The sequence below is a fragment of the Labrys sp. KB_33_2 genome (genome assembly GCF_052114505.1).
In the GTDB taxonomy this organism is placed as follows: Bacteria; Pseudomonadota; Alphaproteobacteria; order Rhizobiales; family Labraceae; genus Labrys.
Genome location: NZ_JBFREW010000014.1, coordinates 56743 through 113042 on the forward strand (window position 1 = coordinate 56743; position 56300 = coordinate 113042).

Consider the following 56300-nt stretch of genomic DNA (forward strand, 5'->3'; position numbering starts at 1 on the left):
GCCAGGGGCTTCGGAGCCGATGTCACCATCAATCCCAAGACTGATGATGCCGACGAAGTCGTGCGTTCCCTTACCGACGGCTATGGCTGCGACGTCTATATCGAGACGACAGGCCATCCCAGCGGCGTGACCCAGGGCCTGCAGATCATCCGAAAGCTCGGGCGCTTCGTCGAATTCTCGGTCTTCGGCAAGGAAACCTCCGCGGATTGGTCGATCATCGGCGACCGCAAGGAACTCGACATCCGCGGCGCCCATCTTGGACCCTATTGCTATCCGATCGCCATCGACCTCTTGACGCGCGGGCTGGTGACTTCGAAGGGCATCGTCACCCACCAATATGACCTGGCCGACTGGGACGAGGCGCTCAAGCTCGCCAACTCGACCGACTCGATCAAGGTGTTGCTGACGCCTGGGTATCGCAAATAAGCCTCAGGCGGCCATGCGGCTCACTGAAAGAGAAAAAACTTCGAATTGTCATAGCCGGGCTTGACCCGGCTATCCAGAAGCCGCCCGCACGACCGGGATCGAGGCTGGATTGCCGGGTCGAGCCCGGCAATGACAACGGGCGTGGAAGCCCAATGACGCTCAAGTGAACTGTATCCTCCCCAGGCGACGCTCTCTCCGGCTCGAGCGGCGCCCGACCTTCCGCCCGGCAGGTCAAAGCATCGGCAGGGATCGTCCCCTCGGCTTCTCTCCCAAGCAGAGGGGTCGGACTCTGCCCGAGGGCCGGCGCGTCTTGCGTCCCAGCGCGCCGGCCCTCATATCTTGCGGAAACGGGCGCCTGTCTCGCCCCGCCGGATCCGCATGAACTATCTCGCCCATCTCCTGCTCTCGCCGCCCGATGCGGCGTTCCGGATCGGCAATCTCCTGCCCGACCTGCTGCGGCTGCCGCAACTCGAACTGTTCGAGGGCCGCTATCGCGAGGGCATCGAGCTGCATCGGCGCATCGACGCCTTCACCGATGCCCATCCTCTTACGCAGCATAGCCGGCAACGCCTCTGGCCCACCTTTCGGCGCTTTTCCGGCGTGATCGTGGATGTCGTCTATGATCATTGCCTGATCCAGCGCTGGGAGCTTTATCACGGGCAGCCTTTGCCGGTGTTCCTGGCCGAGGTGCGGGCCTCCCTGCCCGCCCTGCGCGAGGATCTGCCGGACAGGGCCTACAGGCGCATCGACTCCCTCACCCAGTGGCTCGGCGACTACGAGACCATGGCAGGTGTCAGCACCGCCATGACCGAACTCGGCAAGCGTCTGCGCCGACCGGTGGAATTCGTCGGACTCCAGGCCATCCTGGAACAGCAGCAACAAGGATTTCTCGACGATTTCGACGCCTTCTTCCCCGATCTCGTCACCATGACCCAAGCCAGCATGAACGGCGCCGCTCAAAAGTAATGCAATTGTAATGATACCTTAGCTTCTCGTTAACACTTGCGCCCAAACATTGTCGTGCGGGGGCAAGAGATGAGGAACTCATGCAAACATGACTCAACTATCGATTTTCGCACTGGTCATTTTCGTTCTTTCGACCACGGGTGTACTTGCGGCATCACCAAAATCTTTGGGTGTATTCGGCAAATGGAGCACTTGGGCCTATACTGACAACTCTGGGAATCATTGTTTCATCTATTCGAGTCCGGTCAGCAAAGAGCCCGCTTCGCTCAATCACGGCGATGTCTCCTTCTTCATTCGCGCCGCCAGGCAGACCGAGGCTCGCAGCGAGGCCAGCCTGCAGACCGGCTATGCCCTTGCCGGTAATGCCGACATCCTGGTCAGCGTGGGAGCACAGCCCTTCCATATGATTTCGTCCGGCAATGGCGCCTGGCTGCGCCGAACGGGCACGCGGGAGACCGAATTCCTGGCCGCACTGAAGCAGGAGCGCACCATGACCGTGGACGCGGTCTCGGGCCGGGGCAACAAGACCCGTTATGTCTTTTCGCTCGACGGCGTGACCAAGGCGATGGCCCGCTTGCGCCAGGCCTGCCCCTGACGGGGCGAGGACCGGCATCATGCCGCCGGCTCGACGCTCCGATTGATGGACCTCTCGTCATTGCGAGCGCAGCGAAGCAATCCAAGCTTATGGCGCAGGAAAAACTGGATTGCTTCGCCATGCCAACCCTACGGATTGGCAGAGCTTGCAATGACGATTATCGTTAATGGCCACGGGAGGTCCCGTAAGGAAAGATTCACTATCCTCGCGATAGTCTGGGGACCTGTAAGTGTCCCAGTTGCGTTTGAGTGATTTCATGACCTCCTCCTGGCTTTCCTATTCGTTTCAGAACCGGGAGACTTCGTCCCGCCGCCCTTCTTCACGAGCGGGATGGTCCGGCGCGCCCCTGCGCCGCCTGGTCGCCATTCGGCGCCTGGGCGCCCTGACCTCCGCCCTCGTCGTCGCTTTCACCATCCCGGCTTTCGCCAACGAGGAACCCAACTACTCCCCGCGTACCTATGAGCTGACCTTGCGGGCCATCTCCGCCTATGAGGAGATCGCCGACAATGGTGGCTGGCAGGCTCTACCGCCAACTGCCGCAGGCATGAAAATCGGCGCCAAGGGCAAATTCGCCAAGGCGCTGCGCGACCGGCTCACCGCCACCCGCGACCTCGATCCCTCCCTGCCTCCCAGCAGCGAGTTCGACCAGGCCACGCAGGACGCGCTCAAGCGCTTCCAGGCCCGGCACGGCCTGAGCGAGACCGGCTCGGTCGGCCGCCTCACCATGCTGGCGCTCAACGTGCCGGTGGAGCAGCGGCTGCGCGAACTCGATGCCTCCGCCAACCGCCTGGCCGCCTTGAAATTCAAGTTCGGCGAGCGCTACATCGTCTCCAACATCCCCGCCGCCGCCCTGGAGGCGGTCGACAATGGCGTGGTGGCACGCACCTATACCACCGTGGTCGGCCGTCCCGATCGCGCCTCGCCGACCCTGCAGACCAGAGTCATCGCCGTCAACATCCTGCCTTATTGGAATGCGCCGCAGTCGATCTTCAAGGCCGACATCATGCCCAAGCTCCAGAAGGATCCGGGCTATCTGAAGGCCAACCATCTCAAGCTCTATCGCGGCCGCCAGGAGATCGACCCCACCACCGTGGACTGGAGCAAGGCGCGCGCCTCCGATTTCCTCGCCAAGCAGGATCCCGGCGTGTGGAACTCGCTCGGCTTCCTGCGTATCGACATGCCCAACTCCGATGCCGTCTACATGCATGACACGTCCCATCGCGAACTCTTCCGCAACGATGTGCGCTTCCAGTCTTCGGGTTGCATCCGCGTCGCCGGTGCGCAGGACCTCGCCGCCTGGATCATGGAAGGCTCGGACTGGAGCGGCCAGGCGATCCAGGACCAGATCGATTCCGGCGAGCCCAAGACCATCAAGCCAGCCAAGCCGATTCCCGTGGCCTGGGTCTACCTGACCGGCTGGGGCGGCCCCGACGGCAGCGTGCAGTTCCGTCCGGACGTCTACAATTTCGACACGCCGGCCGATCAGCTCGTCGCCAAGGACGCCAGCGCCCAGCCCGTCCCGGTGGACCGGACCGGCTCGGTGCCCGTTGCGCCGCCGAAAGCGGCCAAGCCTGCAACGCCGAAGCCCACCGCGGCCAAGCCCATTTCCGCACCCAAGCCTGCCGTCCCGGCCAAGCCGCTCGTCGTCAAGCCTGTGAGTGTGAAGCCCGCGACCGTGAAGTCGCCCGCCACCAAGACAGTGACGGTCAAGACCATTCCCGTCTCGGTCAGCCTGCCGGCGAACTGATCGCCCTTCAGTACCCGGTCCGCCCTTTCGCCTGACGCCCCGGTCCCCAAGGCCGGGGCGTTGTGCGTTTCAGGGTGAGTCGCTTGAAATGTTCATATAGTCATAATTTGACTAGTTGTGTCTAATCTAGTAATAATATGACTATGGCAAATTTCAAACGCTCCCCACTTGCCCTCGCCGTGCTCGCGCTGCTGATCGAGGCACCCATGCATCCCTACCGCATGCAGCAATTGCTGAAATCGCGCGGCAAGGAGGAGGTCATTAACATCCGCCAGCGCGGCTCACTCTATCAGACCATCGAACGGCTCGAACGCGAGGGCCTGATCGCCCCGGGCAGCGTCGAGAAGAGCGAGGGACGGCCGGAACGGACCGTCTATGAGGCAACCCCGCTTGGACGGACAGTTGCCGTCGATTGGCTGCGCACGATGCTGGCGGAACCTCACAACGAGTTTCCGGAATTTCCCGTCGCCATGTCCTTCCTCCCGCTGCTTTCGCCGGAGGAAGTCATGCCGCTGCTCGAAACGAGATTGACGGCCTTGCGCAGGCGCGAATTCGGGCTCGCCGCGGAGCTGGAGAATTATCTCACCATGCTGCCGCGCGTGGTGCTGCTGGAGAGTCAGTACATGCTGGCCATCGTGAGCGCGGAGCGAAACTGGATCGAAGGCGTCATCGCCGATCTTCGCTCGGGCCGGCTCGCCTGGTCGATCGAGGAACTCAAGACAATCGCCGCCCAGTTCGAGGGTGAACAGCCGCCCCGCACCGGATAAGTCCGCGCCCCCGCGCTCCACCCGCAATCCCAAGGAAGACCGCGACCGGCCTCGTTCGAGGCGGATGTCGCACGCCCTTCATCCATCGTCAGCCACCCGCCGGGAAACACCGTGCGCGGGAGAGGAGGAACCATGTCCAATGCCCCCGAAAAGCAAAATCTGAGCGTGATCGTCATCGGCGCCGGCACCGGCGGCCTGTGCCTTGCCCATGGGCTCAGGCGGGCCGGCATCACGGTGAACGTGTTCGAGCGCGACCGCACTCGCAAGGACGGGCTGCAGGGCTTCCGGGTCGGCATCGATCCCGATGGCTGCCGCGCGCTCGACGCCAATCTGCCGCCGGCGCTGTACGAGACCTTTCTGGCGACCTGCGCCATCTCCCCGCACTGGTTCAACATGCTCAGCGAGCGCTATGGGGAATTGTTGAGCCTGAAGCCTAGCCCGCCGAGGGATCCGCGCCATGGCGAGCGCTCCGTCAGCCGCATGACGCTGCGCCAGGTCCTGCTGACGGGGCTGGAGGACGTCACCCATTTCGACAAGGTGTTTTCCCGTTACGAGCAGCGGACCGACGGCCAGGTCGAGGCCTTCTTCGAGGATGGTTCGAGCGCGGTGGCCGACGTGCTGGTTGCAGCCGACGGCTCCAACTCGCGCATCCGCAGGCAATATCTGCCACAGGCCGAGATGGACGACACGCTGATCCGCTCGATTGGCGGAAAGGTGCCGGCCACACCCGAGACCCTGGCGCTGCTCACCCAGAAGATCCATCGCGGCGTGACGCTCATCATGGCCCCCAGGGGTTTTGGTGGCATCCTCCATGTCATGGAGTTTCCCTGGGACAAGGCAGGTGCCCCCAAGCAGGGCATCGGCACGACGGATGCCGATCTGATCGCCCAATGGCCCGGCCTGCGCTTCGACAACAGCCGCGACTATATCAGCTGGGGCATCTGGGCGGCCGCCGACAAGTTTCCCCAGGATCTGCGCACGATGAATGGGGAAACCCTGCTGGCGCTGAGCCAGAGCCTCACGGCCAAATGGCATCCGAACTGGCGCCGGCTGCTGGCTGCCTCGGAGCCGAATTCGGTGTTTCCGGTAGTCATCCGCACTTCCGTGCCGGTCGAACCTTGGGCGCCGTCCAATGTCACCTTGCTGGGCGATGCCATCCACACCATGACGCCCGGGCGTGGTGTCGGTGCCAACACGGCGCTGCGCGATGCCGCCTTGCTGACCCGCCATCTCAAGGTGGTGCAGGAAGGAAGCGCGGGGCTGGTGGAGGCGATCGGAGCCTATGAGGCCCAGATGCGGCAATACAGCAATGAAGCAGTCGAGCGATCGCGCCAGCAGATGGATGGGCGCACGGCAATCCACAAGCCGGTGATCGGACGTGCCTTGCTGGCCTGCCAGCGCACCGCCATGCGCCTCGTCAACGTCACGCCGCCACTCAAGCGCAAGATGCTGCACTCGCTGGAAGCCCTCCGCGGCGGCGAGCGCGAGGCGGATGGGGTGGTCCAGCGCGCGCAATGCCGCTCGGTCGAAAACGCGCAAGAGCAAGCCATTCATGCTAAGCTGGCGGGCTAGCGAACCGCTGGCGGGTGATGGCCATGTTGGAAACGGACAAGCTGTTCACCGGCTCGATTCCGGAAAACTACGACCGCTACATGGTGCCGTTGATTTTCGAGCCGTTCGCCACCGACCTGGCCCGACGGGCCGCCTCCCTGTCGCCCATTTCAGTCCTGGAAATCGCCGCGGGCACCGGGGTGGTCACCCGCATGCTGGCGCCGAAACTGCCTCCCGACGCCAGCTATGTCGTCACCGACCTCAACCAGCCGATGCTCGACTATGCCGCCTCGCGGCAAACGCCCGACAGTCGCATCACCTGGCGCCAGGCCGATGCTCTGGCGCTGCCGTTCGACGATGCGGCCTTCGATCTCGTTTGTTGCCAATTCGGCGCGATGTTCTTCCCCGACCGGCCGGCCGCCTACCGCCAGGCTCGGCGTGTCCTCAAACCCGGAGGACATTTCCTGTTCAACGTCTGGGACCGGATCGAGGAGAACATCTTTGCCGATGAGGTGACGAAGGCGCTGGCGGAGATTTTCCCGGACGATCCGCCGCGCTTTCTGGCGCGCACGCCGCACGGCTATCACGATACCGGACTGATCCGAAGCGAGCTGGAGGGCGCAGGCTTTTCCCGCGTGCTGATCGAGACGAGAGCCGAGCAAAGCCGTGCATCCTCGCCGCGCCTTCCCGCCGTTGCCTATTGCCAGGGAACCCTGCTCCGCACCGAAATCGAGGCCCGAGAAACTGGCAAACTGGACGCTGCAACCGATCACGCTGCATCAGCGATTGCCGGCAGGCATGGCCATGGCGAGGTTGCCGCCAAAATTCAGGCGCATGTCATCGTGGCAGCGGTCTAGAGCAAAGCGCGTTCAAGCATGAACGCTTATTTGCTCTAGCTCCCTGTTCCGGCGCGTCTTTGCAATCCTTGGTGATTCCACCAAATCGCAAAGACGCTTTAGGCACTGCAAACCGGCAACAACGGACTTGCCGCGCGCGACAAACTCCTGTTTGGTCCGCGCATGCCCGACCCACGAAATTCCACCACCCAAACCCTGCCGCAATTGCTGGTGACGCCCGGCTTCGTCGATTATCGCCTGGTCGATTGCGGCGAAGGCCGCAAGCTCGAACGCTTCGGCAAGCTCCTCGTCGACCGTCCCGAGCCGCAGGCCATGGGCCTGCGCCATAAGCCCGAGGCCTGGGACAAGGCCGATGCCGTCTTCCTGGGCATGAATGCCGAGGACGAAGGCTCGGACGGACGCTGGAAGTTCGCCGGCAGGCCGGTGGAAAACTTCCCCGTCTCCTATCGCGGAGTCGCCTTCCACGGCCGCTTCACGCCTTTCCGCCATCTCGGCTTCTTCCCCGAGCAGGCCCCGCATTGGGATTACATGATCGAGGCTCTCCAGGCGCTGAAGCGGCCTGCCCGGGTGCTCAATTTGTTCGGCTATACCGGCGTCGCCTCCCTGCTCGCGGCCAAGCATGGCGCGCAGGTCACCCATGTCGACGCCTCCAAGAAGTCGATCGGCTTCGCGCGCGAGAACCAGGCCTTGGCCGGCCTCGCCGATGCCCCGATCCGCTGGATCGTCGACGACGCCATGAAATTCACCGCGCGCGAGCAGCGCCGCGGTTCCCAATATGACATCGTGCTGCTCGACCCGCCCAAATATGGCCGCGGCCCCGGCGGCGAGGTCTGGGACCTCTTCCGCGACCTGCCCAAGATGCTCGACCTCTGCCGGGCCGTGCTCACCGACAAGCCGGCCTTCGTGATCGTCACCGCCTACGCCATCCGCGCCTCCTTCGTGGCGGTGCACGAACTCACCCGCGAGGTGTTCGGCGAGCTCGGCGGCGACATCACTTCCGGCGAGCTCGTGGTGTCGGAGGAAGGCTCGGGGCGCCTGCTTTCGACCTCGCTCTATTCGCGCTGGAGTGCCGCATGAGGCCGAAAGCTTCTACCAACCAGCGGCGGACTGTCATCCCCGGCGAGGCCGCAGGCCGAGGGAAGGGGATGACGGTCCCCCTCGAAAGGACGCTGGCATGAAGTCCCGCTTTCAACGCCCGCGCCCCGCAGCGACCGCCGCACCGGTCTCGCGCGTGGTGACCAGCCTGACCAACCCCCTGATCAAGGACATCCGCGCTCTCGATATGCGCAAGGTCCGCCAGGAGGCCGGCCTGTTCATCGCCGAAGGGCTGAAGCTGGTGGCCGACGCCATCGAGGCCGGCTGGCCGATCCGCATCCTGGTGCACCGCTCGGGGGAAGACAAGCCGATGCTGGCCCGCGCCGTGCGTGCCACCCGGCAGGCCGGCGGAGAGGTGCTGGAGGTCACCGGCGAGATCCTGGAAAAGCTATCACGCCGCGACAACCCGCAGACGGTGATCGGCGTATTCGAACAACGCCTGGAGAAGATCGACAGCGTCAAGATCGCGCGCGACCGGATCTGGATCGGACTCGACCGGGTCCGCGATCCCGGCAATCTCGGCACCATCATCCGCACCGCCGATGCGGTCGGCGCCGAGGGCATCATATTGATCGGCGACACCACCGACCCCTTCGGCATCGAGGCCGTCAGGGCCACCATGGGCTCGATCTTCAATGTCCGCCTCGCGAGCGCGACGCCGCAGGCCTTCCTCGCCTGGCGCAAGGGTTTCGACGGCCTCGTGGTCGGCACGCATCTGTCCGGCACGCATGATTATCGCGAGGTCGACTATGCCGGCCATCCCTGCCTCCTGCTGATGGGCAATGAGCAGCAGGGCCTGCCCGACGATCTTGCCGCGGTCTGCAGCCACCTCGTCAAGATCCCGATGCGCGGCCAGGCAGATTCCCTCAACCTGGCCGTAGCCACCGGCGTGATGCTGTTCGAGATCGCGCGGGGGCAGTTGAAGCTGGGATGAGATATCATCGATGATCGCCAGGCTGCTCAGCCGCCTCCTGCTGGTGCTGGCGGCCATGCTCGCCGCACTCTGGGGCACGTTGGCGCTATGGTATCGCCTGCCACTCGGGGAGTTTGGCCGCTACGCCCTCCCCGCTCTATGGATCGTCCTTGCGTTCCTTGCCCTGGCCGCCGTGATCGCCGCGCGCTGGCGGCTGACCTTGCCCTTCGTCGCCGCCCTTGCCGCCCTGCTGATCTGGTGGTCCACCATCCAGCCGACCGGCAAGGGCGATTGGGCGCCCGACGTGGCCCGCCAGTTCACCGCTGCCGTGGAGGGCTCCACCGCCCGGCTCAGCGATGTGCGCGATTTCGACTGGCGCTCCGATAGCGACTTCACCGAGCGCTGGGAGGGCCGCAGCTACGACCTCGACACCATTACCGGCGTCGACCTGTTCGCCTCCTATTGGGCAGGCCCCGCCATCGCCCATACCATGCTCAGCTTCGGCTTTTCCGACGGGCGCCACCTCGTCTTCTCGGTGGAGGTCAGGCGCAAACAGGGCGAGGTCTACTCGGCGGTCTCCGGCTTCTTCAAGCAGGACGAACTCGTGGTCATCGCGGCCGACGAGCGCGATGTCATCCGCGTGCGTTCCAATGTCAGGGGCGAGGACGTCCAGCTCTTCCGGCTGCGCACCAGCCCGCCCCAGGCCAAGGAACTGTTCCTCTATCTGATCTCGGAGGCCAACGATCTTGCGGCCAGGCCGCGCTTCTACAACACAGCGACCACCAACTGCACCACGGTGCCGTTCCACCTCGCCCAGAAACTCGATCCCGATTTGCCGGTGGACTGGCGCGTGCTCGTCAGTGGCTATCTGCCCGACTACCTCTACGACATCGGCGCGCTGAGCCATCAGGTGCCGCTCACCGAGTTACGCCAGCGCGGTCAAATCGATACGCGCGCCAAGGCCGCCGGCGAAAGCCCCGACTTCTCTGCCCTCGTCCGGGTCGGCGTGCCCGGGCCGTAGCGGCACCGCCAGGCTTCTCCGGCGCGTTCATTCCGGCAGGGGGCGATGACCCGGGGCATCGGAGAGAATATCGCAGTGCCATCCCGGCGTCGTATCCTGGCGGACCTGACCATGGCCGAATGGAAAGAGCAGCATGCCGACGGTGACGTCCCAGATTCTCGCCGACCAGATCAAAGCCATTTCCAATACCGCCATTCCGCCCAGCCTCGTCCCCTATGCCCCAATGTGGGCCATCGGTGTCGCGGGAGGACTCTACGATATCTATTTCGTCGAAACGCTGGGCGGCCCGCGCACGATCGCCTTGATGAAGCTATGCTTCCGCTTCTCTTCCGAAGGCAAGGAAGGCTGGTCGGACAAGCAGGAGGCGATTGCCTTTGCCACGCGATGGCAGGCCGAAATCCAGAAGAAATACAATACCAAATCCCTGGCCACGACGCCGAGCGGCCGCATCGTGGGGCTCGAATTCCATTTCCGTTCGAGCCTCTCCAACCCGGCTCCGGGCGATCACTGGCTGATCGATGTGGTCAAGGTTCCCAAGGGCCGGTTCTATACCAGCAATGTCGAGCATGCCCATGACAACACCATCGGCCGGACGACGCTTTACAGCAACGACCTCTCGCCCGTTACCCGGCAAAAGGAAGGCCATTCCTACAAGCAACGACCTGCCATCCACGAATTCGCGCACATGATCGCCCTGCGGGACGAGTATGCGGATGAATGCGACGCCAATGGCTTGCGCCCCGACGGTTTCAAATGCAATGCGGTTCCTCGGGATCCCCGCTATATCAGGGACTACCCGTCCGTGGCCAATAGCGGCGAGCAGATACGCCCCCGTCACCTGGAGGCGATCAAGAACTGGACGAACGCGGTCACGCCCCTATCGCCGATCGAGAACAGCAGCTTTGCGGTCAAGGGAATCACGGAAGTCCTGGCCTTCCTGAAAGCCATGCCGCAGAACAACGCGCCCATGCAGGCCGCCCAGGCAAAGCTGCCATAATCGCCGGTAGCGCTATGCCTTCAGCGTCCAGACGCTGGTCTTCTTGATCTCGAGATCCTCGAGATCGCGCGAAACCGGCACCTGATAGGTTGCCAGCAGGTTGAGTTCGTCCCTGGGCAGATAGGTCCGGCCGGGATCGCCCACCAGGATGGTGGCGCCGCGTTCGCGCCAGCCCTTGAGCCAGGCCAGGACTTCGGCCGAGATCTCGCGGTCGTAGAAGATGTCACCCGCCAGGACGACGTCGACGGGCCGATCGAAGCGGCCGAGCACATTCTCGCCGCAGGGTTCGACCGCCACGCCGTTGAGATCGGCGTTGAGCCGGATGGCCTCGACAGCGAATTCGTCGATGTCCGCGGCAAGGGCCTGCGCCGCTCCGGCCTTCATCGCCGCGATAGCCACCAGGCCCGAGCCCGAGGCGAAGTCGAGCACGCGGTGGCCGGCCACGTGGTCGGGATGGTCGAGGATATAGCGCGCCAGGGCCTGGCCACCCGCCCAGGCGAAGGCCCAGAAGGGCGGCGGCAACCCCATCGCCCCCAGTTCTTCCTCGGTCTTCAGCCAGAGAGGCGTGACCTCGTCAGCGAGATAGAGGCTGATTTCCGGGGCATGCGGCACCGGCAGCGGGCGCGTATTGGCGGCGATGAAGGCGCTTCTGTCCCAGATCGTATCTCTGCGAGAGGATGTCACAGCCGCAACTGGCGCTCATAGAGATCGGGCAGGTCGTTTTCAAGCAGCACGACGTCTCCGGCCTTGAGATTGGTGCCCATCCAGGTCTGCGCGGCGGCAAAGCTGGCGCACGCCACCACCTGGCCGTCGGGCCTGGCCGCCTTGTAGGCATCGATGAGGTCGCGAATGCGATCGGGTGCCACGGCGAGCAGGATGTCGACTGTCTCGCCGGCCTTTGTACCGATCTTGCGGTGCTCTTCGGCATGGGCAGCGCCGAGTTCGACCATGCCCGGCGTCACCAGGATGCGCCGGCCCTCGCCCGAGACCAGCAAGGGCAGGATCTCCAGGGCCGAGGCGAAGCCCGCCGGATTGGAATTATAGGCATCGTCAACGATGACGATGCCGTCGGCCTGGCGTTTCACCTCGAGGCGATGGCTGATCTGCGGCGTCGAGCGCATGGCGATTTCGGCCGTCTCGGCGTCGATGTCCATGGCCAGCGCCGTGACGAAGGCAATCGCCATGTTGCTGCCGTGATGCAGGCCGTAGAGCGGGGCGGAGAGCTGGTAGTCCTTGCCGAGATAGGTCAGGGAAACCTTGAGCCCGTCCTTTTCCTGAGTGACGCTGTTGATGCGGGCCTCACTGTTACCGCCATTGCCGACCAGCACCATCGAGGCGCGATGCGCATCGGTGAAGTCGCGGGCATCCTTGAAGGCCAGCACGGCGTCGTTGATGATCGCCTTGCCATTGCGCGCGATCGCCGCTGCCGGCAGTTCGAACTTGGTCTTGGCCACGGTGTCGAGCGACTTGAAGCGTTCGTAATGGGCCGCACCAACAGCCGTCACCACCGCGATGTCGGGCGGGGCGAGACGGCAGAGGCGTTCGATCGAGCCCGGCCCATAGGCGCCCATCTCCACCACGAAATGGCGGTGATAAGGCTCCAGGCGTTCGCGCACGATGCGGGCAATGCCCATCGGCGTGTTGACCGAGCCGGGCGTGATCAGCGCCGAGCCGGCGCTTTCGAGCAGATGGCCGAGGATGTGCTTGGTCGAGGTCTTGCCGTAGGAACCGGTAACGCCGACGATCACCGGCGACAGGCGCTTGAGCTTGTCATGCGCTTCGTTCCAGAAGCTCTGCTGGATGCGATTCTCACCGGGCTGCAGGATCATCACCGCCGCGACTAGGGCGAAGGGGATCAGCTGGATCAGGAGCACGATCCAGACCGGCGCCACGCCAAAGCCAACCCCGACGAGGCCGATCACCAGGACGAGGGCGAAGGCGACGCGCAGGATGCGGGTGGCGCGCTGCGTCATCGCCAGCTTCTTCTTGCCCGTCTGGCGCGGGTCGCGCTCGCGGCGCGCCACCACCAGCAGGATCACCGCGATAAACAGAGCGAGCACCAGCACCGGCGAGGGGTAGAGCTTGGCCATCACCGACAGGAGGACGATGGCAAGGCTCGCCTTGGTATCGACAACCACGTTGTAGAAGAGCCAGTGCAGGAAGCGCCGGCCGTCATATTCCTCCTGCTGGAAGATATGCAGATAGGTCAGGAAACGCTTCCAGGCGAAGGGGATGAAGCCAATGAGGACCAAAGCCGCGGCGAGATGAGCCGAATTCAGCACGGGGGCCAATGTTTCCAGCATCAAGCCTCCAAGAGCTTCGCAACCGTATGGGCGATCTGGGGGCCGCCATCGGACAGAACGGTGTAATGATCGAGGCCAGGCAGGATGCTGACGCTGGCGCTCGGGATGAGCTGGCCCATGCGTTCGCTCATCTCCGGCGGAGCCTGGTCGTCGAGGGCACCACAGATGATGCGGACGGGAATGCGGATGGCCTTGATATCCTGGCTTTGGTCCTCGCCGATCACCTTGACGAAGATCGGGCGCATGGCGCCGGCACTGCGGTAATCGGCCGAGCCGAACTTGGCCTTGCGGGCCGACACGTCGACGCCGAGCTTTTCCAGGAGCTTGAGGGCCTTGAAGGCCCGCACGCGCAGGAAGATCTTCAGCCGGGTCATCAGGCTGCGGATAGGCTTGAGGCCATGCGAGCCGACCAGCACCATGCCGTCGAGGATATCCGGATGACGAGCCGCCAGGCGGAGGCCGACACGCCCGCCGAAGGAGTGTCCCACCCAGATGCGTTTGCCACGCGGCAGGGTTTCAAGCCATTCGGCGACGGCATCGGCGTAATCGGCCGTATCCCAGATACCGCCATGGCCTGTTTCAGGCGGTACCGGGCTCTGGCCGAAGCCGGGAAAGTCGATCAGCGTATGATGACCCGTCCGTTCCAGAGAGCCGGCCAGGGCCTGGAAGGCCCGATGATCCTGGCCCCAGCCGTGTGCCCAGATGACATGCGAGGTTCCGGCCTCGAGCGGCTTGCCCAGCGAGACGATGGCATGGGATGCGCCCTTAGCGGAGAAAGTCGATTGGATCAGCATAGTCCTTCCGGCAGGTCCGTGGTTCCATACCACGCGGCTTTGGGAGCGCCGGCCACGCCTTCATCCTGCAAGGTCAGGATATGGGCCTGCGTTCCGTAGTCGAAGTGCCAGAATTCGTACGCGTAGTTGGTAAAGCCCACGTTAACCATCGCATTGACCAGAATGCGGCGGTTGGTGAGGCGCGCATCGTCGGGAGCGATCTCGCCGCGCTGTAACAGGCGCTCATAGTGATCGGTGTAGGAGCGCTCGTGGCCCTCGTCGAAGGCCGCGCCGTGATCGAGCATGGCGCCACTGGCCGCATCCACCAGCACGACGTCGACGGAGCCCCCCGTGGAATGGATAGGCCAGGTTGTCTCGTCCTCGCGGTTGAAGCGGCGCGGATCGGAGACGAAGGTACGCACGATCGCCTCCTGCTCGGCGGCGGAAAGCTCGGGCCGCTCGGCCGCGACTTCCTGCTCGAAGAAGGTCCACAGGCCGGCCTGGGTCTCGATCGGCCTGTAGGCATCAACGACCTTGAGCCGCAGCCCGAGGCCGGAGACGGCTGCATCGGCCTCGCGTACCAGACGTGCCACGCTGGTGCGGGCCGCCACCGTCTTCACCGCGCCGGCGATCGGCATGAAATAGGGTGCGTTGCCGCCATCGGTGCGGGCATACCAGGCCTCGGTAAGCAGCCCCTCGGTCGCCATGTCGACCAACGGCTCGTGCCAGCGGGCATCCGCCCGGTCGAAGGGGATCCACCGATACTCGACGGGCGTGCCGTTCGGGTCGGGGCGGAGGCGAAGAGGGGCATGGAGATTGGGCATGGCCTGCGGATAGCAGAACGCCATGCCGAGGTCGAGGCAAGAAGCGCTGCGGCTGGGACCGCGGACGTCCCGTCCGCATTCTGGAAACGCGGAGGTTGCGGGATAGGAAGAGGCGGACGAGACGTCCGCGGTCCCAGCCGCAGCGTTTCCCGGAGACCTACAAAAACTTCGCCGCCACCCTGCCATGGGCTTCCCGCAGCGCGCCGAGATCAACGCCGACGGGCAGGCCGTCCTCGACGCGCCACCGGCCCGCCACCATCACGCGGTCGGCGCGATGGGCACCGCAATGGACCAAAGCCGCGATGGGGTGGTGGGCGCCGGAAAAACGCAGTTCATCGAGCGTATAGAGCGCGAGGTCTGCCTCCAGGCCGGCTCGGATCGCACCGATGTCGTCGCGGCCCAAGCAACGGGCCGAGCCTTCGCTGGCCCAGCGCAGACAATCGCGCCAGGAGACCGCCTCCGCGCCATGAGAGAGGCGGTTGATCATCAAGGCGTGGCGCACGCCTTCCATCAGGTTGGAGGAATCGTTAGAGGCCGAGCCGTCGACGCCGAGACCGACGGGCGCGCCAGCCTTTTCAAGCAGGCCGGTATGGCAGAAGCCGGAGGCGAGCACGGCGTTCGAGGTCGGGCAATGGCAGACGCCGACGCCATGGCGTCCCAGCGTGGTGCAGTCGTCGGCGCTGAAATGGATGCCGTGGGCGAGCCAGGTGCGCGGGCTCATCCAGCCCACTTCGTCCAGGAGCTCGATCGGCCGGCACTTGTAGGTGGCGAGGCAGAAATCATCCTCGTCATGGGTTTCGGCCAGATGGGTATGCAGGCGGCAGTCGAAACGTTCGGCCAGATCGGCCGTCTTGCGCATCAGGCTCTTGGTCACCGAAAAGGGCGAGCAGGGCGAGAAGGCGATGCGCGTCATCGCGCCCGGCCTGGTGTCGTGATAGGCACTCGCCACCCGTTCGCAATCGGCCAGGATGGTGTCCTCGTCCTGCACCACCGAATCAGGCGGCAGGCCGCCATCCTTCTGCGACAGGTTCATCGAGCCGCGCGACACCGTCATGCGGATGCCGAGTTTGCGGGCCTCCTCGACCTCAATGTCAACGGCGTTTTCCAGCCCCTTGGGGAAGACATAATGATGGTCGGCCGCCGTGGTGCAGCCGGACATCAGGAGCTCGACCAGTGCCAGGCGCACGGAGAGGCGGAAACTGTCTGGATCGAGGCGCGACCAGATCGGATAGAGCGTCTTCAGCCAGGGAAACAGCGGCTGGTCGCAGGCATCGGGATGGGCGCGGGTGAGTGTCTGGTAGAAGTGGTGGTGGGTATTGACCAGGCCAGGCAGCACGACATGCCGGGAAGCCTCGAACACCTTGTCGACGGGAGCGGTGGGTTCCCCCCCCGCCGGCACCAACTCGACGATGCGGCTGCCTTCGACGACGACGCCGCGCTCGGCGCCCTCGGCAAGAATGGCGAGCGGATCCTTGAGCCACAGGCGCATGACAGTTCCTCGGAAGCTGATTTTGGTTGCGCGCATAAGAACGCGGCCCAGCCTCGAGGCCAAGCGTCATTAAATTGGAAGATGTTTCGCAGGAAACCGGGGTACGGCCTTTCGATCGCCACCATAGGGGTAGCTGATCAACAGGCGAACTGGCTCAACCTTGGTCATTGCCGGGCTTGAACCGGCAATCCAGCAGGCGCCGTTGCGCTGGATGCCCGGGTCGAGCCCGGGCATGACAAGGATTGCGCTCTTTTCTTTATAAATCAGATATTTAAGAACGCCGAACGGCCACCCTCAGAAGAATGCTTGAATACCGGTCTGGGCGCGGCCGAGGATGAGGGCGTGCACGTCATGCGTGCCCTCATAGGTGTTCACCGTCTCCAGATTCTGGGCCACGCGCAGCACATGGAACTCGTCGGCGATCCCGTTGCCGCCATGCATGTCGCGGGCGACGCGGGCGATGTCGAGCGCCTTGCCGCAATTGTTGCGCTTCATCAGGCTGATCGCCGGCGGCGCGGCGGTATGGGCGTCGAGCAGGCGGCCGAGCTGCAGCGCGCCGAGCAGGCCGAGCGCGATCTCGGTCTGCATGTCGGCGAGCTTCTTCTGCACGAGCTGCGTCGCCGCCAGGGGCCGGCCGAACTGCTTGCGGTCGAGCGTGTATTGGCGGGCGCGATGCCAGCAGAACTCGGCCGCGCCCATGGCGCCCCAGGCAATGCCGTAACGCGCCTTGTTGAGGCAGCCGAACGGCCCGGACAGGCCCTTGGCGTTGGGCAGGAGGTTTTCTTCCGGCACCACCGCGCCATCGAGCACGATCTCGCCGGTGATCGAGGCGCGCAGCGAGAGCTTGCCCTCGATCTTGGGCGTGGAGAAGCCCTTGGTACCGCGCTCGACGATAAAGCCGCGGATGACGTCGTCCAGCTTGGCCCAGACCACCGCGATGTCGGCGATCGGCGAATTGGTGATCCACATCTTGGTGCCGTTGAGCTGGTAGCCACCGGCGACCTTGACCGCGCGGGTCTTCATCGAGCCTGGATCGGAGCCGGCATCGGGCTCGGTGAGGCCGAAGCAGCCGACGAGTTCGCCACTGGCAAGCTTGGGCAGGTACTTCTTGCGCTGCTCCTCGCTGCCATAGGCATAGATCGGGTGCATCACCAGCGAGGACTGCACCGACATCGCCGAGCGATAGCCCGAATCAACCCGCTCGACCTCGCGGGCAACCAGGCCATAGGCGACATGGCCAAGGCCCGCACCGCCATAGGCTTCGGGAATCGTGGCGCCGAGCAGGCCGAGCTCGCCCATCTCCGACATGATCGCGCGATCGAAATCCTCCTCGCGATAAGCCTTGAGTACGCGCGGCATCAGCCGGTCCTGCGCGTAGTCGCGGGCGGTGTCACGGACCAGCCGCTCCTCCTCCGTCAGCAGCGATTCGAGATCGAGCGGATCCGACCAGTCGAAGGCTTCACCAGCCTTTTTGATCGCTTCGCCGGCGTCATGAAGCTTGATCGCAGCGTCCACCATGGCCATACCCTCCAATAAACAAATTTGGCGCGACATTGGTCGCGCCGGTTTCAGGCGTCAAGACAAGAGTGGCAGGAGAATGAGCGCAGTGGAGCATGGCGGCAATCTCGGCGAGGCGCGTCGCCTCTTCCCGCAGGCCTCCGGGCCCTGGATCGATCTTTCCACCGGCATCAACCCCTGGCCCTATCCAATTCCAGCGATTCCGGCCGAATCCTGGGCTGCCCTGCCCTCTCCCGACGAGGCCCGTGAATTGGAGGCCGTGGCGGCCCAATGCTATGGCGTGCCCTTCGATGCCTGCGTCGTTGCGACGCCGGGCACGCAGGCCGCCATCCAGTGGCTGCCCCATCTGTTCGCCGCAGGTACGGTGAGCGTGCTGAGCCCGACCTATGCCGAACATGCCCGCAGTTGGGCGCTGGGCGGCCATCACGTGCGAGAGGCTCGCCGCTTCGAGGAACTGGCCGGCTCCGAGATCGCGGTCCTCGTCAATCCGAACAATCCCGATGGCAACTATTTCGGCCGCGAGGAGTTGCTCGCGCTCGCCGCCGAGAAATATGCCAGGGGCGGCGCCCTCGTCGTCGACGAGGCCTTCGCTGACGTGATGCCGCAGGTAAGCCTGGCCGCCATGGCAGGCACGCAGGGCCTAGTGATGATGCGCTCCTTCGGCAAGTTCTTCGGCTTGGCCGGCATCCGGCTCGGCTTCGTGCTGGCCGAACCCGCGCTCACCGGCAAATTGCGCCAGGCGATGGGAGCCTGGGCGGTTTCGGGCGAGGCCATCGCCATAGGCCGCGCCGCGCTCGCCGACATCCTCTGGCAGAACGGCACGCGCACCTCACTGCGCACGGCACGCCAGAATCTCGACGAGGACCTGACCAAGGCCGGCGCGGTGATCGGCGGCACCGATCTCTATCGCCTGCTGCAGACCGCGCATGCCCCCGCTTTGTTCCGCCAGCTCGGCCAGGCCGGCATCTGGGTGCGCCGCTTTGGCGCCAACCCACGCTGGCTGCGCTTCGGCCTGCCGCCCAACGCGGACGCCGAAGCACGCCTGCGCGCCGTGCTTGCCCGCTACCACAAAAGCGGCACCCGGGCGATGTGAGAACCGCGATCCGGAGCTCCCGATGGCTCACAGACGACTGGTTGACCGAGCAGTTGCAGCCTGGCTGCTTGTTCTTGCAGGTCCAGTGGCCGCGCAGGCACAGGCTAATATCGAAATGCACCGGACCGAGGTCCGGCAGACCGACGGCCAGGGCGGCTATCCGGCGCGATCGACAAGGGGGCGTTTCTTCGTGATCCCCCCATCCCCTTCAACGATTACAGCTTCACGGTGGACGATCCGAAGATCGGCCCCATGGTCGTGCATGGTGTCGGCAGCCGGATGGGGCAGCACGAGTTCGGCGTGATCAAATTCGAACGAACAGCCAGGATGAAGGATATCGATCTACGGACGTTCATCCAGGAACTGGCGCAGAAGCGAGGCATCCGGGTGCCGGATCTGCCGCTCGGCCGTAGCGGCACCGAGGAGTTCGTTCGCGCCGAACTGAGGGGGCCTAAGCAGTCCGCCATCACCCGCGTATCCAAGACGCCAGACAGCGTGTTCAACATCGTCTGCGAGTTTCCAACCTCCGAGATCGAGACGTGGCGTCCGCTCTGCGACCGCTCCATCGCAAGTTTCCGCCCCGAGGCGCCATAGGCATGGCAAGGGGGTGACCCCCCTTGCCATCCAGGCAGCGCGAGGCGATCCGGGTGCTCACGCCGCCAGTCTGGCACCTAACTCACCCAACACCTCCTCCAGCGGCAGCAGACCGCGCAAGGCGCCACTGCCGATCGCGGGAACACCGTCCTCGATCGCGTGAGCGAACCGCACGGCCGGATCGGGCTCCAGCCTTGCCTTCAACGCCTGGATCTTCGGGAAGGGCGTGAGATCGAGCGCCTGGTGGAACTCGGCCCAGCGCGCGACGCCGATGAAGACCGCATCGGCCAGGCTCGGCCTGTCGCCGGCCAGATAGGCCGAGGAACCGATCATCGCCTCGAGCTGGCGATGACGATGGGCGACGAGGTCGCGCCCGAAGGTCCGCAGCGCTTCCTTATAAGCCTCGCTTCCGCCCTGCATTTCCAGCGCCACCCAGAGCGGGGTGAAGGCACCGGTGAAGCCGGTGTTCAGGAAACCGATGAATTGGTGCATGCGATGCGCCTCGGCACTATCGGTAGCGAAACTGATGCGATGTTCCTCGTCGCGCAGTTCGAGCCAGCGGGCAATCGCCGTGGTTTCGGTCAGCACACTGCCGTCCTCGCGGATCAGCACCGGGGTCTCGCGCCGGCCGTTCACCCGCCCATAGGCTTCGCTCAGCATCTCGTCGGGCATATGCACCCGCGTGGCGCGATAGGGCTTGCCGAGCCATTCGAAAGCGGCGACGAGACCGAGGGAGCTGCCCGCGGGATGACCGGCGAAGATGATCGGTTCCATTGTCGTATCTCCTATTGGGTTGATAACGACAATATGCACACATGGACTTTGGAGCTGTAGACTGGCAGATATGGACCTGAAGTCCATACTTGGAAACTTTGAGTGTCGAACCTCAACGATTTCATCCTCTTTGCCCAGGCCGTCGAGCAGGGCGGCTTTGCTGCCGCAGCCCGGCACCTCGGCATCCCGAAATCGACAGTGAGCAAGCGTGTGGCCGAATTGGAGGCTCGGCTGGAAGCCAGGCTGCTGAACCGCACCTCGCGCAGCTTCGTGCTGACCGATGCCGGCCGGGAGGTGTTCGAGCATGCTCGGGCAGCGATGATCGAGGTCGAGGCGGCCGAAAGCGCCGTGCTGGCCCGGCGGGCGGAACCGAGCGGCACCGTCCGGATCACGGCTTCGGTTCCCACTGCGCAATTCCATCTCGCCGCCCAGCTACCCAGGCTCGCCGCCGCCCTGCCCAAGCTGCAGGTGCAGTTGCATGTCACCGACCGTTTCGTCGATCTCATCCAGGAAGGCTTCGACATCGCGCTCCGGAGCCATTTCGGGCCGCTCGCCGATTCCGACCTGATGGCCCGCCCCATTCACCGGGAGGCAATCGGCCTGGTGGCTGCCCCCGCCTATCTCGCCATCAGGGGAATGCCGGCCACGCCGGAGGATCTTGCCGGTCATGACGGCCTCCTCACCCAGCCCCGGGCGCCGATATGGAAGCTCTCGGCGAACGGCCAGACGATAGAGGTCATGCCCCGCGCCCGTTTCTTCGCCGACGAATCCGTCGCCCTGCTGGAAGCGGCCAAAGCCGGGCTCGGCATCACCGCTTTGCCCCGCTCGATCAGCGCGGCGGCCGTGGCGGGCGGCCTGTTGCGTCTCGTGCTGCCGGACTGGCAGGCAGGCGAAGTCACCACCACGGTGCTGACCACCCATCGGCGCGGGCAGTTGCCCGCGGTACGTGCCGTGGTCGATTTCCTGTCCCGCTCCCTGCGGCCGGCGGACGCGGAAGATTGACGCGCTATGCACACACCCATTGCGAAACAGCCGGACAAGAGGGCATCCTCCCGCCACATAACGACATGAGGAGGAAGGTATGGCAGGGCGCGAACACCGCTATGCGGTCAAGGTCATCTGGACCGGCAATGAGGGCGAGGGCACGCCCACCTATCGCGGCTACAGCCGCGCCCACCAGATCCAGGCCGAGGGCAAGCCGACGATCGAAGGCTCCTCCGACCCGAGCTTTCGCGGCGATGCCACGCGCTGGAACCCCGAGGACCTGCTGGTCGCCTCGCTCTCGGCCTGCCACAAGCTCTGGTATCTCGGCCTGTGCTCGCAGATGGGCGTGAATGTGCTCTCTTATGAGGACGAGGCAGAAGGCGTGATGGTCGAGGTGGCTGGCGGTGCCGGCCAGTTCGAGAAGGTCACCCTGCGCCCGCATGTCGTGGTCGCCGCCGGCACCGACCTGCAGAAGGCGCATGAATTGCACAAGAAGGCGCATGAGATGTGCTTCATCGCCCGCTCGGTGAATTTTCCGGTGGAACACGAAGCGGAGATCGTCCTGGCGGGTGCGTAGAAGTTTTCGACCGCTTTAGGGCGATGCCGCGCTGGCGGGACGATTGAGGGCATTGTCCCACGCTCTCTCGAGTGTCGTAGGACGTCCGCTCTTGCAAACACCGCGACAACGCATCCCCCTTGACTTCCGCAATTTGTGATCACAAAATTGGGATCACATTTTTCGGGAAAGCGCGCATCATGTCCTTGCACCAGACCAACCTCACCACAGCGGAACTGCGTGCGATCGATGCCGCGCATCATTTGCACCCCTTCACCGACACCAAGGGCCTGAACGCCGAGGGCGCGCGCATCATCGTCAAGGCCAAGGGCGTGCATCTGTGGGATTCCGAAGGCAACCAGATCATCGACGGCATGTCGGGCCTGTGGAACGTCAATGTCGGCTATGGCCGCGAGGAAATCGTCGAGGTTGTGGCGCAGCAGATGCGCGAACTGCCCTTCTACAACACCTTCTTCAAGACCACCCATCTGCCGGCGATCGAGCTGTCGCGCCTGCTTGCGGAAGTGACGCCGCCGCAGTTCAGCCGCGTGTTCTTCACCGGCTCGGGCTCGGAATCCAACGACACCATCATCCGCATGGTGCGTCATTACTGGGCGGCCCAGGACAAGCCCGGCAAATCGACCATCATCGCCCGTAAGAACGGCTATCACGGCTCGACCATCGGCGGCGCCTCGCTCGGCGGCATGACGCCGATGCATGCCCAGGGCGGCCTGCCGATCCCCGGCATCGTCCACATCGCCCAGCCCTATTGGTATGCCGAGGGCGGTGACCGCAGCCCGGAGGAATTCGGCCTGTGGGCGGCGCGCGAGCTCGAGCGCACCATCGACGAGCTCGGCGCCGACACGATCGCCGCCTTCATCGCCGAGCCGATCCAGGGCGCCGGCGCCGTGGTCATCCCGCCCGCCACCTATTGGCCCGAAATCCAGCGCATCTGCCGCGAGCGCGACATCCTCCTGATCTCGGACGAGGTGATCTGCGGGTTCGGGCGCACCGGCGAATGGTTCGGCAGCCAGTATTTCGGCTTCGAGCCCGACATCATGGCGATGGCCAAGGGCATTTCCTCCGGCTACCTGCCGATCGGCGGCGTGATGGTGACCGAGAAGGTAGCCGAGGTGATCGCCAATGCCGGCGACTTCAACCATGGCTACACCTATTCGGGCCATCCGGCCTGCGCAGCGGCCGCGATCGCCAACATCAAGATCCTGCGTGACGAGAAGATCGTCGAGCGCGTGAAGGACGATATCGGCCCCTATATGCAAAAGCAGTGGCTGGCGCTGGGCGATCATCCCATGGTCGGCGAAGCGCGCATGGTCGGCCTGATCGGCGCGCTGGAGCTGACGCCGAACAAGAAGACTCGCGCCTCCTGGCCTGTGGAAACCGGCACGGTCGGCCTGATCGCCCGTGACTTCTCCTTCCAGCACGGCCTGGTCATGCGCGCCACCCGCGACACGCTGATCATCGCCCCGCCGCTGGTGATCAGCCATGAAGAAGTCGACGCCCTGATCGCCGCCGCCAAGAAGACGCTCGACGACAGTTGGGCCGAGGTGAAGCGCCGCGGGTATGTGTGAAGGGGGCGGCGCCTCCCTCACCGATAGCGGCGTGGCCGCGTCGAGACCGCCAGCGAGGCGACCGCCACGCCATTCGTCACCGCCCTCTCAAGATCCTCGCTCTCGACCAGGCTGGCGAAATAGCCGGCCGAAAAGGTGTCGCCGGCCCCGATGGTGTCGACGACGCCGACCTGCGGCGCCGGCACGGCCACATGCTCGTCCCCACGCCAGGCCAAGGCCCCCTTCGGCCCGCATTTGATCACCAGGCTGGCGCCGGCGGGCAGCAGCGGCCGGATCATCTCCGCCGCGTCCGCGTCCGTCTCGGCGCCGGTCAGCCCCTTGGCCTCGATGTCGTTGATGAGGACATGCTCGCAATGGCCGATCCAGGCATTGACCCGCGCCCGCACCCCAGACGTCCAGCCGCCATCCGGCCAGCCCGTATCGAGGGCGACCCGATAACCCCGGCGCCGCAGGATGACGATCAACTCGTCATAATCGGCGAGCAGGGCCGGAATCACGAAGGGACCCACCAGCAGGGCCACGCACCCCTCCCCCTTCTCGTCGAGTTGCGACAGCACGTGCGCCAGCCTGAATGAATGCAGATGGCCCGTGGTGGTAAAGAAGGTGCGGTCCCCATCGGGATGGCCGATGCCGACCGAAACCGTGGTCGCCCCCTCGGCCACGGTCCAGCCCAGCGCCCGTGCCCCGAAGGGTTCGGCGAGCCAGCGGCCCAGCATGTCGTTGCCGCGACTGGTGATCAGCCGGTAATCGACGCCGAGCGCATCGAGGGCCAGCGCCGTATTGCCAGCGGCGCCGCCGACGCGGAATTCGCTCTCGGGCACGATCACTTCCGTGCCCGGTTGCGGCCAGGGCGCCTGCGGGCCCATCACGAGATCGACATTGACGTTGCCGATCAGAAACAGCGGTTCCCTCATAGCTCCGTCGTCACCTTGGTCGAGCGCAGGGGCTCGCCGACTTGGGTAACCCGGCCGGCCGCAAAGGTCACCAGGAAGGACTGCAGTGCCGGCAATACGGCGAAGATGGCCGCCATGCCCTCCTCCCTCGGCAGGCGAATGGTGACAGCATCGGCGATGTCGGCCTCACCGGAGAGGTCGAACACCACCACCGGCGATCCGGCCGCGCGGCAGGCCGCCACCAGCCCCGGCGCGAGGCCGGCCGAGGGGCCGGCGGCGCGCAGCAGCACGATGCCGCTGGCCGGTGACAGCATCTCCATCGGGCCATGCCGCAATTGGCCGCCCTCCAGGGCCAGGGCCGGCAGGCGGGCGAGTTCCATCACGCAGAGCGCCCCGGATTCGGCCACGCCCTGCAGTTCGGCCCGGCCGCTGAGGATCAGGGACGTGCTGGCGGCGAGAGCGGACAGGGCCGCCCCCAGATCGGGCCGGACGGGGGCATCGAGCACGGCGAGCGCGGGTTCCGCCGGCAGGCCCAATGCGGCGAGCACCGCAAGATGCAGCGCATGGCTGACCAGGAGGCTGCGCGTGGCGGCGAAGGCTTTTTCCGACCCGCCGACACCGACAAGGGCGGGCACGCCGCGGCCGAGCGCACTATCGGCATCAAGCGTGAGGCCGAAGCGCTCCTGCCGGCCGGACGGACGCTCGAGATAGGCGACGATCTCGCCGGAATTGCCCGACTGGGACACCAGCAGCACGGTACGCTCGCGGTCGGGCTGCGGCGTGATGAGAAGCTCGGACACCACCTCGGTCTCGACCTCGATGCCGAGCTGGCGATAGAGCACGGCGGCTGCGCGGTTGACCCAGTGCGAGCCGCCCATGGCGGCCAGGGTCAGCCGGCCGGTACGGCGGATGCTGTCGGCCAGCCGCGCGGCCATCGGCCCGGCGCCATGGAAAGAGGCCAGTGCATCGGCATGCTGCCTGGCCATTTCGGCCTCGATCATCGCCAGGCCCGAGCCCGGCACGATTTTACTCATGATATCAACCCTTGACGCTGCCGGCAGTCAGGCCGGCAACCAGTGATTTTTGCAGGATGAAGGCGATCAGAACCGGTGGCAGCGCCGTCAGCAGGCCCGCGGCCGAGACCAGGCCGAAATCCGTGGCGCGGCCGGCGGCGAAGTCGGCGATGGTGACGGTGAGGGTCTTGGCATTCTGGTTGGAGGTGAAGAGCAGGGCGTAGAAGAATTCGTCCCAGGCCAGCAGGATGGCGAACAGGGCAGCGGTGGCGACGCCGGCCCGGGCATAGGGCAGCGTGACCCACCACAGGGTCTGCAGCGTCGAGGCGCCGTCGATCGCTGCAGCGCTTTCGAGTTCGCCGGGCACCGCATCGAAGGACGATTTGATGAACCAGGCGGTGAAGGGCGTCAGGATCGAGCAATAGACCAGGATGAGGCCGAACACATTGTTGAGCAGCCCCAGCATCGACAGCAGGAAATAGAGCGGCAGGATCAGCGCCACGGCCGGGGTCATATAGGTGGCGAGGATGCTGTAGAGCACCACCGACACGCCGCGATTGCGGTAGCGCGAAAAGGCCCAGCCCGCCGGCACCGCCACCAGCAGCGACAGCGCCGTCGCGCCCAGCGAGCTCAACAGGCTGTTGCGCAACGCCATCAGGAACGCCTCGCCCGGGCTGTTGGCCTCGAAGGTGAGCAGGCGGGCATAACGGCTGAAGTCGACATGATGCGGGATGAGCGACAGCGGCTTGGCGGTGAGATCGGCCGGTAGCGAGATGCTCATCACGCCGAGCCAGAGCACCGGCGCGAGCGTCACCACCAGGAACAGGGCGACGCCGCAATAGAGGAAGAAAGTTGCGATGGGGCTGCGCTGCATGATCAGGCCTCCTGTCTGCGCATCAGCCGGACGTAGAAGCCGACGAAGACCATGCAGATCAGCACCACGATGAGGGCGTAGGAAGCACCCGACCCCACTCGCATGAAGCGGAAGGATTCCTCATAGACGAAGAAGCTCATGGTCTTGGTCGAACTCGCCGGACCGCCCCGTGTCATCACATAGAAGATGTCGAAGACCTTCAGCGCCTCGATCGAACGCAGCACCAGCGCCACCAGCAGCGGCGGCGCGATCACCGGCCAGGTGACGGCCTTGAAGCGCTGCCAGGCATTGGCGCCGTCGAGCGTGGCGGCGCCGTAGAGTTCCAAGGGTGCCGATTGCAGCGCGGCCAGCACGATCAGCGCCACCAGCGGATAGTTCTTCCAGACATCGGCCACGATCACCGCATTCATGGCACTGCCTTCGGTGCCGAGCCAGCTGCGATAGCTCTCCATCAGCCCGCTCTGGGTCAGCACTGCATTGAGCACGCCGAAATCGGGCTGGTAGATCAGCCGCCACATCAAAGCGTTGACGATGGTGGGCACCGCCCAGGGCAGTACCAGAAGCGCACGGCAGAAGGTGCGGCCGCGGAATTTCTCGTTGAGCAGCAAGGCCACGCCGATGCCGAGCAGGGCCTCGGCGCTGATCGAGACGACGGTGAAATAGATCGTCCGACCTGCCGCGGCGAGGAAATCGGAATCGGTAAAGGCAAAGGCGAAGTTTTCCAGCCCGATGAAATGCGCTGCCCCCGGCCCCGCCATCAGGCGGGTATCGGTGAAGGCCAGCCACAGGGTCATCAGGATGGGATAGCCGACCGCCGCGAACACGATGACCAGCATCGGACCGAGCAGAAGCCATGGTGAGGGCATGCCGACACGGCCGCTCATCATCAGGCAGATTCCTTCCAGCAAAGGGTAGCGTCACGAGGCGCAACCATACTCTCCCCTGGAGGGGGAGGGTCGGCCTGAAAGGCCGGGGTGAGGTGAAAATACGCAGGTCGCGACGACAGCGGCTGTCATTCCTGCGAAGAAGTCACCCCACCCCGACGCTGTGCGTCAATCCCAGGCACTTCCAAGAGGAAGTGCCTGTACCTCCAAGGGAGGGTAAAGATCTCACCGGATGCGCGCGGCATCCTTGGCCGCTGCCGCCAGGGCGTCGGCGGGCGAAGCCTTGCCGGCCAGCGCGTTCTGGATCTGCGCCTGCAGGATGGTGGAGAGTTCCTGGTAGGAGGCCACCGTCGGGCGCGGCGTCATCAGGCCGATGGAGACGTCGGCGGCCTTGACCAGTGCCTCCTGCCCCTTGGTGACGGCCGGATCGCTGTAGGACGCCTTCCAGATCGGCAGGCTGAGCTTGGCATACTGGTTCTGCACCGGCTTGGAGGTCAGATAGACGATGTATTTCCAGGCGAGATCCGGCTTGGAGGAACCGGCCGTGATGCCCAGCCCCATCGAGCCGTTCACGCCCGAGGCTTTGCTCTTGCCCTCGACGCCGGGAGCCGGCACCACCCCGACCTTGCCGACCACCTTGCTTTCGGCCGGATCATTGGCCTTGGCATACATGTAGGTCCAGTTGAGCGCGAAGGCCGCATCACCAGCCGAGAACACCTTGCGGACGTCCTCTTCCAGATATTCCTTGGAATTGGGGTTGGAGAGGCCGTTCTTGAGGCTGTCGGCCATGTAGGTGACGGCATCGAGCGAGCCGCCCTTGTCGAAGACCGGCTTGTCTCCCTCGAAGAACTTGCCGCCATAGGCCGCCGTCAGGGTCACATAATCGCAGATGACCGCCTCGGCCTGCGACCAGCTCCAGACGATGGGATATTGCACCAGGCCCTTGTCCTTGATGATCTTGGCATCCTTGGCCAGCTCATCCCAGGTTTTCGGCGGCTCGGCGATGCCGGCCTTCTGCAAGATCTCGGTGTTGTAGAACAGATATTTGGTGTCGAGGATCCACGGCATGCCATAGGTCTTGCCGTCATAATTCACGGTGGCCCAGGCCCCGTCGAATACCTTGGAGCGGTCGAGATCCTTCAGCCGGTCCGTGACGTCGACCAGCACACCGTTCTGCGCGAAGGCGGCCGGCCAGATCACGTCGTAGAGCACGACATCATAGCCGGCGCCGCCGGCGGCCTTGGAGGCGACGATCTTGTCGTAAAGGGCCTCGTAGGGCACGAATTCGACATTGACGGTAACGCCGGGATTTTCTTTTTCGAAGGCGGCGGTCATCGCCTTGACGTCGGCGTCGCTATAGGCGGCCTGCGCCATGAACAGGGCATTGAGCGTTTCCGCGGCTGCCGGCGACAATCCCGCCAGGGCCGTCATTGCCAGCCCAGCCAGGACCGATTTGTGAATTCCAGACATTGCAATCATCTCCCGCTTGCAATTCGAACGGCGACCGGTGGCCGCCCTGCATAGTTCAGGGGCGCGGAGAGTTCTCGATGGCTCCCGGTCATTTTCTGCGACCCGGAAAAATTATTAACTCAATTTGTTTGAATGTAAACATGCTGCCATAGTTGCCTACGAAATCGGGAAAGCGTTTTGCGATTTGACGGAATCACCTAGAATCGCAAAGACGCGTCGAAACAAAGAGTTAGAGCAAATAAGCGTTCTCATCTGAACGCGTTTTGCTCTAGGGGGTGGCTGAGATGGCAAGGCGCGAGGCGGACAAGGCGCCCCAACCGGGCCGAAGTGTTGCGGGGACCAATCTCGAATTCACCCGCTCCCATAACAGGCGCGTCGTGCTCGACACGGTGCGCAGGCTGGGGCCGGTGTCGCGGGCAGAGATCGCCCGGGAGACCGCCCTGACCAACCAGACGATCTCCAACATCGTCGAGGAACTGGAGCAGGCCGGCTTCCTCCTGCCCGGCGCACCCAAGCGCGAGGGACGGGGCCAGCCCTCCATCCCCTACACCATCAACCCTCAGGGCGCGTGGTCGCTCGGCTTCCATGTCGACCACAGCGCCATCATCGCGGCCCTGGTCGACCTCACCGGTAAGCCTGTCGCCATCCGCGAGATTCCCGCCCAGCGCCCCTCTCCCCGCAGCGCAGCGCCGGCCTTGCGGCAGCTTGCCGATGCGTTGATCGAGGAGGCCGGCGTTCCCGCCTCGCGCCTGCTCGGTGCGGGGGTCGCCCTGCCCGTGCGCTTCGGGGTCGGCGCCATCACCACGGCGGGCCCGACCACTTTGCCCGGATGGGACGATCCTGATGCCAGGCGGCATATCGCGGAGACTCTCGAACAGCCGGTGCAGATCGAGAACGATGCCATGGCGGCAGCGATCGGCGAGCGGTTGCACGGCGTCGCCCGGGCAATCGACAGTTTCGTCTTCCTGTTCCTGGACGAAGGGCTCGGCGCCGGCGTCTTTCTCGGCGGCCAGCCCTGGCGCGGCGCCTCGCTCAATGCCGGCGAAATCGGCCATATGATCGTGATGCCGAACGGCAAGCCCTGTCCCTGCGGCAATCGCGGCTGCCTGGAGCGCTATCTCTCTCTGAGCGCCGCCCAGGAATTTCTGGCCGACCAGCCTGGCTCCCCTGTCCTCCCCGAGCTGGATGGCGCGATATCCGCTCCCGTGGAGCGCTGGGTTGAGGAGGCCGCGCCCTTTCTTGCCAGTGCCGTCAACATCCTGGAATCGACCCTGGATCCGGAAACCATCCTGCTCGGCGGGCTGGCACCGGCCAGCGTGCTGGCCAGCCTGATCGAGAAGGCCATGCCGCTGCCGATGTCGGTGGGCTCGCGCAGCGGCCGCAGCCTCCCCCGCCTGATGGCGGGCTCCGTAGGCCATCACACCGTGGTGCTGGGCGCAGCCTCGTTGCCGATCTTCGACGAGATCAATCCCCGCTTCGACGTGCTGCTGAAGCATTGACCGTCATTGCGTCGCCACGTTCGCAAAGGCGCCGACGTCAGGAACCACTCGGCGACAATCGCATCGAGAGGATTGTCATCCCCGGCACGGCCTAAGGCCGTGCCGGGGATGACAGAGCCCTTGTTTGCAGAAACTTCCTCACCCCTCGACCCGCCCCGGCGTGACCCGATAGACGGCAGCGCGGCCAGCGATTGCCTCGAAGGCGGAGGGATCGGCCCCGGTCAGCCAGACCTGGGCGCCGAAGCTCTCGAGCCGGTCATAGAGCGCCCCGCGCCTCATCGGGTCGAGATGGGCGGCGACTTCGTCGAGCAGGACGATCGGCGTCATGCCGGCGAGACGGGCAACCAGCCTGGCATGGGCCAGCACCAGGCCGAGCAGCAAGGCCTTCTGCTCCCCGGTGGAGGCACGCTCGGCGGCGATGCCCTTTGGGCCATGCACGACGAGGAGATCGGTCAGATGCGGCCCGTCGAGCGTACGCCCGGCCGCCCGGTCCCGGGAACGGCCTTCGCGCAGGATCTGGCGATAGCGCTCCTCAACGGCCAGGGCCGGTTCGTCCAGCACGGCATTCTCGATGGCACCGTCGAGGGCGATGCGGGCATGGGGGAAGGGAGACGTAGGATCAATCTCCTCTTCGATCAGGCCGGCGAGACGTCGCACCGTGTCGGCCCGTGATGCCGCCACCGCGATGGCGAGATCGGCGACTTCATGCTCGGCGGCATCCAGCCAGCGCTGATCGGCACGAGGATCCTCCAGCAGGCGGTTGCGCGAGCGCAAGGCGCGTTCGAGCGCATTGACCCGGCTGCCATGGCCGGCATCGACAGCCAGCACCAGCCGGTCGAGGAAGCGCCGCCGCTCCCCGGCGGAACCGGAAAACAGGCCGTCCATCGAGGGCGTCAGCCAGACGAGGCGCAAATGATCGGCAAAGCTCGTGGCCGAAGACACAGGCTGGCGGTCGACGCGATATTTGCGCGGGCCACTGTCGGGGCCTTCCAGTCCGGTGCCGAGATGGGCCGGCCCGAGCGCGCCCTCAACCTCGGTGGCGACGGCGAAGCTGCCGGGCCCGTCCTCGCTGGCCATGTCCTCGAGATCCGCCCGGCGCAAGCCCTTGCCCTGGGTGAACAGCGAGATGGCTTCGAGCACGTTGGTCTTGCCAGCGCCGTTCTGCCCCGTAAGCACCACCATGCCGGCATCCACGGCAAGATCGAGCCGCGGATAGGACCGGAAGGAGGTGAGGATCAGGCGGGTGATGCGGGGCGAGATCATTTTTGGGATCGCAGGCATCCTGCTCCCGGCGCTAATTTTGCAGGGACAAGCATGAAACAGGTGTGCCGATCTCCAGATCGGCATTGTTGGAACCGCTGTGCTCGCCAACATGTCAGATGCCGATCTGGAGATCGGCACACCGCATTTCGAGCGCCATCGCCTGCAAGGCCGACGTCACGAATATCCGCCACCGTCCCCGCTACGCGGAGAAGGCAAATCGCGGATTACACCCGCATCGGCATCAGAACGTAGAGGGCGGCGGCGCCTTCGCGGTCCTGCACCAGGGTCGGCGAACCCGGATCGGCGAATTTCAACAGGGCGGTATCGCCGTCGAGCTGCGCCGCGATATCGAGCAAATAGCGCGAGTTGAAGCCGATATCGAGCGGGGTGGCGTCGTAATCGACCTCGATCTCCTCGGTCGCCGTGCCGGAATCGGGGTTGGTGACGGTGAGGACGAGGCGCCTGTCGGCCAGCGACAGCTTCACGGCGCGGCCACGCTCGGAGGAGATGGTCGAGACGCGGTCGACGGCCGCGGTGAAGTCGGCGCGCTCGACGATCAGGGACTTGTCGTTGCCGACAGGAATGACGCGGGCATAATCGGGGAAGGTGCCGTCGATCAACTTGGAGGTCAGCACCACCGGGCCGATGGTGAAGCGGACCTTGGCCTGGGAAAGCTCGACGGAGACGATGGCCTCGGCGTCTTCCATCAGCTTCTGGATCTCGCCCACCGCCTTGCGCGGCAGGATCACGCCGGGCATGCCGTTGGAGCCTTCGGGCGCCGGCAGTTCGACGCGGGCGAGGCGATGGCCGTCCGTCGCCACGGCGCGGATGCGGGTCTCGCCCTCGACTTCGAGCGTGTGCAGATAGATGCCGTTGAGATAATAGCGCGTCTCCTCGGTGGAAATCGCGAACTGGGTCTTCTCGATCAGCTTGCGCAGATCGGCGGCCTTGAGCTGGAAATTATGCGGAAACTCGCCCGCCGCCAGGTCCGGAAAATCCGAAGGCGGCAGCGTCTGCAGGGTGAAGCGCGAGCGGCCGGAGCGCACGATCAGCTGGGTCGCCTCGCCGCCGCCTTCCAGCGAGACCTGGGCCCCGTCGGGGAGCTTGCGGACGATATCGTAGAGGGTATGCGCCGGCACCGTGGTCGCACCATCCATGGTGACATCGGCAGGAGAGGACTCCACCACCTCCAGATCGAGGTCGGTCGCTTTCAAGAGCAGGCTGGCGCCCTGGGCCTCGATCAGCACGTTGGACAGGATCGGAATGGTGTTGCGCCGCTCGACGACGCGGTGGACGTGGCCCAGCGATTTGAGAAGGGCAGTCCGTTCGAGCGTAACCTTCATGGAGTGCGTCCTGGCATAGCGACCCGCAAGCGGACCGAGCTGCCGCAAACGGTGGAAAAAGGGCGAAGACCATGCAATTTGCTCAGGCGAAAGGCAAGCCATCCCGCAGCTTTTTCAGGGTTTTCCCGAACATGTCGGCTTCGCCCCCGATCGGGATGCCCCACGCCGGGCAACCCATGTTCGACAAGTATCCGTCCCGCACGTTCTCGATCATGAGGCTGCTCGTCACAGGCTCGGTACCGGCTCCAGCAGCACCACGATGCGTTGGACGATGGCGAGGACCGCGATGACGATGATGAGGATGCGCGCGATCTGCTTGAAGCGCCCTTCCATGGGCAGGCGGTCGACCAGGTACAGCAATAGCCAGCAGACGAGGCCGATGACGAAGACGCCGATCAGGAGCGAGATCACTTGAGACAACATGGACACATTCCCCGAGCGACCATGACAATCATGGTCGGCTCGGTAACGCGAATGTCGGCCGGGGAGTTCCCGTTCGTCAGGTCATCGGGATCATCACCGCCTTGCGATAGGCCGGGCGTTCGGTCAGGCGCTCATACCAGGCGGCAAGATGGGGCAGATCAGGCCGCTCGATCGCCATGTTGAACCAGCCATAGGCGCTGCAGCCGAGCGGGATGTCGCCGATGCCGAACTTCTCGCCGGACAGAAAAGGCTGGCTGGCCAAGGCCTTGTCGGCGATGGCCAGAAGGCGGCTGCAGCTGTCGAGGCCCCGGGAGAGCTCGGTCTCGACCCGGTCCTGGGCGGTACGACGCACGACGTTCCAGAACACGTCGCGGAAGGGAGCCGCGATGGTGGAGGTCGTCCAGTCCATCCAGCGCTCTGCGGAAGCCTTCGCCTGGCGCGTTGCCGGCACCAGCCGGCGCTCGGGATCGCCCTCGGCCAGATAACGCACGATGGCATTGGATTCCCACAGCACGAAGCCGCCATCCTCGATGCAAGGCACCAGCCCATTGGGATTGAGCGCGCGATAGGCGGGATCGTTGACCACGCCGAAAGCGCCGCCCGCATCGATGCGCTCATAAGCGAGCCCGAGTTCCTCGGCGCACCAGAGCACCTTCTTCACATTGGAGGAATTGGCGCGGCCCCAGATCTTCAGCATATCGGTCCCTTCCCACAACCCGTCGGAGTTCGTCCGCAATAAACGGATCGAATTGACTCGGCCTTTGTCATTGCCAGGCATGACGAAGGCGGCGTTTCAGCTACTTTCCGGATAATGCCTGACTTCACTCGGCCTCACTTCGACCGGATGAAGCCGACGATGTCCTTCACCGAGGCCATGATCGGGGCGGCGATCGCCCGCGCCCGCTCCGAGCCTTCGGCCAGCACCGCGTCGATATGGCCGGGATCGGCCATCAGGCGCTTCATCTCGGCGGTGATCGGCGAGATTTTCGCGACGGTGAGATCGGCGAGCGCCGTCTTGAAGGTCGAGAACTGGCCACCGCCGAACTCGGAGAGAACCTCCGCGACCGTGCGTCCCGACAGGGCCGCGAAGATCGAGACGAGATTGTCGGCCTCGGGACGTCCTTTCAGCCCCTCCTCCTCACCAGGCAGCGGCTCGGGATCGGTGCGCGCCTTGCGGATCTTGGCGGCGATGGTCTCGGCATCGTCGGTCATGTTGATGCGCGACAAATCGGAGGGATCCGATTTCGACATCTTCTTGGAACCGTCGCGCAGGCTCATTACGCGGGTTGCAGCGCCCTGGATCAGGGGCTCGGGCAGCGGGAAGAAGCCATCATTGAAGCCATTGGCCGCGATGGAGTCGCCGAAATCATTGTTGAATTTCGCGGCGATGTCGCGGGCGAGCTCCAGATGCTGCTTCTGGTCCTCGCCGACGGGCACGTGGGTAGCGCGGTAGACCAGGATATCGGCGGCCATCAGCGTGGGATAGGCGAACAGGCCCACCGAGGCCGCCTCCTTGTCCTTGCCGGCCTTTTCCTTGAACTGGGTCATGCGGTTGAGCCAGCCCATGCGGGCCACGCAGTTGAACACCCAGGCGAGTTCGGCGTGCTCGGCCACCTGGCTCTGGTTGAAGACGATGTGGGCCTTCGGGTCGATGCCCGCGGCCAGGAAGGCGGCGGTGACCTCGCGGATGGCGCTGCTCAGGGTCTTGGGATCCTGCCAGAGCGTGATGGCGTGCTGATCCACCACGCAATAGATGCATTGATGGCTCTTCTGCATCTCGACGAAGCGCTGAATCGCGCCGAGATAATTGCCCAGATGCAGGTTGCCGGTCGGTTGAACGCCCGAAAAGACGCGCTCCACGAACTTCGTCATGGCGAGAGGATTCCATATTGTCCAAGCAGCTTGTTCTTGATCGAGCCACGGGCGCGATCAAGAACAAGCTGCAAGATATCGAACACATGCATGATTTTCCGGCGAAGCCCGCCCGTGGGTCTCGCCGGAAAATCGTGCTTAGGCTAGCGCTTATGGCGGGCGCGGGCGCAAGACGCAAGTCTAGCCACCAGGTCCGGCACCGGTGCAAGGCTTCACCTTGCCGGTTCCGGCTGCTCCCTGTACGCATGCGAGGCTGGAGCCGCACCGTGAATGCATCCCCACCCTCCCTGCGCGTCCTGATCGTCGGCGGCTACGGCATCTTCGGTGGACGGCTGGCGGAATTGCTGGCGGACGCCCCCCGCCTCACCCTCATCATTGCCGGGCGCTCGCTCGCCAAGGCGGAATTCTTCTGCGCCAGCCGCCCGGTGCGGGCCCGCCTCTCACCGGCGCAGTTCGATCGCGAGCAGCCCCACGAGCCGCAATTGCAGGCCCTGAAGCCCGACATCGTCGTCGATGCCAGCGGCCCCTTCCAGGGTTACGGCAAGGAGCCCTATCGCCTGATCGAAGCCGCGATCGCCTGCGGGGCCGATTATTTCGACTTCTCGGACGGGGCCGCCTTCGTGCGCGGCGTCACCAGCCTCGATGCAGCGGCCCGGCAGCGCGGCGTCACAATCCTCTCGGGCGTAAGCAGCTTTCCCGTGCTCACCGCCGCGGTCGTCAGGCATCTCGCCGGCGCCTTCTCGCGCATCGAGACCATCCGCGCCGGCATCGCCCCCTCGCCTCATGCCATCGTCGGCGAAAATGTGCTCAAGGCGATCGCGAGCTATGCCGGCCAGGCCGTGCCGGCGCGGCGGCGCGGGCAGACCCTGCTCGTGCATCCTCTCACCGAAACCTGCCGTTTCACCATCGCGCCGCCGGGACGGATGCCCCTCTCCAATACGCTGTTCTCGCTGGTGGAGGTGCCCGATCTCCTGCTGCTCGCCGACCTGTGGCCAGGTGTCCGCTCGGTCTGGGTCGGCGCCGGGCCGCGCCCCGAGATCCTGCATCGCTGCCTGATCGGGCTGAGCCTGCTGGTGCGGGGGAAAATACTGCCGTCGCTCAGGCCGCTGGCCGGGCTTTTCCTCTGGGCAAACCGCATGCTGCGCTGGGGTCCCCATCGCGGCGGCATGTTCGTCGAGGTCGCGGGATCAGGCCACCGTGGCGAGCCTCTGACGCGAAGCTGGCACCTGACGGCCGAAGGCGATGACGGGCCCTATATTCCGGCGATGGCGATCGAGGCCCTCATCCGCCGGCGCCTCGATGGCATCAGGCCGGAGCCGGGGGCCCGCCCGGCAACCGGAGCACTCGCCTTGGCCGATTATGATCGGGTCCTTGCCGGCCGGGCCTTCGCGCATGGCACGCGCGACGTCACGGCCGAAGCCAGCCTGCCGCTCTATCCGCGCGTCCTGGGCTCTGCCTATCGCGACCTGCCGCCGGCCATCCAGGCCCTGCATCGGCACGAAGCGAGCCACAGCGTCAGCGGTCGCGCCAGCGTGGAGCGCGGCAAGGGGCTGCTGTCACGGCTGGTCGGCGCCCTCGTCGGCTTTCCCGAAGCCGGCGCGGACGTGCCGGTGCGCGTGTCCTTCGAGATCGGGCGCAGCCAAGGAAGCAGTCAAGAAATCTGGCGGCGCGAATTTGCCGGACGCCGTTTCCGCTCCGTGCAAACCGCCGGCCGTGGCCGCAGTGCCGGCCTCATCGACGAGCGTTTCGGGCCTTTCAGCTTCGGCCTGGCCCTCCTCGCCGAGGACGGCACGCTCAAGCTCGTGGTGCGCAACTGGCGTTTCCTCGGCTTGCCGCTGCCACGTTTCCTCGCTCCCTATGGCAACAGCTTCGAGAGCGCCGAGGATGGGCGCTTCAACTTTCATGTCGAGATCGCCCACCCCCTGCTCGGCCTGATCGTGCGCTACAAGGGCTGGCTGGTGGAGGATGCCCCGCGCTGACCGCGGCCCCGGAACTTCGTTCGCGTGTCGGACCCGGAACTTCGTTCGCGTGTCGGTCACATCGCCTTCATGGCCTTGCCATGCTTCTTCATCTTCTTGGGCATGTGCTTCTTGGTCATCTTCTTCATCGGCTTCTTCATGGTGTCGGCCTTCATGGCATCGCCTTGCATCGGCTTCATCGTCTGCGATTCCATCGGGGCAGGCTTCTGCATGGTGTCGGTATTCGGCGTGGCGTCCTGGGCCTGCGACAGCGAGGAAACAGCGAAAGCAAGCCCCAGTCCCAGCAGGCCCGTCGAGACGATCTTGGCGATACGATCCATTGTTCATTTCCTTTCAGTGGTTGCGCATCTGCGCGGGGAAAGCCGGACCAGCCGTCCAGCAGGCGGGAGTTGGACAGGGAGTACGCGCCCTCAATCAGTCGTTGCCGCGGCGATGGCACCGCCTTGGGGCGCCTGCAGCAGGATGGCTGTCCGCATGCCGGGCGGCGGCGCTGGGATCGGCAGGCTGAGAGCCTCGCCTTTCCAATGTCCGAGGCGGATCAGATCGTGCACGACATTCTTATGGGGCAGGGTGCGGCCGGAATTCTCGCCCGCGTGTACCGGCACCTGGACCTGGCTGGGATCGTAGCGCACCAGCCAAACGTCGAGGCCGGCAGCCGGAGACGCATGGCTGCCGATGGCGACGCAGCCGGCAGAAAGAGCAAGGCTCGGTCCGGCATCCGGCCGGGCCGCCGCGGCGGCCGTGATCACCGCCTCGACCTCGGCGAGGTCGTTGCCGACCAGGGACGTCCTGCCATTCACCACCATCTGCGGCGTGAAGGGGCCGCTCTGCCCAAGGGGCTTCTCATAGGCGACCTGGCGCTGCGTGTAGTCCGGACGCGCGAAAATATCCTTCCAACCCAGCCGGTCCCAATAGGTGACGCCGAAACTCAGGGCCAGCACGCCGGACCGCCGGCTGATCGTGGCCAGATTGGCGTTGGCCGGCGGGCAGGAGGAACAACCCTGACTGGTGAAGAGCTCCACCACGGTAAGCTGCCCCGCCCAGGCCGACGCCGTGCCGCCGACCAGCGGCATGGTCAGGCCCAATCCCAATAGAACGAGCCGCGTCAGGCTGGAACACGGCCTCTTCGTCGATCGCCGCATGAATGGCCTCGTCAGTATTCGGCCCGAACAAAGGCCCCGTCCCTGTGCTATTCGTCGGCAGACCGTTGCTTGTTACACACTCACGGCGTCGTGATGAAAGGGCAGCGTCATCGCGAAAGTCGTGGGAAAACGCGTCGTGAGGCGGGAATTCGGCCTTCTTTCGCCGATTTACGGCGCTTCGCGCTTTCGTTCGGCGGCAGGGCGGTGTAAGAGGCGCCCACATCTGTTCCTAGAGCAAAGCGCGTTTTGGTGAAAACGCGCTTTGCTCTAGCTCTTTGGTTCGACGCGTCTTTGCGATTGGGAGCGTTTCCCTCACATCACAAAACGCTTTAGTTCACTTGAAAAGTTTCAGGACATTATCGTGAAGGTCATCGCCAGCCAGATCCGCAAGGGCAACGTCGTCGAGATCGACAACCAGCTATTCGTCGTGCTCAAGGCTGAGAGCTTCTTCCCGGGCAAGGGCACGCCCACCACGCAGATCGACATGCGCCGCCTGTCGGATGGTGTGAAGACCGTGCAGCGCTACCGCACCACCGAGCAGGTGGAGCGCGCCTTCATCGAGACCAAGTCGCACACCTATCTTTATGAAGACGCGCATGGCTATGCCTTCATGAACATGGACAGCTACGAGCAGGTCGCCGTGCCTAACGATGTCATCGGCGACCAGTCCGTCTATCTGGCCGAGAACATGGAATGCCAGATCAGCCTCTACAACGGCGTGGCGGTGGCGATCGAACTGCCGGCCCGCGTCGTGCTGGAAGTGACGGAGACCGAGCCGGTGACCAAGGGCCAGACGGCTTCCTCCTCCTACAAGCCCGCCACCCTCTCCAACGGTGTGCGCACCACCGTGCCGCCCCACATCAGCGCCGGCACCCGCGTGGTGATCATGACGGAAGACGGCTCCTACGTCGAACGCGCCAAGGATTGATCCGGGAGCGCGGACTTCTCAGCGACATGCCGCAAGGTCCGCTCCTGCAGCACAGACCACAAAAAGGGCGCGGGCTTGTCAGCCGCGCCCTTTTTCAATGTGGCTTGTTTCCAAAGAGCGGACATCGCGACATGTCTCCATGTCGCTGGGAAGTCCGTGCTCCGCTATAGCGCTGCCGCGATCTCCGCCTGGATCGCCTCGGCTGCCGCCTTCGGATCGGGAGCCGCCACGATGGGGCGGGCCACCACCAAATGGTCGGCCCCGGCGCGGATGGCGTCGCCGGGCGTCATCACCCGCTTCTGATCGCCGCTGTCGCTGCCGGCGGGCCGCACGCCAGGGGTCACCAGCAGCATGCCATCTCCCACCCGGTTGCGGGTCGAAGCGACCTCTTCCGGCGACATCACCAGGCCGGGCACACCGAGCGCCATGGCCTGGGCGACACGCTGGGCCACGAGTTCCCCCACGCCCTTGCCATAACCGGCTTCGGCCAAATCGGCATCGTCATAGGAGGTCAATACGGTGACGGCGAGGATCTTCAGATCCGAACCGCGGGCGCCTTCGACCGCCGCTCGCATCGTCTGGGGAAAGGCGTGCGCGGTGAGGAAGGTCATGCCCATGCCGGCAATGGCCTCGACCCCCTTGGTCACGGTGTTGCCGATGTCGTGCAGCTTCATGTCGAGGAAGATCTTCTTGCCCGAGCGGGCCAGATCCTGGGCGAAGGGCAGACCGCCATTGAAGATGAGCTGATAGCCAATCTTGTAGAAGGTCACGCTGTCGCCGAGCTGGGTTACCAGGGCCTCGGCCTTGGCAACGCTATCGACATCCAGGCCACAGATCAGGCGGTCTCTCGTATCCAAATCAGTTCCTCAGAAGTTGGCGGTAGGTCCAGACGCGGGCGGGCGGCACGTTGCGCCAGATCCGGGGCGACGCATGCCAGGTGAAGAAGGCGTTCTTGGTCGGCATCGGCGAAGTCAGCGAGTAGGTGAACTGGATGAAGGCGGCGTCGGGCTGCATCAGGGTGAAGGCCTGGGCCAGGAGGTCGAGCCGCTGCCGCTCGGGCTTGGTCAGCAGCGGCAGGCCGCAGACCACGGCGGCAGCCTTGCCGGAAAGCCTGCCGTCCAGCGTATTGGCCAGGGCATAGGCATCGCCCTGCACCACCGTCGCCTTCGGAAAACGCTGCGACAGGAGATCGCAAAATTGCGGGCTGTATTCGACCAGCACCAGGCGATCCTCGGCGATGCCTCGCTCGACCAGGGCCTGGGTAATCGGACCGGTGCCGGGCCCGATTTCCACCACCGGCCCTTCGGAGGCAAGATCGACGCAGTTCGCCATCGCCTTGGACAGAAAAGGGCTGGAAGGGGTGATCGACCCCATCTGCAGGGGCTTTTCGGTCCAGCTACGGAAGAACTGCGCGGCTTCACCGAAACGTCTGGATGGCTTGCAATTGTCACGTCGCGCGCCGCCCTTATGGACCATCGGCCTGCTCCTTGCTTGCCCCGTTCGCATCGCTATTGGCGAACGCCGCCGCCGTCAAGCGGTCCCTGCGCTCGATTCTCAATATGATCATCACGATAAGGCCTCTTGCTGCACCGGCACCGCCTAGAGCAAAGCGCATTTAGACGGAAACGCTATTTTGCTCTAACTCATTGGTTCCAAGCCAATCCTACGGATTGGCTGGAGCGTCTTTGCGATTCTTGGCGATTCCGCCAAATCGCAAAACGCTCTGGCCGGCGGCCTGCCATTCCGCCCTCACATCAGCATCGGTTTCGTATTCCCGCTGCCAGGACTGGGCTGCCAGGCGGGCCGGCGAGAGCCGGGCGAGCGCCCAGACCGCCATGGCGCGCACCAGCGGCGATTCATCGCCCAGAAGCCCCTCGGCCGTATCCACAAGGCCGGCATCGCCGGAATTGCCGATGGCGATCAGCACATTGCGGATGAAACGATCACGCCCGATGCGCTTGACCGGGTTCTTGGCAAAGAGTGCCCGGAATGAGGGATCGTCCAGGCGGGCGAGTTCGGCCAATCTGGGCGTTCGCAGGTCCTCGCGCGCCTTGAGCTTGTGCTCGCGCGCCGCCACCGCGAACTTGTTCCAGGGGCAAGCGGCCAGGCAATCGTCGCAGCCGTAGATGCGGTTGCCGATCGCCGCACGGAACTCGGCGGGGATCGGTCCCTTGTTCTCGATGGTGAGATAGGAGATGCAGCGCCGGGCATCGAGCCGATAAGGCGCGGGAAAAGCGGCGGTGGGACAGGCATCGAGGCAGGCGCGGCAGGAGCCGCAATGATCCCGCTCCGGTGCATCAGCCTCGATCTCCGTGGCGCTGAAGATCGAGCCGAGAAAGAGCCAGGAGCCGAAATCCCGGCTGACCAGATTGGTGTGCTTGCCCTGCCAGCCCAGGCCCGCCGCCGCTGCAAGGGGCTTTTCCATCACCGGCGCGGTGTCGACGAAGACCTTGAGCGCCGCTCCGGTTGTCTCGCCCCACCAGCGCCCGAGGCTTTTCAGCCGTTTCTTGATGACGTCGTGATAGTCGTCGCCCTGGGCATAGACCGAAATCAGCCCGCCAGAGCGATCCGCCAACCCCGCCATCGGGTCCCCGTCCGGGCCATAATTGACCCCCAGCATGATGATGCTGCGCACGTCCGGCCAGAGCGTGGAAGGCGCGCCGCGCTGATCGGCGCGCTCGTGCATCCAGCCCATCTCGCCATGGAACCCCTCCTCCAGGAAGCGGCGCAGGCGTGCGGGCGCCTGGGGAATGGCGTCGGGCGTGGTGACGCGGACGACATCGAAGCCTTCCGCTTCGGCGCGCTGGAGGAGTTCTGCCTTGAGGGCGGTCATGATGACCTCCTCGCGCGAGGCCGCCGGCGCCCGGGTTGTTGCCCCTCCGCAAAGTTCGAAAGCACCGATACTGTCATCCCCGGCACGGCCGCAGGCCGTGGGAAGGGGATCCAGGAGCTACGGGCAGTGCATTTGCCCCTGGATCCCCTTCCCCTCCCAGTCACAAGCAAAGCTTGTGACATGCTCGGCCGGGGATGACAGTGCACACCATGCCAAGCAGGCACCCGGCAGAAAGCGAGCGGTCCCAGGTCAAAAAACACCAAGCTAGAAATCGAGATCCGCATAGGTTGCCGAGGGCGGCGTTCCCCGCAGCGTCTCGGCCAGCAGCGGCCGGAAGGACGGACGCGACTTGAGGCGCGCATACCACTCCTTGGCGGCCTGGTCCTCGTCCCAGGGCACGTCGCCGAGATAGTCGACGATCGACAGATGGGCCGCAGCCACGAAATCGGCGTAGGAAAGCCTGTCTCCCGCCAACCAGTTCCGCCGTCGCACCAGATATCCGACATAGCGCAGATGATAGCGCACATTCGATTTGGCCGCACGGATCGCCGCCGTATCCGGCGAGGAGCCGCCCTCGCCGATCGGCAGGAAGCGCTTGAGGATCTTCTCCGTGATCAGATATTCGGTGACCTCGGCATAGAATTTGATGCTGAACCACTCGATCAGACGGCGGGTTTCCACCCGCGCCCTGGTATCGCGCGGCAGCAGGCGCTGCTCGCCGAGGGCATCGCCATAGGCCTCGTCGAGATATTCGCAGATCGGCGTCGCCCCGGGCACGATCAGGCCGGTGGCGTCGATCATCACCGGCAGCACGCCGGCCGGATTCATGTGCAGGAAGGCTTCTCGTCTCTCCCAGGGCTTTTCCTCGACCAGATCGGTCGCCACGTCCATTTCGCTGAGCACGAGACGAATAAAGCGCGATTGCGGGTCGACAGGATGATGAAAAAGCTTGGCCATTGAACCGTGAATCTGGAAACCGCGAATGAGGGCCCGAGTGGGGCGAGGCGGATAACCGGTATACCCCCCCGTACAACCGCCCGGCAACCGCCTTGCATGAATAGAACACAGGCTCTGTGGTTGGCGGCGCAAAATGGGCGGTAGGGGTTAACGAGACATTGACGCCACCAAGCCTCGGCGCCTCACACTCGGCAGCAGATTGCACGGCCGCCTCCTAGGCCAGATTTCATCCACTGCGCCCGTCATTATGCCGCATGGTGAAATAAATGAAAGATCAGCCATACGGCACCAGTAAGGATCGATAGATCCCATTGTCCAGGACGACGCAGACCACAATCCCCAATCTGCTCATCTGCTACGCTATTCCCCAGAGGTATTATCGGAAGCATTGACATGAGGTGATTCAAGCGCGAATTATTACAAAAGGTTAACAAACAATATTGTGGGACGAAATTCACGCTGCAAGGAGTACGATCATGCCGGTAGAATTGACCGATGGCAAAGCCATCCGCAGCCTCGTTCCGGCACGTATGGACCGACTGCCCTGGGCTCGCTTCCACTGGATGGTCGTGGTGGGCCTTGGCATCAGTTGGATCCTCGATGGTATCGAAATCCAGCTCGTTTCGGCCTCCGGTTTCCAGAAAAGCCTGGGCATGACCAGCGCCGAAGTCGGCTTCGCCGGCACGATCTACCTGATCGGCCAGGTGGTCGGCGCCCTGTTTTTCGGGCGGCTAACCGACCGCTGGGGCCGCAAGAAGCTGTTCATCATCACCCTGGCGATCTATCTCGTCGGCTCCGGCGTGGCGGGCTTCGCCTGGACGCCCTGGTTCCTCTATCTCTGGCGCTTCGTCGCAGGCCTGGGCATCGGCGGGGAATACACCGCGATCAATTCAGCCATCGACGAACTCATTCCGGCCAAATATCGCGGCCGGGTCGACATCGCCGTCAACGGTACCTACTGGGCCGGCGCCATGCTGGGCGCCGTCGGCAGCTTCTTTCTGCTCGACCACACTTTGTTTGCCGAGAATGTCGGCTGGCGCATCGCCTTCTTCATCGGGCCGGTGCTCGGTCTCGTCATCATCTTCCTGCGCCGGCACATCCCCGAAAGCCCGCGTTGGATGGTCACCCACGGCCAGGACAAGGAGGCCGAGACCATCGTCGAGAGCATCGAGGCGGGCGTGCGCGCCCAGGGCGTTACGCTCGCGCCCGTCGACGACAGCAAGGCGATGTACGTCAAACCGGAAGAATCGGTTCCCTTCTCCAAACTGGTGGATGTTTTCTTCCGGCAGTACCCATCGCGCACCTTCCTCGGCATCACCATGATGGTGACGCAGTCCTTCCTCTACAACGCGATCTTCTTCACCTACGCTTTGGTGCTGAAGAATTTCTATCATCTCAACGAGTCGCAGACGGCGCTATATTTCTTCCCCTTCGCCATCGGCAATCTGATCGGGCCGCTGCTGCTCGGGCCGCTGTTCGACACCATCGGCCGGCGCAAGATGATCTTCGGCACCTATGTGCTGGCGGGGGCGGTGCTGCTGGTCTCGGCCTATCTGTTCAAGCAGGGTAGCCTGACGGCCAATACCCATACGCTGTTCTGGTGCATCTCCTTCTTCTTCGCCTCGGCGGGGGCTTCGTCGGCCTATCTGACCGTCAGCGAGATCTTCCCGCTGGAAGTTCGCGGCCAGGCGATCTCCTATTTCTTCGCCGTCGCCCAGGTCGTCGGCTCGATGGGGCCGCTGATCTTCGGCTATCTGGTCGGGGAAGGTACCGAGCGCGACCCGCTGTTCTGGGGCTATGTCGTCGGTTCGGCGGTGATGATCTTCGGCGGTGTGGTGGCGCTGTTCTACGGCGTCGACGCAGAAGGCAAGGGCCTGGAGGACATCGCCGAACCGCTCTCCGCGGTCCGAGTTACGGCGGAAGGAGCCATAGGGCCGCAGGCGCTGCGCTGAGGAAGCAAGGCCGGCATTCGCCGGCCACGCGCCGTTGTCGCGGCGGCCGAGAGAAAGTCTCCGACCTGCGGACGGGCAATCCCTCTGCGTCAACCAAATGCGGCGCGGCCGGCCATTGGCGGGCTCGCTGCGCCGACGCAAGTCCCTCCAGCGGACAAAGCAAGAGATCGTGGAAGCAGAGGCATCCAATTCCGCCGCATTTACCTCCAGACTGGCGGCCATCGCAGGCCGATGGAATTATGGGGTAAGGAAATGGTTGCCGTCACGGACGATCTCGTAAAGCTCTATGCCGGGTCCGACGCTTTGGCGCTCGGAGAGCTGGTGCGGGCCAAGCAGGTCAAGGCTTCGGAGCTGGTCGAGACCGCGATCGAGCTTGTCGGCCGCCTCGATCCCAAGCTGAACACCGTGGTCATCCCGACCTTCGACGTCGCGCGGCAGGTCGCCGAAGCACCGGGTTCGGGCCCGTTCGCCGGCGTGCCATTCCTGCTCAAGAACCTCGGCACCCAGTGGAAGGGCACGCCGCTGACCTCGGGCCTCGCCTATCTCCAGAATTATGTCTGCCCGGCGGATTCGGAAATCGGCCGCCGCATGCGGGAATCCGGCCTCGCCCCGATCGGACGCAGCAACACGCCTGAATATGGCTGGTGCATTTCCACCGAACCGCGCCTCTACGGGCCCACCGTCAACCCCTGGAATCCGGCAATTACCGCCGGCGGATCGAGCGGCGGGTCGGCAGCGGCGGTCGCCGCGCGCATTGTGCCGATCGCCGACGCCTCCGACGGCGGCGGTTCGATCCGCGTACCGGCCTCCTGCTGCGGCGTGGTCGGCCTGAAACCATCGCGCGGCCGGGTCAGCTACGGCCCCTTCGATGCGGATCTGTGGTTCGGCTGCATCTATTTCCTGTGCAACAGCCGCAGCGTGCGTGACACCGCCGCCTTTCTCGACGTCGTCGCCGGCAATCTGCCGGGCGATCCCTATACGGCGCCGCGCCCTGCGGAGAGTTGGCTATCCCTGCTCGCCAAGCGTCCCAAGAGGTTGAAGATCGGCTATACGCTCACCGCCCCCTTCGGCGAGCCCTATGCCCCCGAGGTGAAAGCGGCCGTGGAGGACGCCGTCAGGCTGCTCGAAAGCCTCGGCCACACGGTCGAGGAATATCGCTTCGAGGTCGATCTCGAAGAGGCCTGGTGGCGCTACAACGACATCATCGCCGTGGAGACCTCGACCGAATTCACCCAGCACGCCAAATTCGCCGGGCGCCCGCCCGAAGAGGCCGATCTCCAGCCCTTCAACTGGTCAATGCTGGAATATGCCAAGACCCTGTCGGCGACGCAGTATTCGGCCAGTCTCGGCGCCGTACGCAAGGCTGCCCAGCGCATCGCAACGGAAATCGCTCCCTTCGACGTCTTCGTCACGCCCACGCTGACGCAGCCGCCGCGCCCGGTCGGCTACTGGTCGATGGAGGACGGCGACCGCGAGCGCTATCTGGCACGCTGGTCGGATGCCGCCTTCATGTTCGCCTTTAACATCTCCGGCCTGCCGGCGATGTCGGTACCAACAGGCATGGCCGACGGCAACAAGCCCGTTGGCATCCAGTTCGTCGGGCGCCATGGCGACGAGGCGACGATCCTCCAGCTTGCCGCGCAGGCGGAGGAAGCCGCCCCCTGGATCGGACGCAAGCCGCAGGTGTGTGCGATCTGACAATCGCGATCTGAAGCGTGGCTCTGCCCCTCACCTCTATCCTCGCCCCGTTCTTACGGGGAGAGGTACAGTGAGGGGCAGCACAATGGCCGGTAAATAGCCCTCTCTGGCACTTGGGGAGGGCTTTTCACGTCTGGTTCGACGCCGCGCGAACTCAGCTCGTCAAGCCGCCGGCCAAGCTCGGCAGGTCGAAGGGGCGGAAGCCGAAATGGGAGAGCCAGCGCACGTCGGCGTCGAAGAACGGGCGCAGATCCGGCATGCCATATTTCAGCATGGCGATGCGGTCGATACCCATGCCCCAGGCAAAGCCCTGATATTCATCGGGATCGAGGCCGCAATTGCGCAGCACGTTGGGATGCACCATACCGCAGCCCAGGATCTCGAGCCAATCCTCGCCCTCGCCGAAGCGGATCTCGCCGCCCTTGCGCGAGCACTGGATGTCGACTTCCATCGACGGCTCGGTGAAGGGGAAGAAGGAGGGGCGGAAGCGCATCTTCACCGACGGCACTTCGAAGAAGGCGCGGCAGAACTCCTCCAGCACCCACTTCATGTGGCCGACATGGCTCACCTTGTCGATGACCAGCCCCTCGACCTGATGGAACATCGGCGTATGGGTCTGGTCGCTGTCATGGCGATAGGTGCGGCCGGGCACGACGATACGGATCGGCGGCTTCTGGCTCAGCATGGTGCGGATCTGCACCGGGCTGGTATGGGTGCGCAGCACCTTGCGCTCGCCCTTTTCGTCGGGCGCCAGGAAGAAGGTGTCGTGCATCTCTCGGGCCGGATGGCCGGGCGGGAAGTTGAGCAAGGTGAAGTTGTATTCGTCCGTCTCGATATCCGGGCCCTCGGCGATGGCGAAGCCCATATCGGCGAAGATGGCGGTGATCTCGTCGATCACCTGGCTGATCGGGTGAATGCGGCCGAGCTCGGTTCCGCTCTCGCGCACCGGCAGCGTCACGTCGACGGCCTCCGCCACCAGGCGCGCTTCCAGCGCAGCCGCCTTCAGCACGATCCTGCGCTCGGCCAGTGCCGCGGTGACGCGCTCCTTGACGACATTGATGGCGGCGCCGGCCTCTCTGCGCTCGTCCGGCGCCATCTTGCCGAGGGTCGCCAGGCGCTCGGAGATCGAGCCTTTCTTGCCGAGCGCCGAGACGCGCACCGCCTCCAGGCCCGCCTCGTCGGCGGCGGCTGCGATATCGGACAACAGGGTCGTTTCCAGGCTGGCTAGGTCGCTCATCGTCACTTCCTCAAATCGAGGTGCCTTCTAGCCTATTTCTGGCGGAAAAGGGAACCGCATTCGACAGATCAGGCAACGCAGATTTAGCTCGCCAAATAACGGTTTTGCACCCATCTCGACGAAAAAAGTGGGAACCAGAGGGCTCGGCGAGCCATGCGAAATGGCGCGTTGGAGCCCGATGATCGGCTTGAGGCGCGCTTCCGATGCATGTTTTCAAACCCTCTTTTCGCTTTCCTAAAGTATTCACTTATTCGCTAATTATCTAATTAATTAATCTTGAAAACATTTAAAATTACGTGTTATCAAAGGCTTGTGGGCATCTTGGCAAAAACGGCAAACGGAATATGACAGTCGACAAGGTCTTCGAAGCGCTTTCCTCGCCACCCCGGCGGCGTATTCTGGCCGATCTTTCGAAGGCAGACATGACCGCTGGACAGGTGGTCGAAAAGCTCGCCGATGCGATGTCGGCGCCCGCGGTTTCCAAGCATCTTTCCATCCTGGAGAATGCCGGGCTGGTCCGGCGTGAACGGCGCGGCCAGAACGTGCATTACGGCCTGAGACGCGACACGCTCGCCAACACGCTGCTGGAGTTCCTGTCGGCCTTCGAGCCGGCCGCCAAACCGGACGGCGCCGACTCGGCGCTCGAACGCATCCGCCGCAACATGCTGTCGGGGCGCGGGCTCTAGGAACTCGCCTTTTCAATTAAGATCAGAAGTCCGGATGCGACGGTGCCCCCTCACCCGGCGCTTCGCGCAACCCGGTCCACTCCAAGTGGAGTGGATGACACCCGCAAGGGAGAAGGTGCCGGCAGGCGGATGAGGGGTCATGGTGCCCTATCCCAACCATTTCCAGATTGAGCCAATACGGCACCCACCCGAAAGGCCCCTACAACCGCTGGGGTCTTGCAGTGTCGGGCACAACGGCTCAATAGAGCAGAGTGTTTCACTGGTTCACGCAAGGTCTCCATGCCGTCTTCCGACAATTCCGCGCCCACCAACATGCTGTCCACCGTCGAGGCCCTGACCCCCGAAACGCGCGCGAAGGTCGATGAATTGCAGCGAAGCGAGGCGCCGGCCTATCGCCTGGCGGCCCTCGATCCCGACTTCATGCTGGGTGACTCGACCCGCGGCGTGCGCTTCCAGCTCGAATATGCCAAGGCTCAGGAGGGAATGAAGGCGGCCCATATCCGCTCCACCATCGTGGTCTTCGGCTCGGCCCGGGTCAGCGAGAACGCACCGGGCAATCGCGGCCGCTGGTACAAGGAAGCCCGCACTTTCGGCTATATCGCTTCGCGCCGCGGCGGCGCCCTCAACGAGGATGGCGGCGGGCGCTTCAACGTGATCGCCACCGGCGGCGGCCCCGGCATCATGGAGGCGGCCAACCGCGGCGCCAACGAAGCCGGTGCCCCGACCATCGGCTTCAACATCACTCTGCCGCACGAGCAATATCCCAACCCCTACACCACGCCTTCCCTCACCTTCCGCTTCCATTATTTCGCCATGCGCAAGATGCACCTCGCCATGCATTCGGCGGCGCTGGTGGTATTTCCAGGCGGTTTCGGCACGCTCGACGAATTGTTCGAGATCATCACCTTGCGCCAGACCGGCAAGATGTCCTTCTGCCCGATCGTGCTGATGGACAAGGCCTATTGGACCAAGATCATCAATTTCGAGGCCCTGGCCGAGGAAGGCTTCATCAAGGCCGACGATCTCAGCCTGTTCGACTATGCCGAAACGGCGGAGGAATGCTGGTCGATCCTGGAGCGCAAGGGTTTGACGGCACCGTCCGAATAGGTGCTCTCAAGGCGTTTGAGCCTTGTCGCACCAATTCAGCTCTTCAGGCTTGAATGCTGGCCTTTTGCCCTCGATGTCGCCCATCTCGGCCACATAGGCCTTGGTGACGTCATCGGCACGCTCGAACAGGGCAACCTTCTGCTGGTCGCAGCCGCGCCCCGGCACCCAGCCGGCCTCGTCGAGCCGATGGCTTTTGCCCGTGTCATCGACGAGCCGGCCGATCACCCTGTCGAGCGCGCCATCCGGCTTGAAGAAAATCCAACCCTCGCGCTGCAGAGGGACCTCAATGTTTGGCCCGTCGGCAATGTTGACGCTGGCCATGACGGAGCGGGTGAGTGCAGGCCGGCCGTCAGCCTGGAAACAATAGATCGTAGAAACCGAGTGGGCGCCGTCGATCAGCGTCTCCGTCCGCAAAACCGCCGGCTGCCCGGCAACGGCCGTTTCCCTGCTCCAATAGGCGAAATTGTCGCCATAGCCGTTGAAAAAGTCGCGCCGCCAGCCGATCCAGTCATTGGGCTGGCTCGTCATGCGGTCCTGACAGGCTTGCCAAGCCCGGGCGAACGGCTCGGGGAGCGTCTCCTCCGCCTGCACCTGGCCGGTGGCGATGGCGACGAGCAATCCGATCATGAGTGACTTGCCGGCCATGCAGCCCTCCCCAACGGTTCAGCACCGGGCCAATCTATCGGCCGGCACAAACGACCGCCATTCTTCAGGGAACAGGATCCCAGCCGACTCACCATAACAGGAGCGGGTTTGCGCAGACTATTTGGCGACAGCCGCCCAGAAACTGGCCTTGCGAGCATGCTTTTTGCCTAGAAAGGCCCGCCAATCGGCATGGCTGAGCCGCCCCAGCGTCGCCAGTGCTCCCGGATCAAGCCGCATGGCGAGATCGTCCAGCCTGTCGAGATAGGCGGCGCCATGCCCATAGGCGGCCGATTTGCCCTTCGACAGGATCTCCTCGACCAGGGCACGATAAAGCAGGCTCGCGGCAAGGGGCTGCTCCTCATGCAGCCTGTCCGCCACCGATTGCAGCACCTGGTAGTGCCTGCCGTCCCAGACCAGCCCGAAATCGAGCACCAGCCTGGCGGCATGGTCAAGGCGCGGCCATTCGGTCAGGAAATAGAGGGCGCGGTAGCGCGCCTTGGCGGCCAGGGCATGGGCAAAAGCCCTGTCGAGGACCTCGAACTCGGCGAAATCATCGAGCTTGGCCAGATAGGCGCGCAAGATGTCGGCGTCGAGCGTCGTCTCGAAGGTTGCCCAGCGCAGGGCCTGGGCCTCCTGCCCGCGGCCCAGGGCTTCCAGAATGCGCGCCTTGAGGCCGATCCGGGCCGGCAGGCGGAAATCCCGCCTGACCACGCCGTCCGCGACGTCCAGCGCATCGGCATAGGCGAGCGGCGAGGGCTCCTCGACACCCAGCCAGGATAGCGCTTCCTCCGCCCGACCGGCTGCGAGCAGCTTCTCCGCAACGGCAAGCCGGTCGCGGAGTTGGACGGGCTTGTCGTTCTCCAGGGCGATCCAGCCATCGAGATCGTCGCGCCGAATGGCGATGGCCTGGCGCAACTCCCGATAGGGATGAGCCATGTAGGCCGACTGCAGCGCCGCCACCTTGCTTGCCAGCAGGCGATCCCATTCATCCAGATCCGTCGCCGAGGCTTGCTCCAGGAACGAAGCGATCATAGCAGGAGCGATATCGCCCGCCTGGCCGGCAAGGGCCATCACCCTCTCGGGCAGGCCGGCGAGGTCGCCTGGCTCCAGCCGAACGGTCAATGGCCCCAGGGCCGCGATCGCCTCGCCATAGAGGTCTTCCAGGCGGCTGGAGGACAGGACCCGCGCGAAAACACCCCCCGCGGTTGCGATGAAACGCAGCAGAAGATCGACGGCGAGCGGGGCCGAACCGGTGCCGATCTCGCCGGTAATGCTCGCCAGCGTCGCCGACAGATCCTTCTCGAATTCCTTGAGCTTGGGCCAATCGATGAACGAGCGCGCCTTCTCCAGGGCCGAAAGGCGTCGTTCCACCAGCTTGGCGACGGCTTCAGGCCCCTGCGTACCGGCCAGCGCCGCAATCACCCGCTTGCGGAAAGCCGGATTGGCCTGCGCCTCCTCGAAAATCAGGTCCGCAAGCTTGGCCGGGCCGAGTTCAGCGAGGGTCGCTGCCGTAAACTTCGATTTCGCAGCCATGCCGGCACTCCCTGGAGCAAGGCGCATCCAAGCGTAAACGCGTCTTTGCGACTCTCTCAGTTTGCAAGATTCGGTTGGCTCCGAAAGCCCAAAAGAAAAACCCGCCGCGTTGCCGCGACGGGTTTTTCAGGAACCATATTCGGTAAAGCGCTGCTTAGGCGGCAGCCTTGACCTTCTCGACCAGGGCCTTGAAGGCTTCCGGCTCGCGGATGGCGAGATCCGACAGCACCTTGCGGTCGATCTCGATGCCGGCCTTGGCCAGGCCCGCGATGAACTTCGAATAGGTCAGGCCGAGCTCACGGACAGCAGCGTTGACGCGCTGGATCCACAGAGCGCGCATGTTGCGCTTCTTGAGCTTGCGGCCGATATAGGCGTATTGCATCGAACGATCGACCGCCTGCTTGGCGATGCGGATCGTATTCTTGCGGCGGCCGTAAAAGCCCTTCGCCGCGTCGAGTGTCTTCTTGTGCTTAGCATGGGACGTAACGCCCCGTTTCACGCGTGCCATTCGCTGATCTCCTTAAGGTTTCGCGTTGCCGTGGCGATCAGCCGTTCGGCAGGAAATACTTCTTCACGTTATCGCCGTCCGTCTTGAAGAGGACGCGCGTGCCGCGAAGCTTACGGATCTGCTTGTTGGTACGCTTGATCATGCCGTGGCGCTTGCCCTGCTGAGCGTGCACCACCTTGCCGGTTCCCGTGATCTTGAAGCGCTTTTTAGCGCCCGACTTGGTCTTCATCTTGGGCATTTTGCTCGTCTCCGAATAAAAAAGGCGCCGAAACCTTTTGGGTTCCGCCACCGGTAAGCCGTGTGCTTTTTGAAAAGCGCCCGAGCCAACAACATCGCCACGGCAGCCCTTATCAGCCGGTCGATGCGGGGAAGCGGCGTCTATAGCGACAAGCACGGAGAAAAGCAACAGGCCGGGTGGCCTCGACCCTCGATTTCAGCGCATTTCGCTGAGGCGAAACAGGCTTGAGCATAAACGCTTCACCACGCCGAGCCTATCCGCATTTGCGATAGGTATGCACCACCGGCGTCTTCTCGCCGTCCACGCTCGCATGGGAAATCGTCACCAATTCCTTGCCGATCTTCACCAGGATGACGGCGTAGTCGAAGGTCTCGCCCTCGCTGTCTTCCGAAACCTGCAGCCGCCAGGTGGGAGGATCCTTCGCGATCTGCGTGACGGAGCTGGCCTGCCCGATCCCGCCCTCCTCCGTCCAGTCCTTGCCCTCGACCGCAATCCGGATCGGCGCCTCGCCCCGCAGGTCCTTCCTGCTGGTGCAGCTTTCGACATCGCGGGTCCACACACCCTGCGCCTCGGCGGGATAGGGCACACCGGGCTTGCCCTTCGCGGCCAAGGCCGAAGGGGCAAGGCAGCAAACGGCCAGGAGCAAAAGGCGCAGACGACGTGACATGAACTCTCTCCGGAGGACCGGCCGGCGCTTCCGCCGCCCGCGGATCGTCTCTAGCACGACCATGCCCGCTCTCCCGATACGCCCGGAACACCGAAGCGAACGGCTCTCACATCGACAACGATCGCGTGTACCGCCGGACGAAGCTCCTCGGCGAGGGATGTCACATCAGGCCGGCAGGTCCCTTGGCCAGCCTCCTGATCGCCTGCGGCGGCTGGCCGAAGGCCCGCAGGAACGCGCGCCGCATGCGTTCGCGGTCGGCGAACCCCGTTTCCGCAGCCACGACGTCGATGGGATGGAGGGTCTGCTCCATCATCAGCCGCGCCGCTTCGACACGCAGATTCTCCACGGCCTTGGCCGGCGACTGGCCCGTCTCGTTGCGAAAGGCACGGCTGAACTGGCGCGGGCTGAGATGGGCCACCTCGGCGAGCTGTTCCACCGTCAGCGGCGCATGCAGGTTGCGCTTGGCATAGGTGAGCGCCGTCTGGATCCGGTCCGACTTGGCGTCGAGGTCGAGCAGGTTGGAATGCTGCGATTGCCCCCCGCCGCGCCGATGATAGAGCACGAGCTGCCGGGCCACGATGCGGGCGAGCTCGGCGCCGTGATCCTCCTCCACCATGCCGAGGGCGAGGTCGACGCCCGCGCTCATGCCGGCCGAGGTCCAGATCTGGCCGTCGGCGATGAAGATGCGGTCTTCATCCACCTTGAGCCGCGGGAAGCGGGCCTGCAGATCGCGCGTCCAGAGCCAATGGGTGGTCACGCGCCGGCCGTCGAGCAGTCCCGCCTCGGCGAGCACGAACGCGCCGGTGCAGATCGAAGCGACGCGCCGCGAGCGCGCCGGCGCCTGGCGCACATAATCGATGACACCCGGTGTCGGCGGATCGACATCGGGCGTGCCGCAAACCACGAGCGTATCGAAGTCAGGCTCGCCGAAGCAAAGACTGTCGAGCTTGGGGCCGACCGAACTTCGCACGGGGCCGCCGCTCTCCGAGACGATGGCGATGTCATAGAGCGCCCTGTCGGCGGCATAGTTGGCGAATTCGAAGGCCGAGAGAGCGGCAAAGCTCATCATCTGGAAATTCGGCGAAATCAGAAAGCCGACGCGCTGCATGAGCGCCTCCTCTTTGTGTCCTGAAAGGTGGCATATATGACATTTGAGACAAAAGCCAGCGGGTCTAGTCTCCGCTCATTGCAACCCATGGAGATTTCCCATGTCCACCACCCCAAAGGGCACCGTGCTGATCACGGGCGCCTCCTCCGGTATCGGCGCCGTCTATGCCGACCGCCTAGCCCGCCGCGGCTACGACCTGATCCTGGTCGCCCGCAGCGAGGACAAGCTCAAGGCCCTCGCCGGCCGCATCGAGAAGGCAACCGGCCGCCAGGTGCGCATCCTCGCCGCCGATCTGAACGCCAAGGACGGCCTTGCCGCCGTCGAGACCGTGCTGAAGAGCGACAAGAGCATCACGGGGCTGGTCAACAATGCCGGTTTCGGCAGCGCGACACCCCTGCTCCAGGCTTCGGTCGAGAAGATGGAAGAAATGATCGGCCTCAACGTCACCGCTCTCACGCGGCTGACCTATGCCGCAGTCCCCGGCCTCGTCGAGCGCGGCGGCGGCACCATCGTCAACATCGCCTCCATCGTGGCTGTAGCGCCGGAGCTGCTCAACGGCGTCTATGGCGGCAGCAAGGCCTATGTGCTCGCCTTCAGCCAGAGCCTGCATCACGAGCTGGCCGAGAAGAACATCCGTGTCCAGGCCGTATTGCCCGGCGCCACCGCCACCGATTTCTGGAACGTCCTCGGCGTGCCTGTCGAGCAATTGCCGGAGAGCATCGGCGTTATGTCGGCCGAAAACATGGTGGACGCCGCCCTCGCCGGCCTCGACCAGGGCGAACTGGCCACCATCCCGGCGCTGCCCGACATCGCCGACTGGGATAGCTTCGAGGCCACCCGCAAGGCGTTGTCGCCGAACCTCTCCCACGCCAAGCCGGCCCCGCGCTATCGGGTGTCCCGGGCCAGCGCGGCCTGACAGCAAGCCGGACAACAAAAAGGGCGGCCCGCCGGGGCCGCCCTTTCTGATTCATGGCGCTGGAAGGCTGCCTTACTCGGCGGCGGCTTCGCCGTCTGCCTTGGCCTTCTTTTCCAGGTCTTCACCGGTGGCCTGATCGACGGCCTTCATCGACAGGCGGACCTTGCCGCGCTCGTCGAAGCCAAGCAGCTTGACCTTGACCTTGTCGCCTTCCTTGATCACGTCGGTGACCTTGTTCACGCGGTTCGCAGCGAGCTGCGAGATGTGAACCAGGCCGTCCTTGGCACCGAAGAAGTTGACGAAGGCGCCGAAATCGGTGGTCTTGACCACGGTGCCTTCATAGATGGCGTTGAGCTCGGGCTCGGACGCGATCGACTTGATCCAGTTGATCGCGGCCTTGATCGCCGTACCCGAAGCCGAGGCGACCTTGATGGTGCCGTCGTCCTGGATGTCGACCTTGGCGCCGGTCTTTTCCACGATCTCGCGGATGACCTTGCCGCCCGAACCGATCACTTCGCGGATCTTGTCGACCGGAATGGTGATCACCTCGATGCGCGGGGCATGCTCGCCGAGCTCGGCGCGGGCGCCGGACAGGGCCTTGGACATTTCGCCGAGGATGTGGAGGCGGCCGCCCTTGGCCTGCTCCAGAGCGACCTTCATGATCTCTTCGGTGATACCGGCGATCTTGATGTCCATCTGCAGCGAGGTGATGCCGCCTTCGGTGCCGGCAACCTTGAAGTCCATGTCGCCGAGATGGTCCTCGTCACCCAGGATGTCGGAGAGCACGGCAAAGCGCTCGCCTTCCAGGATCAGGCCCATGGCGATGCCGGCAACCGGGGCGCGCAGCGGCACGCCGGCGTCCATCAGAGCCAGCGAGGTGCCGCAGACCGTCGCCATCGAGGACGAGCCGTTGGACTCGGTGATCTCGGAGACGACGCGGATGGTGTAGGGGAACTCGTGCTGCGGGGGCAGCATCGGGTGAAGGGCGCGCCAGGCGAGCTTGCCATGGCCGATTTCGCGGCGGCCGGGCGAACCCATGCGGCCGGTCTCACCCACCGAATAGGGCGGGAAATTGTAATGCAGCATGAAGCGCTGCTTGTAGGTGCCTTCCAGGCTGTCGACATACTGCTCGTCGTCGCCGGTGCCCAGCGTGGCAACGGCCAGGGCCTGGGTCTCGCCACGGGTGAACAGGGCCGAACC

The 56300-nt window shown here is 64.5% G+C and carries 56 protein-coding genes (2 of these 56 only partly in view); 24 read left to right on the forward strand and 32 right to left on the reverse strand.

All coding sequences use genetic code 11. The features are described 5' to 3' along the window. The 11 genes from AB4037_RS23815 to AB4037_RS23865 all read left to right on the forward strand — a co-directional run. On the forward strand, window positions 1–426 hold the 3' end of the coding sequence (locus tag AB4037_RS23815; protein ID WP_441773196.1) for an alcohol dehydrogenase catalytic domain-containing protein. Its footprint begins 663 nt before the window's first position; only the last 426 of its 1089 coding nucleotides appear in the window; the start codon falls outside the window, past its left edge; its stop codon occupies window positions 424–426. A gap of 378 nt (window positions 427–804) precedes the next feature. Continuing rightward, window positions 805–1392 (forward strand): ACP phosphodiesterase, encoded by a 588-nt coding sequence (locus AB4037_RS23820; RefSeq protein WP_434958169.1) that lies wholly within the window; start codon window positions 805–807, stop codon window positions 1390–1392. A gap of 88 nt (window positions 1393–1480) precedes the next feature. Next, window positions 1481–1987, forward strand: coding sequence for an invasion associated locus B family protein (locus tag AB4037_RS23825; protein WP_434958170.1), 507 nt, complete (start codon window positions 1481–1483; stop codon window positions 1985–1987). A 256-nt stretch (window positions 1988–2243) separates the two neighbouring features. Then, entirely contained in the window at window positions 2244–3734 is a 1491-nt protein-coding gene (locus AB4037_RS23830) for a L,D-transpeptidase family protein (RefSeq protein ID WP_441773197.1), read from the forward strand. Window positions 3735–3877: 143 nt separating this feature from the next. Next, the gene (locus tag AB4037_RS23835; protein WP_441773198.1) at window positions 3878–4501 is read left to right on the forward strand and encodes a PadR family transcriptional regulator; all 624 of its coding nucleotides are present in this window, start codon (window positions 3878–3880) and stop codon (window positions 4499–4501) included. 132 nt (window positions 4502–4633) lie between these two features. Further along, entirely contained in the window at window positions 4634–6073 is a 1440-nt protein-coding gene (locus tag AB4037_RS23840) for an FAD-dependent oxidoreductase (RefSeq protein ID WP_441773199.1), read from the forward strand. Between the two features lie 23 nt (window positions 6074–6096). Next, window positions 6097–6909, forward strand: a complete 813-nt coding sequence (locus AB4037_RS23845; RefSeq protein WP_441773200.1) for a class I SAM-dependent methyltransferase — start codon at window positions 6097–6099, stop codon at window positions 6907–6909. Window positions 6910–7071: 162 nt separating this feature from the next. Then, the gene (locus tag AB4037_RS23850; protein WP_441773201.1) at window positions 7072–7986 is read left to right on the forward strand and encodes a class I SAM-dependent methyltransferase; all 915 of its coding nucleotides are present in this window, start codon (window positions 7072–7074) and stop codon (window positions 7984–7986) included. Window positions 7987–8083: 97 nt separating this feature from the next. After that, on the forward strand, window positions 8084–8938 hold the full coding sequence (locus AB4037_RS23855; RefSeq protein WP_441773202.1) for a TrmH family RNA methyltransferase: 855 nt from the start codon (window positions 8084–8086) through the stop codon (window positions 8936–8938). A 10-nt stretch (window positions 8939–8948) separates the two neighbouring features. Then, on the forward strand, window positions 8949–9938 hold the full coding sequence (locus AB4037_RS23860) for an Lnb N-terminal periplasmic domain-containing protein (RefSeq protein ID WP_441773203.1): 990 nt from the start codon (window positions 8949–8951) through the stop codon (window positions 9936–9938). A gap of 133 nt (window positions 9939–10071) precedes the next feature. After that, window positions 10072–10935, forward strand: a complete 864-nt coding sequence (locus tag AB4037_RS23865; protein ID WP_441773204.1) for a hypothetical protein — start codon at window positions 10072–10074, stop codon at window positions 10933–10935. 12 nt (window positions 10936–10947) lie between these two features. Here the strand turns inward: AB4037_RS23865 and AB4037_RS23870 are convergent, their stop codons facing one another. From AB4037_RS23870 to AB4037_RS23895, 6 genes are all read right to left on the reverse strand, one after another. Then, on the reverse strand, window positions 10948–11619 hold the full coding sequence (locus AB4037_RS23870) for a class I SAM-dependent methyltransferase (protein ID WP_441773205.1): 672 nt from the start codon (window positions 11617–11619) through the stop codon (window positions 10948–10950). Continuing rightward, window positions 11616–13238: a Mur ligase family protein gene (locus tag AB4037_RS23875; RefSeq protein WP_441773206.1), complete on the reverse strand. Its 1623-nt coding sequence runs from the start codon at window positions 13236–13238 to the stop codon at window positions 11616–11618. The genes AB4037_RS23870 and AB4037_RS23875 overlap by 4 nt, the downstream gene beginning before the upstream one ends. Next, window positions 13238–14032, reverse strand: a complete 795-nt coding sequence (locus tag AB4037_RS23880) for an alpha/beta fold hydrolase (RefSeq protein ID WP_441773207.1) — start codon at window positions 14030–14032, stop codon at window positions 13238–13240. Before AB4037_RS23880 ends, AB4037_RS23875 begins: the two co-directional genes overlap by 1 nt. After that, a complete protein-coding gene (locus tag AB4037_RS23885; protein WP_441773208.1) occupies window positions 14026–14859 on the reverse strand; it encodes a M15 family metallopeptidase in 834 nt (277 codons plus the stop codon). The genes AB4037_RS23880 and AB4037_RS23885 overlap by 7 nt, the downstream gene beginning before the upstream one ends. A 133-nt stretch (window positions 14860–14992) precedes the next feature. Further along, window positions 14993–16324, reverse strand: coding sequence for an 8-oxoguanine deaminase (locus AB4037_RS23890; protein WP_441773209.1), 1332 nt, complete (start codon window positions 16322–16324; stop codon window positions 14993–14995). Window positions 16325–16618: 294 nt separating this feature from the next. Beyond that, a complete protein-coding gene (locus AB4037_RS23895) occupies window positions 16619–17842 on the reverse strand; it encodes an acyl-CoA dehydrogenase (protein ID WP_441773210.1) in 1224 nt (407 codons plus the stop codon). A gap of 79 nt (window positions 17843–17921) precedes the next feature. Between AB4037_RS23895 and cobD the strand changes: the two genes are divergently transcribed. After that, window positions 17922–18935: a threonine-phosphate decarboxylase CobD gene (gene cobD / locus AB4037_RS23900; RefSeq protein WP_434958185.1), complete on the forward strand. Its 1014-nt coding sequence runs from the start codon at window positions 17922–17924 to the stop codon at window positions 18933–18935. 228 nt (window positions 18936–19163) lie between these two features. Then, window positions 19164–19529: a hypothetical protein gene (locus tag AB4037_RS23905; protein ID WP_441773211.1), complete on the forward strand. Its 366-nt coding sequence runs from the start codon at window positions 19164–19166 to the stop codon at window positions 19527–19529. Between the two features lie 57 nt (window positions 19530–19586). Here the strand turns inward: AB4037_RS23905 and AB4037_RS23910 are convergent, their stop codons facing one another. After that, window positions 19587–20303, reverse strand: a complete 717-nt coding sequence (locus AB4037_RS23910) for a glutathione S-transferase family protein (protein ID WP_434958187.1) — start codon at window positions 20301–20303, stop codon at window positions 19587–19589. Between the two features lie 102 nt (window positions 20304–20405). Between AB4037_RS23910 and AB4037_RS23915 the strand changes: the two genes are divergently transcribed. From AB4037_RS23915 to AB4037_RS23925, 3 genes are all read left to right on the forward strand, one after another. Beyond that, entirely contained in the window at window positions 20406–21305 is a 900-nt protein-coding gene (locus AB4037_RS23915; protein WP_434958188.1) for a LysR substrate-binding domain-containing protein, read from the forward strand. Between the two features lie 79 nt (window positions 21306–21384). Next, a complete protein-coding gene (locus AB4037_RS23920) occupies window positions 21385–21864 on the forward strand; it encodes an OsmC family protein (protein ID WP_434958189.1) in 480 nt (159 codons plus the stop codon). Between the two features lie 179 nt (window positions 21865–22043). After that, the gene (locus AB4037_RS23925; RefSeq protein ID WP_434958190.1) at window positions 22044–23432 is read left to right on the forward strand and encodes an aspartate aminotransferase family protein; all 1389 of its coding nucleotides are present in this window, start codon (window positions 22044–22046) and stop codon (window positions 23430–23432) included. A 17-nt stretch (window positions 23433–23449) separates the two neighbouring features. On the opposite strand, the gene AB4037_RS23930 is transcribed toward AB4037_RS23925, so the two are convergent. From AB4037_RS23930 to AB4037_RS23950, 5 genes are all read right to left on the reverse strand, one after another. Continuing rightward, entirely contained in the window at window positions 23450–24346 is an 897-nt protein-coding gene (locus AB4037_RS23930) for a carbohydrate kinase family protein (RefSeq protein ID WP_441773212.1), read from the reverse strand. Further along, window positions 24343–25359, reverse strand: a complete 1017-nt coding sequence (locus AB4037_RS23935) for an SIS domain-containing protein (protein WP_441773213.1) — start codon at window positions 25357–25359, stop codon at window positions 24343–24345. The genes AB4037_RS23930 and AB4037_RS23935 overlap by 4 nt, the downstream gene beginning before the upstream one ends. Window positions 25360–25363: 4 nt before the next feature. After that, window positions 25364–26215, reverse strand: a complete 852-nt coding sequence (locus AB4037_RS23940; protein ID WP_441773281.1) for a carbohydrate ABC transporter permease — start codon at window positions 26213–26215, stop codon at window positions 25364–25366. Beyond that, complete coding sequence (locus AB4037_RS23945; RefSeq protein WP_434959700.1) at window positions 26215–27096, reverse strand: carbohydrate ABC transporter permease; 882 nt, start codon at window positions 27094–27096, stop codon at window positions 26215–26217. Before AB4037_RS23945 ends, AB4037_RS23940 begins: the two co-directional genes overlap by 1 nt. A gap of 225 nt (window positions 27097–27321) precedes the next feature. Continuing rightward, window positions 27322–28566 carry an extracellular solute-binding protein gene (locus AB4037_RS23950; RefSeq protein ID WP_441773214.1) on the reverse strand — a complete coding sequence of 415 codons (1245 nt, stop codon included), beginning with the start codon at window positions 28564–28566 and terminating at the stop codon, window positions 27322–27324. A gap of 284 nt (window positions 28567–28850) precedes the next feature. Between AB4037_RS23950 and AB4037_RS23955 the strand changes: the two genes are divergently transcribed. Next, window positions 28851–30065 carry an ROK family transcriptional regulator gene (locus tag AB4037_RS23955; RefSeq protein ID WP_441773215.1) on the forward strand — a complete coding sequence of 405 codons (1215 nt, stop codon included), beginning with the start codon at window positions 28851–28853 and terminating at the stop codon, window positions 30063–30065. 138 nt (window positions 30066–30203) lie between these two features. On the opposite strand, the gene recF is transcribed toward AB4037_RS23955, so the two are convergent. The 6 genes from recF to trpS form a co-directional block, all read right to left on the reverse strand. After that, window positions 30204–31328, reverse strand: coding sequence for a DNA replication/repair protein RecF (recF, locus tag AB4037_RS23960; protein WP_441773216.1), 1125 nt, complete (start codon window positions 31326–31328; stop codon window positions 30204–30206). Between the two features lie 224 nt (window positions 31329–31552). After that, complete coding sequence (dnaN, locus tag AB4037_RS23965; protein ID WP_434958196.1) at window positions 31553–32671, reverse strand: DNA polymerase III subunit beta; 1119 nt, start codon at window positions 32669–32671, stop codon at window positions 31553–31555. 82 nt (window positions 32672–32753) lie between these two features. After that, window positions 32754–32885 (reverse strand): hypothetical protein, encoded by a 132-nt coding sequence (locus AB4037_RS23970; RefSeq protein ID WP_441773217.1) that lies wholly within the window; start codon window positions 32883–32885, stop codon window positions 32754–32756. An 11-nt stretch (window positions 32886–32896) separates the two neighbouring features. Next, window positions 32897–33094 (reverse strand): hypothetical protein, encoded by a 198-nt coding sequence (locus tag AB4037_RS23975; protein ID WP_434958198.1) that lies wholly within the window; start codon window positions 33092–33094, stop codon window positions 32897–32899. A 76-nt stretch (window positions 33095–33170) separates the two neighbouring features. Next, window positions 33171–33791 carry a glutathione S-transferase family protein gene (locus AB4037_RS23980; RefSeq protein ID WP_441773218.1) on the reverse strand — a complete coding sequence of 207 codons (621 nt, stop codon included), beginning with the start codon at window positions 33789–33791 and terminating at the stop codon, window positions 33171–33173. Window positions 33792–33925: 134 nt separating this feature from the next. Continuing rightward, the gene (gene trpS / locus AB4037_RS23985; protein WP_441773219.1) at window positions 33926–34966 is read right to left on the reverse strand and encodes a tryptophan--tRNA ligase; all 1041 of its coding nucleotides are present in this window, start codon (window positions 34964–34966) and stop codon (window positions 33926–33928) included. 266 nt (window positions 34967–35232) lie between these two features. On the opposite strand from trpS, the gene AB4037_RS23990 reads away from it, so the two are divergent. After that, entirely contained in the window at window positions 35233–36945 is a 1713-nt protein-coding gene (locus AB4037_RS23990; protein WP_441773220.1) for a DUF4166 domain-containing protein, read from the forward strand. Between the two features lie 56 nt (window positions 36946–37001). Here the strand turns inward: AB4037_RS23990 and AB4037_RS23995 are convergent, their stop codons facing one another. Both AB4037_RS23995 and AB4037_RS24000 read right to left on the reverse strand, forming a co-directional pair. Continuing rightward, window positions 37002–37265, reverse strand: coding sequence for a hypothetical protein (locus AB4037_RS23995; protein WP_441773221.1), 264 nt, complete (start codon window positions 37263–37265; stop codon window positions 37002–37004). A gap of 90 nt (window positions 37266–37355) precedes the next feature. Continuing rightward, the gene (locus AB4037_RS24000) at window positions 37356–38087 is read right to left on the reverse strand and encodes a DUF1223 domain-containing protein (RefSeq protein WP_441773222.1); all 732 of its coding nucleotides are present in this window, start codon (window positions 38085–38087) and stop codon (window positions 37356–37358) included. Window positions 38088–38445: 358 nt separating this feature from the next. Here AB4037_RS24000 and efp point away from each other — a divergent pair, with 358 nt between their 5' ends. After that, on the forward strand, window positions 38446–39015 hold the full coding sequence (gene efp, locus AB4037_RS24005) for an elongation factor P (RefSeq protein WP_434959701.1): 570 nt from the start codon (window positions 38446–38448) through the stop codon (window positions 39013–39015). 164 nt (window positions 39016–39179) lie between these two features. On the opposite strand, the gene pyrF is transcribed toward efp, so the two are convergent. From pyrF to AB4037_RS24025, 4 genes are all read right to left on the reverse strand, one after another. Continuing rightward, window positions 39180–39872, reverse strand: coding sequence for an orotidine-5'-phosphate decarboxylase (pyrF, locus tag AB4037_RS24010; RefSeq protein WP_434958204.1), 693 nt, complete (start codon window positions 39870–39872; stop codon window positions 39180–39182). A 1-nt stretch (window position 39873) separates the two neighbouring features. Next, complete coding sequence (locus AB4037_RS24015) at window positions 39874–40491, reverse strand: class I SAM-dependent methyltransferase (protein WP_441773223.1); 618 nt, start codon at window positions 40489–40491, stop codon at window positions 39874–39876. Window positions 40492–40678: 187 nt separating this feature from the next. Further along, window positions 40679–41848: a tRNA epoxyqueuosine(34) reductase QueG gene (queG, locus tag AB4037_RS24020; protein WP_441773224.1), complete on the reverse strand. Its 1170-nt coding sequence runs from the start codon at window positions 41846–41848 to the stop codon at window positions 40679–40681. A 264-nt stretch (window positions 41849–42112) separates the two neighbouring features. Continuing rightward, on the reverse strand, window positions 42113–42805 hold the full coding sequence (locus AB4037_RS24025; protein WP_434958207.1) for a glutathione S-transferase family protein: 693 nt from the start codon (window positions 42803–42805) through the stop codon (window positions 42113–42115). A gap of 476 nt (window positions 42806–43281) precedes the next feature. Between AB4037_RS24025 and AB4037_RS24030 the strand changes: the two genes are divergently transcribed. Both AB4037_RS24030 and AB4037_RS24035 read left to right on the forward strand, forming a co-directional pair. Further along, a complete protein-coding gene (locus tag AB4037_RS24030; RefSeq protein ID WP_434958208.1) occupies window positions 43282–44757 on the forward strand; it encodes an MFS transporter in 1476 nt (491 codons plus the stop codon). A 252-nt stretch (window positions 44758–45009) separates the two neighbouring features. Beyond that, a complete protein-coding gene (locus tag AB4037_RS24035; RefSeq protein ID WP_441773225.1) occupies window positions 45010–46455 on the forward strand; it encodes an amidase in 1446 nt (481 codons plus the stop codon). Window positions 46456–46609: 154 nt separating this feature from the next. Here the strand turns inward: AB4037_RS24035 and pheS are convergent, their stop codons facing one another. Beyond that, window positions 46610–47692 carry a phenylalanine--tRNA ligase subunit alpha gene (gene pheS / locus AB4037_RS24040; RefSeq protein WP_434958210.1) on the reverse strand — a complete coding sequence of 361 codons (1083 nt, stop codon included), beginning with the start codon at window positions 47690–47692 and terminating at the stop codon, window positions 46610–46612. Window positions 47693–48036: 344 nt separating this feature from the next. Here pheS and AB4037_RS24045 point away from each other — a divergent pair, with 344 nt between their 5' ends. Next, complete coding sequence (locus AB4037_RS24045; protein WP_434958211.1) at window positions 48037–48378, forward strand: ArsR/SmtB family transcription factor; 342 nt, start codon at window positions 48037–48039, stop codon at window positions 48376–48378. 279 nt (window positions 48379–48657) lie between these two features. Beyond that, window positions 48658–49485 carry a TIGR00730 family Rossman fold protein gene (locus tag AB4037_RS24050; RefSeq protein WP_434958212.1) on the forward strand — a complete coding sequence of 276 codons (828 nt, stop codon included), beginning with the start codon at window positions 48658–48660 and terminating at the stop codon, window positions 49483–49485. Between the two features lie 6 nt (window positions 49486–49491). On the opposite strand, the gene AB4037_RS24055 is transcribed toward AB4037_RS24050, so the two are convergent. The 6 genes from AB4037_RS24055 to AB4037_RS24080 all read right to left on the reverse strand — a co-directional run bounded on the left by AB4037_RS24055 (window position 49492) and on the right by AB4037_RS24080 (window position 54184). Continuing rightward, window positions 49492–50130 carry a hypothetical protein gene (locus AB4037_RS24055; protein ID WP_441773226.1) on the reverse strand — a complete coding sequence of 213 codons (639 nt, stop codon included), beginning with the start codon at window positions 50128–50130 and terminating at the stop codon, window positions 49492–49494. A gap of 117 nt (window positions 50131–50247) precedes the next feature. Next, a complete protein-coding gene (locus tag AB4037_RS24060; protein ID WP_441773227.1) occupies window positions 50248–51663 on the reverse strand; it encodes a DUF6880 family protein in 1416 nt (471 codons plus the stop codon). A gap of 154 nt (window positions 51664–51817) precedes the next feature. Then, complete coding sequence (rplT, locus tag AB4037_RS24065) at window positions 51818–52171, reverse strand: 50S ribosomal protein L20 (RefSeq protein WP_068297422.1); 354 nt, start codon at window positions 52169–52171, stop codon at window positions 51818–51820. Window positions 52172–52208: 37 nt separating this feature from the next. Beyond that, the gene (rpmI, locus tag AB4037_RS24070) at window positions 52209–52409 is read right to left on the reverse strand and encodes a 50S ribosomal protein L35 (RefSeq protein ID WP_434958214.1); all 201 of its coding nucleotides are present in this window, start codon (window positions 52407–52409) and stop codon (window positions 52209–52211) included. A gap of 253 nt (window positions 52410–52662) precedes the next feature. Next, a complete protein-coding gene (locus tag AB4037_RS24075; protein WP_441773228.1) occupies window positions 52663–53076 on the reverse strand; it encodes a hypothetical protein in 414 nt (137 codons plus the stop codon). Between the two features lie 160 nt (window positions 53077–53236). Continuing rightward, complete coding sequence (locus AB4037_RS24080; RefSeq protein WP_441773229.1) at window positions 53237–54184, reverse strand: GlxA family transcriptional regulator; 948 nt, start codon at window positions 54182–54184, stop codon at window positions 53237–53239. A gap of 100 nt (window positions 54185–54284) precedes the next feature. On the opposite strand from AB4037_RS24080, the gene AB4037_RS24085 reads away from it, so the two are divergent. Then, the gene (locus AB4037_RS24085; protein ID WP_441773230.1) at window positions 54285–55100 is read left to right on the forward strand and encodes an SDR family NAD(P)-dependent oxidoreductase; all 816 of its coding nucleotides are present in this window, start codon (window positions 54285–54287) and stop codon (window positions 55098–55100) included. 72 nt (window positions 55101–55172) lie between these two features. Here the strand turns inward: AB4037_RS24085 and pnp are convergent, their stop codons facing one another. Continuing rightward, window positions 55173–56300, reverse strand: the 3' portion of a protein-coding gene (gene pnp, locus AB4037_RS24090) for a polyribonucleotide nucleotidyltransferase (RefSeq protein ID WP_434958218.1). It continues 1020 nt past the right edge of the window; the window shows 1128 of its 2148 coding nt (coding positions 1021–2148); its start codon lies off the right edge, out of view — the gene reads right to left on this strand; it ends in the stop codon at window positions 55173–55175.

Bases quoted from the DNA above. Each gene is read 5' to 3' on its own strand.
- AB4037_RS23860 (WP_441773203.1), top strand. From the start codon at position 8,949: ATGATCGCCAGGCTGCTCAGCCGCCTCCTGCTGGTGCTGGCGGCCATG.
- AB4037_RS23835 (WP_441773198.1), top strand. From the start codon at position 3,878: ATGGCAAATTTCAAACGCTCCCCACTTGCCCTCGCCGTGCTCGCGCTG.
- AB4037_RS23980 (WP_441773218.1), bottom strand. From the start codon at position 33,791: ATGCTGAAGATCTGGGGCCGCGCCAATTCCTCCAATGTGAAGAAGGTG.
- pheS (WP_434958210.1), bottom strand. From the start codon at position 47,692: ATGAGCGACCTAGCCAGCCTGGAAACGACCCTGTTGTCCGATATCGCA.
- AB4037_RS23855 (WP_441773202.1), top strand. From the start codon at position 8,084: ATGAAGTCCCGCTTTCAACGCCCGCGCCCCGCAGCGACCGCCGCACCG.
- AB4037_RS23890 (WP_441773209.1), bottom strand. From the start codon at position 16,324: ATGCGCCTGTGGCTCAAGGATCCGCTCGCCATTCTTGCCGAGGGCGCC.
- AB4037_RS23925 (WP_434958190.1), top strand. From the start codon at position 22,044: ATGTCCTTGCACCAGACCAACCTCACCACAGCGGAACTGCGTGCGATC.
- AB4037_RS23975 (WP_434958198.1), bottom strand. From the start codon at position 33,094: ATGTTGTCTCAAGTGATCTCGCTCCTGATCGGCGTCTTCGTCATCGGC.
- AB4037_RS23850 (WP_441773201.1), top strand. From the start codon at position 7,072: ATGCCCGACCCACGAAATTCCACCACCCAAACCCTGCCGCAATTGCTG.
- AB4037_RS24035 (WP_441773225.1), top strand. From the start codon at position 45,010: ATGGTTGCCGTCACGGACGATCTCGTAAAGCTCTATGCCGGGTCCGAC.
- cobD (WP_434958185.1), top strand. From the start codon at position 17,922: ATGAGCGCAGTGGAGCATGGCGGCAATCTCGGCGAGGCGCGTCGCCTC.
- AB4037_RS23895 (WP_441773210.1), bottom strand. From the start codon at position 17,842: ATGGTGGACGCTGCGATCAAGCTTCATGACGCCGGCGAAGCGATCAAA.
- AB4037_RS23945 (WP_434959700.1), bottom strand. From the start codon at position 27,096: ATGAGCGGCCGTGTCGGCATGCCCTCACCATGGCTTCTGCTCGGTCCG.
- AB4037_RS23865 (WP_441773204.1), top strand. From the start codon at position 10,072: ATGCCGACGGTGACGTCCCAGATTCTCGCCGACCAGATCAAAGCCATT.
- rpmI (WP_434958214.1), bottom strand. From the start codon at position 52,409: ATGCCCAAGATGAAGACCAAGTCGGGCGCTAAAAAGCGCTTCAAGATC.
- AB4037_RS23910 (WP_434958187.1), bottom strand. From the start codon at position 20,303: ATGGAACCGATCATCTTCGCCGGTCATCCCGCGGGCAGCTCCCTCGGT.
- trpS (WP_441773219.1), bottom strand. From the start codon at position 34,966: ATGACGAAGTTCGTGGAGCGCGTCTTTTCGGGCGTTCAACCGACCGGC.
- AB4037_RS23825 (WP_434958170.1), top strand. From the start codon at position 1,481: ATGACTCAACTATCGATTTTCGCACTGGTCATTTTCGTTCTTTCGACC.
- recF (WP_441773216.1), bottom strand. From the start codon at position 31,328: ATGATCTCGCCCCGCATCACCCGCCTGATCCTCACCTCCTTCCGGTCC.
- queG (WP_441773224.1), bottom strand. From the start codon at position 41,848: ATGACCGCCCTCAAGGCAGAACTCCTCCAGCGCGCCGAAGCGGAAGGC.
- AB4037_RS24085 (WP_441773230.1), top strand. From the start codon at position 54,285: ATGTCCACCACCCCAAAGGGCACCGTGCTGATCACGGGCGCCTCCTCC.
- AB4037_RS23930 (WP_441773212.1), bottom strand. From the start codon at position 24,346: ATGAGGGAACCGCTGTTTCTGATCGGCAACGTCAATGTCGATCTCGTG.
- AB4037_RS23955 (WP_441773215.1), top strand. From the start codon at position 28,851: ATGGCAAGGCGCGAGGCGGACAAGGCGCCCCAACCGGGCCGAAGTGTT.
- AB4037_RS24025 (WP_434958207.1), bottom strand. From the start codon at position 42,805: ATGGCCAAGCTTTTTCATCATCCTGTCGACCCGCAATCGCGCTTTATT.
- AB4037_RS24075 (WP_441773228.1), bottom strand. From the start codon at position 53,076: ATGTCACGTCGTCTGCGCCTTTTGCTCCTGGCCGTTTGCTGCCTTGCC.
- AB4037_RS24015 (WP_441773223.1), bottom strand. From the start codon at position 40,491: ATGGTCCATAAGGGCGGCGCGCGACGTGACAATTGCAAGCCATCCAGA.
- AB4037_RS24080 (WP_441773229.1), bottom strand. From the start codon at position 54,184: ATGCAGCGCGTCGGCTTTCTGATTTCGCCGAATTTCCAGATGATGAGC.
- AB4037_RS24055 (WP_441773226.1), bottom strand. From the start codon at position 50,130: ATGGCCGGCAAGTCACTCATGATCGGATTGCTCGTCGCCATCGCCACC.
- AB4037_RS24045 (WP_434958211.1), top strand. From the start codon at position 48,037: ATGACAGTCGACAAGGTCTTCGAAGCGCTTTCCTCGCCACCCCGGCGG.
- AB4037_RS23935 (WP_441773213.1), bottom strand. From the start codon at position 25,359: ATGAGTAAAATCGTGCCGGGCTCGGGCCTGGCGATGATCGAGGCCGAA.
- AB4037_RS23970 (WP_441773217.1), bottom strand. From the start codon at position 32,885: ATGATCGAGAACGTGCGGGACGGATACTTGTCGAACATGGGTTGCCCG.
- AB4037_RS23950 (WP_441773214.1), bottom strand. From the start codon at position 28,566: ATGTCTGGAATTCACAAATCGGTCCTGGCTGGGCTGGCAATGACGGCC.
- AB4037_RS23845 (WP_441773200.1), top strand. From the start codon at position 6,097: ATGTTGGAAACGGACAAGCTGTTCACCGGCTCGATTCCGGAAAACTAC.
- AB4037_RS23880 (WP_441773207.1), bottom strand. From the start codon at position 14,032: ATGCTGATCCAATCGACTTTCTCCGCTAAGGGCGCATCCCATGCCATC.
- rplT (WP_068297422.1), bottom strand. From the start codon at position 52,171: ATGGCACGCGTGAAACGGGGCGTTACGTCCCATGCTAAGCACAAGAAG.
- AB4037_RS23995 (WP_441773221.1), bottom strand. From the start codon at position 37,265: ATGGATCGTATCGCCAAGATCGTCTCGACGGGCCTGCTGGGACTGGGG.
- AB4037_RS23885 (WP_441773208.1), bottom strand. From the start codon at position 14,859: ATGGCGTTCTGCTATCCGCAGGCCATGCCCAATCTCCATGCCCCTCTT.
- AB4037_RS23875 (WP_441773206.1), bottom strand. From the start codon at position 13,238: ATGCTGGAAACATTGGCCCCCGTGCTGAATTCGGCTCATCTCGCCGCG.
- AB4037_RS23830 (WP_441773197.1), top strand. From the start codon at position 2,244: ATGACCTCCTCCTGGCTTTCCTATTCGTTTCAGAACCGGGAGACTTCG.
- dnaN (WP_434958196.1), bottom strand. From the start codon at position 32,671: ATGAAGGTTACGCTCGAACGGACTGCCCTTCTCAAATCGCTGGGCCAC.
- AB4037_RS24050 (WP_434958212.1), top strand. From the start codon at position 48,658: ATGCCGTCTTCCGACAATTCCGCGCCCACCAACATGCTGTCCACCGTC.
- AB4037_RS23920 (WP_434958189.1), top strand. From the start codon at position 21,385: ATGGCAGGGCGCGAACACCGCTATGCGGTCAAGGTCATCTGGACCGGC.
- AB4037_RS24000 (WP_441773222.1), bottom strand. From the start codon at position 38,087: ATGCGGCGATCGACGAAGAGGCCGTGTTCCAGCCTGACGCGGCTCGTT.
- AB4037_RS24030 (WP_434958208.1), top strand. From the start codon at position 43,282: ATGCCGGTAGAATTGACCGATGGCAAAGCCATCCGCAGCCTCGTTCCG.
- AB4037_RS23820 (WP_434958169.1), top strand. From the start codon at position 805: ATGAACTATCTCGCCCATCTCCTGCTCTCGCCGCCCGATGCGGCGTTC.
- AB4037_RS23840 (WP_441773199.1), top strand. From the start codon at position 4,634: ATGTCCAATGCCCCCGAAAAGCAAAATCTGAGCGTGATCGTCATCGGC.
- AB4037_RS24060 (WP_441773227.1), bottom strand. From the start codon at position 51,663: ATGGCTGCGAAATCGAAGTTTACGGCAGCGACCCTCGCTGAACTCGGC.